General features: G+C 42.4%; 52 protein-coding genes, 1 tRNA gene and 1 other RNA gene (2 of these 54 cut by a window edge). 39 read left to right on the top strand and 15 right to left on the bottom strand.

Annotated elements, in window-relative coordinates; genetic code table 11:
• A protein-coding gene (locus EO126_RS06770) for a UvrD-helicase domain-containing protein (RefSeq protein WP_164726711.1) crosses the window boundary here: on the top strand, positions 1 to 3,333 show its 3' portion. 699 nt of this gene lie to the left of the window's left edge; 3,333 of the gene's 4,032 nt are visible here — the last part of the coding sequence; the start codon falls outside the window, past its left edge; the stop codon is at positions 3,331 to 3,333.
• 229 nt (positions 3,334 to 3,562) lie between these two features.
• Here the strand turns inward: EO126_RS06770 and EO126_RS06765 are convergent, their stop codons facing one another.
• The gene (locus EO126_RS06765; RefSeq protein WP_006555895.1) at positions 3,563 to 4,351 is read right to left on the bottom strand and encodes a basic amino acid ABC transporter substrate-binding protein; all 789 of its coding nucleotides are present in this window, start codon (positions 4,349 to 4,351) and stop codon (positions 3,563 to 3,565) included.
• Positions 4,352 to 4,803: 452 nt separating this feature from the next.
• Positions 4,804 to 6,222, bottom strand: coding sequence for an alanine/glycine:cation symporter family protein (locus EO126_RS06760; protein ID WP_006555896.1), 1,419 nt, complete (start codon positions 6,220 to 6,222; stop codon positions 4,804 to 4,806).
• A gap of 227 nt (positions 6,223 to 6,449) precedes the next feature.
• On the opposite strand from EO126_RS06760, the gene ffs reads away from it, so the two are divergent.
• The 11 genes from ffs (at position 6,450) to EO126_RS06705 (ending at position 17,675) form a co-directional block, all read left to right on the top strand.
• Positions 6,450 to 6,549, top strand: an RNA gene (ffs, locus tag EO126_RS06755) — signal recognition particle sRNA small type.
• A gap of 55 nt (positions 6,550 to 6,604) precedes the next feature.
• Entirely contained in the window at positions 6,605 to 9,007 is a 2,403-nt protein-coding gene (gene dnaX, locus EO126_RS06750) for a DNA polymerase III subunit gamma/tau (RefSeq protein ID WP_006555897.1), read from the top strand.
• 98 nt (positions 9,008 to 9,105) lie between these two features.
• Positions 9,106 to 9,441 (top strand): YbaB/EbfC family nucleoid-associated protein, encoded by a 336-nt coding sequence (locus EO126_RS06745; RefSeq protein WP_006555898.1) that lies wholly within the window; start codon positions 9,106 to 9,108, stop codon positions 9,439 to 9,441.
• A 1-nt stretch (position 9,442) separates the two neighbouring features.
• Complete coding sequence (recR, locus tag EO126_RS06740) at positions 9,443 to 10,033, top strand: recombination mediator RecR (RefSeq protein WP_006555899.1); 591 nt, start codon at positions 9,443 to 9,445, stop codon at positions 10,031 to 10,033.
• Positions 10,034 to 10,042: 9 nt separating this feature from the next.
• Positions 10,043 to 10,276 (top strand): hypothetical protein, encoded by a 234-nt coding sequence (locus tag EO126_RS06735; protein ID WP_006555900.1) that lies wholly within the window; start codon positions 10,043 to 10,045, stop codon positions 10,274 to 10,276.
• A gap of 18 nt (positions 10,277 to 10,294) precedes the next feature.
• Positions 10,295 to 12,865 carry a 3'-5' exonuclease gene (locus tag EO126_RS06730; protein ID WP_006555901.1) on the top strand — a complete coding sequence of 857 codons (2,571 nt, stop codon included), beginning with the start codon at positions 10,295 to 10,297 and terminating at the stop codon, positions 12,863 to 12,865.
• A gap of 10 nt (positions 12,866 to 12,875) precedes the next feature.
• A complete protein-coding gene (locus EO126_RS06725) occupies positions 12,876 to 13,829 on the top strand; it encodes an RluA family pseudouridine synthase (protein WP_127008115.1) in 954 nt (317 codons plus the stop codon).
• Between the two features lie 224 nt (positions 13,830 to 14,053).
• Positions 14,054 to 14,587 (top strand): NAD(P)H-dependent oxidoreductase, encoded by a 534-nt coding sequence (locus EO126_RS06720; protein ID WP_127008113.1) that lies wholly within the window; start codon positions 14,054 to 14,056, stop codon positions 14,585 to 14,587.
• 273 nt (positions 14,588 to 14,860) lie between these two features.
• The gene (locus EO126_RS06715; RefSeq protein ID WP_006555904.1) at positions 14,861 to 15,898 is read left to right on the top strand and encodes a lactonase family protein; all 1,038 of its coding nucleotides are present in this window, start codon (positions 14,861 to 14,863) and stop codon (positions 15,896 to 15,898) included.
• A gap of 169 nt (positions 15,899 to 16,067) precedes the next feature.
• Positions 16,068 to 16,793: a transposase gene (locus EO126_RS06710; RefSeq protein WP_127008111.1), complete on the top strand. Its 726-nt coding sequence runs from the start codon at positions 16,068 to 16,070 to the stop codon at positions 16,791 to 16,793.
• A 24-nt stretch (positions 16,794 to 16,817) separates the two neighbouring features.
• A complete protein-coding gene (locus EO126_RS06705) occupies positions 16,818 to 17,675 on the top strand; it encodes a transposase (RefSeq protein WP_225723642.1) in 858 nt (285 codons plus the stop codon).
• A gap of 190 nt (positions 17,676 to 17,865) precedes the next feature.
• Here the strand turns inward: EO126_RS06705 and EO126_RS06700 are convergent, their stop codons facing one another.
• Positions 17,866 to 19,200: an MFS transporter gene (locus EO126_RS06700; RefSeq protein ID WP_006555908.1), complete on the bottom strand. Its 1,335-nt coding sequence runs from the start codon at positions 19,198 to 19,200 to the stop codon at positions 17,866 to 17,868.
• Between the two features lie 438 nt (positions 19,201 to 19,638).
• Between EO126_RS06700 and EO126_RS06695 the strand changes: the two genes are divergently transcribed.
• Positions 19,639 to 20,319, top strand: a complete 681-nt coding sequence (locus tag EO126_RS06695; protein ID WP_006555909.1) for a Crp/Fnr family transcriptional regulator — start codon at positions 19,639 to 19,641, stop codon at positions 20,317 to 20,319.
• A 91-nt stretch (positions 20,320 to 20,410) separates the two neighbouring features.
• Here EO126_RS06695 and EO126_RS06690 read toward each other — a convergent pair whose 3' ends face one another.
• Positions 20,411 to 21,862, bottom strand: coding sequence for a PepSY-associated TM helix domain-containing protein (locus tag EO126_RS06690; protein ID WP_127008107.1), 1,452 nt, complete (start codon positions 21,860 to 21,862; stop codon positions 20,411 to 20,413).
• Between the two features lie 345 nt (positions 21,863 to 22,207).
• Between EO126_RS06690 and EO126_RS06685 the strand changes: the two genes are divergently transcribed.
• The 11 genes from EO126_RS06685 to EO126_RS10730 all read left to right on the top strand — a co-directional run bounded on the left by EO126_RS06685 (position 22,208) and on the right by EO126_RS10730 (position 36,317).
• Positions 22,208 to 25,948, top strand: a complete 3,741-nt coding sequence (locus EO126_RS06685; protein WP_127008105.1) for a nitrate reductase subunit alpha — start codon at positions 22,208 to 22,210, stop codon at positions 25,946 to 25,948.
• Positions 25,938 to 27,419 carry a nitrate reductase subunit beta gene (gene narH, locus EO126_RS06680; protein ID WP_127008103.1) on the top strand — a complete coding sequence of 494 codons (1,482 nt, stop codon included), beginning with the start codon at positions 25,938 to 25,940 and terminating at the stop codon, positions 27,417 to 27,419. The genes EO126_RS06685 and narH overlap by 11 nt, the downstream gene beginning before the upstream one ends.
• The gene (gene narJ / locus EO126_RS06675; RefSeq protein ID WP_164726710.1) at positions 27,412 to 27,981 is read left to right on the top strand and encodes a nitrate reductase molybdenum cofactor assembly chaperone; all 570 of its coding nucleotides are present in this window, start codon (positions 27,412 to 27,414) and stop codon (positions 27,979 to 27,981) included. The genes narH and narJ overlap by 8 nt, the downstream gene beginning before the upstream one ends.
• Entirely contained in the window at positions 27,978 to 28,640 is a 663-nt protein-coding gene (gene narI, locus EO126_RS06670) for a respiratory nitrate reductase subunit gamma (protein WP_006555914.1), read from the top strand. Before narJ ends, narI begins: the two co-directional genes overlap by 4 nt.
• Before the next feature lie 688 nt (positions 28,641 to 29,328).
• Positions 29,329 to 30,171: a fumarate hydratase gene (locus EO126_RS06665; protein WP_127008099.1), complete on the top strand. Its 843-nt coding sequence runs from the start codon at positions 29,329 to 29,331 to the stop codon at positions 30,169 to 30,171.
• 21 nt (positions 30,172 to 30,192) lie between these two features.
• Complete coding sequence (locus EO126_RS06660) at positions 30,193 to 30,759, top strand: Fe-S-containing hydro-lyase (protein WP_127008097.1); 567 nt, start codon at positions 30,193 to 30,195, stop codon at positions 30,757 to 30,759.
• A 478-nt stretch (positions 30,760 to 31,237) separates the two neighbouring features.
• Positions 31,238 to 33,334 carry a heavy metal translocating P-type ATPase gene (locus EO126_RS06655; protein ID WP_127008095.1) on the top strand — a complete coding sequence of 699 codons (2,097 nt, stop codon included), beginning with the start codon at positions 31,238 to 31,240 and terminating at the stop codon, positions 33,332 to 33,334.
• Positions 33,335 to 33,573: 239 nt separating this feature from the next.
• On the top strand, positions 33,574 to 34,530 hold the full coding sequence (locus EO126_RS06650; protein ID WP_006555918.1) for a magnesium transporter CorA family protein: 957 nt from the start codon (positions 33,574 to 33,576) through the stop codon (positions 34,528 to 34,530).
• A gap of 73 nt (positions 34,531 to 34,603) precedes the next feature.
• A complete protein-coding gene (locus EO126_RS06645) occupies positions 34,604 to 35,158 on the top strand; it encodes a LemA family protein (protein WP_006555919.1) in 555 nt (184 codons plus the stop codon).
• 84 nt (positions 35,159 to 35,242) lie between these two features.
• Positions 35,243 to 36,037, top strand: a complete 795-nt coding sequence (locus tag EO126_RS06640; protein WP_006555920.1) for a TPM domain-containing protein — start codon at positions 35,243 to 35,245, stop codon at positions 36,035 to 36,037.
• 127 nt (positions 36,038 to 36,164) lie between these two features.
• Positions 36,165 to 36,317 carry a hypothetical protein gene (locus EO126_RS10730; protein ID WP_006555921.1) on the top strand — a complete coding sequence of 51 codons (153 nt, stop codon included), beginning with the start codon at positions 36,165 to 36,167 and terminating at the stop codon, positions 36,315 to 36,317.
• Positions 36,318 to 36,491: 174 nt separating this feature from the next.
• Here EO126_RS10730 and EO126_RS06635 read toward each other — a convergent pair.
• The 5 genes from EO126_RS06635 to EO126_RS06615 all read right to left on the bottom strand — a co-directional run bounded on the left by EO126_RS06635 (position 36,492) and on the right by EO126_RS06615 (position 38,861).
• Positions 36,492 to 36,567 (bottom strand) — tRNA-Thr (locus EO126_RS06635).
• Between the two features lie 253 nt (positions 36,568 to 36,820).
• Complete coding sequence (locus EO126_RS06630; RefSeq protein ID WP_127008093.1) at positions 36,821 to 37,693, bottom strand: metallophosphoesterase; 873 nt, start codon at positions 37,691 to 37,693, stop codon at positions 36,821 to 36,823.
• 62 nt (positions 37,694 to 37,755) lie between these two features.
• A complete protein-coding gene (locus tag EO126_RS06625) occupies positions 37,756 to 37,965 on the bottom strand; it encodes a hypothetical protein (RefSeq protein WP_127008091.1) in 210 nt (69 codons plus the stop codon).
• A gap of 41 nt (positions 37,966 to 38,006) precedes the next feature.
• On the bottom strand, positions 38,007 to 38,201 hold the full coding sequence (locus tag EO126_RS06620) for a winged helix-turn-helix transcriptional regulator (protein ID WP_006555924.1): 195 nt from the start codon (positions 38,199 to 38,201) through the stop codon (positions 38,007 to 38,009).
• A gap of 288 nt (positions 38,202 to 38,489) precedes the next feature.
• Positions 38,490 to 38,861, bottom strand: a complete 372-nt coding sequence (locus EO126_RS06615; RefSeq protein ID WP_006555925.1) for a pyridoxamine 5'-phosphate oxidase family protein — start codon at positions 38,859 to 38,861, stop codon at positions 38,490 to 38,492.
• A 311-nt stretch (positions 38,862 to 39,172) separates the two neighbouring features.
• Between EO126_RS06615 and EO126_RS06610 the strand changes: the two genes are divergently transcribed.
• The 10 genes from EO126_RS06610 to EO126_RS06565 all read left to right on the top strand — a co-directional run bounded on the left by EO126_RS06610 (position 39,173) and on the right by EO126_RS06565 (position 47,007).
• Positions 39,173 to 39,838: an NAD(P)H-binding protein gene (locus EO126_RS06610; RefSeq protein WP_006555926.1), complete on the top strand. Its 666-nt coding sequence runs from the start codon at positions 39,173 to 39,175 to the stop codon at positions 39,836 to 39,838.
• A gap of 133 nt (positions 39,839 to 39,971) precedes the next feature.
• Positions 39,972 to 40,373 carry an FAD-binding protein gene (locus EO126_RS11055; protein WP_006555927.1) on the top strand — a complete coding sequence of 134 codons (402 nt, stop codon included), beginning with the start codon at positions 39,972 to 39,974 and terminating at the stop codon, positions 40,371 to 40,373.
• Positions 40,343 to 41,452 (top strand): FAD-binding protein, encoded by a 1,110-nt coding sequence (locus EO126_RS06600; protein ID WP_127008087.1) that lies wholly within the window; start codon positions 40,343 to 40,345, stop codon positions 41,450 to 41,452. Before EO126_RS11055 ends, EO126_RS06600 begins: the two co-directional genes overlap by 31 nt.
• A gap of 59 nt (positions 41,453 to 41,511) precedes the next feature.
• Positions 41,512 to 41,649 carry a rubredoxin gene (locus EO126_RS06595; protein WP_006555930.1) on the top strand — a complete coding sequence of 46 codons (138 nt, stop codon included), beginning with the start codon at positions 41,512 to 41,514 and terminating at the stop codon, positions 41,647 to 41,649.
• Positions 41,650 to 42,027: 378 nt separating this feature from the next.
• Complete coding sequence (locus EO126_RS06590; RefSeq protein ID WP_127008085.1) at positions 42,028 to 42,363, top strand: hypothetical protein; 336 nt, start codon at positions 42,028 to 42,030, stop codon at positions 42,361 to 42,363.
• Positions 42,364 to 42,584: 221 nt separating this feature from the next.
• Positions 42,585 to 43,490, top strand: coding sequence for a DNA adenine methylase (locus EO126_RS06585; protein WP_127008083.1), 906 nt, complete (start codon positions 42,585 to 42,587; stop codon positions 43,488 to 43,490).
• 107 nt (positions 43,491 to 43,597) lie between these two features.
• Complete coding sequence (locus tag EO126_RS06580) at positions 43,598 to 44,458, top strand: type II restriction endonuclease (RefSeq protein ID WP_127008081.1); 861 nt, start codon at positions 43,598 to 43,600, stop codon at positions 44,456 to 44,458.
• 19 nt (positions 44,459 to 44,477) lie between these two features.
• Positions 44,478 to 45,227, top strand: a complete 750-nt coding sequence (locus EO126_RS06575; protein WP_127008079.1) for a TRM11 family SAM-dependent methyltransferase — start codon at positions 44,478 to 44,480, stop codon at positions 45,225 to 45,227.
• Positions 45,228 to 45,265: 38 nt separating this feature from the next.
• Positions 45,266 to 45,652 (top strand): ASCH domain-containing protein, encoded by a 387-nt coding sequence (locus EO126_RS06570; protein WP_127008077.1) that lies wholly within the window; start codon positions 45,266 to 45,268, stop codon positions 45,650 to 45,652.
• Between the two features lie 137 nt (positions 45,653 to 45,789).
• A complete protein-coding gene (locus EO126_RS06565) occupies positions 45,790 to 47,007 on the top strand; it encodes a PTS transporter subunit EIIC (RefSeq protein WP_127008075.1) in 1,218 nt (405 codons plus the stop codon).
• A 116-nt stretch (positions 47,008 to 47,123) separates the two neighbouring features.
• Here the strand turns inward: EO126_RS06565 and EO126_RS06560 are convergent, their stop codons facing one another.
• Positions 47,124 to 48,491: an NCS2 family permease gene (locus EO126_RS06560; protein ID WP_006555944.1), complete on the bottom strand. Its 1,368-nt coding sequence runs from the start codon at positions 48,489 to 48,491 to the stop codon at positions 47,124 to 47,126.
• A gap of 224 nt (positions 48,492 to 48,715) precedes the next feature.
• Here EO126_RS06560 and EO126_RS06555 point away from each other — a divergent pair, with 224 nt between their 5' ends.
• From EO126_RS06555 to ygiD, 5 genes are all read left to right on the top strand, one after another.
• Entirely contained in the window at positions 48,716 to 49,240 is a 525-nt protein-coding gene (locus EO126_RS06555) for an RrF2 family transcriptional regulator (RefSeq protein WP_006555945.1), read from the top strand.
• A 315-nt stretch (positions 49,241 to 49,555) separates the two neighbouring features.
• Complete coding sequence (locus EO126_RS06550) at positions 49,556 to 50,011, top strand: MarR family winged helix-turn-helix transcriptional regulator (RefSeq protein WP_006555946.1); 456 nt, start codon at positions 49,556 to 49,558, stop codon at positions 50,009 to 50,011.
• Between the two features lie 81 nt (positions 50,012 to 50,092).
• Entirely contained in the window at positions 50,093 to 51,295 is a 1,203-nt protein-coding gene (locus EO126_RS06545) for an MFS transporter (protein WP_006555947.1), read from the top strand.
• 174 nt (positions 51,296 to 51,469) lie between these two features.
• Positions 51,470 to 52,444 carry a peptide-methionine (S)-S-oxide reductase MsrA gene (gene msrA / locus EO126_RS06540; protein ID WP_127008073.1) on the top strand — a complete coding sequence of 325 codons (975 nt, stop codon included), beginning with the start codon at positions 51,470 to 51,472 and terminating at the stop codon, positions 52,442 to 52,444.
• Positions 52,445 to 52,777: 333 nt separating this feature from the next.
• On the top strand, positions 52,778 to 53,602 hold the full coding sequence (gene ygiD / locus EO126_RS06535; protein WP_127008071.1) for a 4,5-DOPA-extradiol-dioxygenase: 825 nt from the start codon (positions 52,778 to 52,780) through the stop codon (positions 53,600 to 53,602).
• A 231-nt stretch (positions 53,603 to 53,833) separates the two neighbouring features.
• Here ygiD and EO126_RS06530 read toward each other — a convergent pair whose 3' ends face one another.
• The 5 genes from EO126_RS06530 to EO126_RS06510 form a co-directional block, all read right to left on the bottom strand.
• Entirely contained in the window at positions 53,834 to 54,397 is a 564-nt protein-coding gene (locus tag EO126_RS06530; RefSeq protein WP_006555950.1) for a biotin transporter BioY, read from the bottom strand.
• A gap of 157 nt (positions 54,398 to 54,554) precedes the next feature.
• Complete coding sequence (gene argF, locus EO126_RS06525; protein WP_006555951.1) at positions 54,555 to 55,481, bottom strand: ornithine carbamoyltransferase; 927 nt, start codon at positions 55,479 to 55,481, stop codon at positions 54,555 to 54,557.
• 145 nt (positions 55,482 to 55,626) lie between these two features.
• Complete coding sequence (locus EO126_RS06520) at positions 55,627 to 56,823, bottom strand: aspartate aminotransferase family protein (RefSeq protein ID WP_006555952.1); 1,197 nt, start codon at positions 56,821 to 56,823, stop codon at positions 55,627 to 55,629.
• A 35-nt stretch (positions 56,824 to 56,858) separates the two neighbouring features.
• Positions 56,859 to 57,461 (bottom strand): amino acid kinase family protein, encoded by a 603-nt coding sequence (locus EO126_RS06515; RefSeq protein ID WP_127008069.1) that lies wholly within the window; start codon positions 57,459 to 57,461, stop codon positions 56,859 to 56,861.
• 154 nt (positions 57,462 to 57,615) lie between these two features.
• Positions 57,616 to 57,671, bottom strand: partial view of a bifunctional ornithine acetyltransferase/N-acetylglutamate synthase gene (locus EO126_RS06510; protein ID WP_164726709.1) — the 3' end only. 64 nt of this gene lie beyond the right edge of the window; only the last 56 of its 120 coding nucleotides appear in the window; its start codon lies off the right edge, out of view; it ends in the stop codon at positions 57,616 to 57,618.

Raw genomic sequence — 57,671 nt, 5'->3', positions numbered from 1 at the left:
AATCGTTTAGTTCGCTTTACGGGTATTTTGAATAGTCCGGGCGGGCCTACAAAAGGTGCGGAATTTGTTGATGAATTGCAGTATATTATGGCTGCTTTGAGTGATGCCAAAACTTGGGATGACATGGTTGCCGCGGTTGCTTTAATCGGGAATCATGAGTTTAAGCGACTTAATATGAATCCGGCCAAAAAAGATGCGGACCTCGTTGATGACGGATTATTGTCACAGGCGAAAGGGTTAATAAAGGGGGTTCGTGAGTCATTAAAGGACATGCTAAAGGGCTCCTTCGTAATTACCGAAGCCCAGTTCAAGGAACAAATTAAACAGAGTTTGCCGTATGTGACGGGGCTTGTTGATTTAACTTTAGCTTTTATGGAAGCGTTTAAGGCGGCCAAGCAAGAATTGGGGATGCTGGATTTTTCAGATTTGGAACATTTATGTCTGGCCCTCTTACGAGAAAAAAAGGAAGACGGCAAATGGTATCCGTCAGAAGTAGCGTTGGAGTTGCAAGGTACATTCAAAGAAGTCATGGTCGATGAGTATCAGGATACCAACGGTGTACAGGAAGAAATCGTCAATTTGGTGTCGCGTAAGGATAATCGCTTCTATGTAGGCGATGTGAAGCAAAGTATCTATCGTTTCCGTATGGCCAATCCATTCCTTTTTATGAAAAAATACCATGATTTCGAGCAAAATGTGGAGGCGGAAGAACGACGGATTGACTTATCTCAGAATTTCCGCTCTGATGCAAATATTTTGGAATTTACCAACTTTCTCTTCCGCCAAGTTATGACAGAAGAAGCAGCTGAACTTAATTACGGTGATGCGGAAGCTTTGAATCCGGGGCGAGTAACCGATGATGCTCCGGATAATTGGGTGGGCGGTCCGGTAGAGCTTCATATTTTGGATGTGGGCACTGAAAAAACGTCTACGTTTAGCGGTGGCGGTGCCGGAGATGCAGCGACCGGCGAGGCATCGTCTGCCGGTGACTCGAAGCCTGCTGCTTCCGGTTATACTTCAAGCAATGAGGCAAATGATGACGATGACGCGGATTTAGAAAATGATGAAAAAGAAACGGCCTTCATCATTGAAAAGATAAAAGAGTTAAAAAATTCCGACAAGGTCGTACAGAATCCGGACGGCTCGTTTCGGCCTTTGGAGTGGCGCGACATAGTAATTTTGTTGCGTTCGCCAAGGGTGCGGGCCGGTCGTATGGTAGAAGCCATGAGACAAGTGAGTATTCCGGCATATGCGGAAGAAAACACGGGCTATTTCAGTGCTATTGAAGTAAAACTTTTACTTTCGCTATTGCAAGTTATCGACAACCCGGAACAGGATTTGCCGATGGCAGTGGTACTCAATTCGCCGTTTGTCGGCCTTGATGCCAATGAATTGGGGCACCTTCGCATGAGCGGTGACGGCTCGTTGTGGTCACTTTTGGCTGCTTATGGTGATGATACACAAAATGAGGCGGTTCAAGCTTTTGTCACTCGTTTTGAAAAATGGCGAACTTATTCACGCCATCACAGTGTGAGCGATTTGTTGTGGACCATATACGAAGATATGAACTATTTGGAATACGTCAGTGCCATGCCGAATGGTCTCGTACGTCGCGCCAATGTAATGGCTCTTTATGAACGGGCGAAGCAGTACGAAGCAGGGAGCTTCCGCGGTATTTTCAGATTCTTACGCTTTTTGGAAAGCTTGCAGGCTGCCGATCAAGATCTCGGTATCGGTAAAACCGTGAGTGAGGCGGATAATGTGGTGCGTATCATGAGTATTCATAAGAGTAAAGGGCTTGAATTCCCAATCGTATTTTTAAGTGCCGTACAAAAAGGCTTTAATATGCAGGATATGAGAAAGGCTATGCAACTCCACGGTGAGAGCGGTATAGGTCTCAAAGGCTATTATGAAGACTATCGGGTGCTGTATGGTTCCTTACCATGGCGCTTTGTGTGTGATAAGAATTTGCTGGCTCTTAAGGCTGAGGAAGAACGTGTTTTATATGTAGCACTTACCAGGGCTCGTGATAAGCTGTTTATTACCGGTTTTGAAAAAAATATTCCCGGCTTATGCGCTAAAATGGCGGCATCGGCACTCTTAACAGATACACAGACGTTGAGCAAAAGTTTAATTACTAAGGCAAATTCATATTTGGATTGGTTTATTATGGGGCTCAGTCGTCATTTGGACGGCGGTAATCTTATAAGACAGTACAGCGGAGTAGAAGATGTGGCGTCCATGGATTTGAAAGACAAGAGTTGCCGTGTAACGGTAACAATTCACGATGGCAGCCAATATACGACTTTACAAAAAAGCACTACTAAGAAATCGGCTATTTTGGAGGCTGTTGAGAAATTAAATCCTGTTTCGGCAGAGCCGCTTGATGCTGATTTGGTTGCACGTTTTGATTTCCGCTATCTGTATATGGGAGCCGTCGGGCGTGCCGCTAAAATTTCCGTCAGTGAATTGAAGCGTCGTTTTGCCGAACAGGAAGAAGAGGCTGCCATCCTTGTGAATCCGGTTGAAAACCCAATGACTGTAGCACAAGCTGAAGCTACCGTAAACACAGCAACAGCTGAAGCTACAGTAAATACAGTAACGGCTGAAGCTACCGTAAACACAGCAACAGCGGCGGCTACTTCAACTTTAGCATCAAATAACACTTCAACTTCAGCTTTAAATCCAGCTTTAACTTCAGCTTCAACTGCAGTGGACTTGGGCCCGTTTGGTATTAAACCGCAGGCGTTGGAGGCTGCTGAAGAAGTAAGCACCGGTGCTCGTTGGGGGACTTTAATGCATGAGGCTATGCAGTGGTTGCCGTTGGAAACGTATACGCAAGAAAGTTTAAGTGCTAAGTTGGATCAACTGACTTTGTCGGGCTATTTTACGCAGGATGAACGTCATGTTTTGAACGATAAAGCTTTATATCGCTTCTTTAATTCGGATTTAGGCAAGCGGTTGCTGAAAGCAAACGAGTCGCCGTCGAGTGCCGGCAGTGCCGGTGGAGACAGTGGGAACCAATCACAAGTAGCTCGTGAATGGCCATTCAGTATGCTCATTGAAGGGCATGATGTGTATCCGGAAGTGGAACCGGGTGAAAAACTCTTCCTTCAGGGGATTGTGGATACGGCGTTTTTAGAAGATGACCAATGGGTATTGGTGGACTATAAGACGGACCGCGTTAAATCCGGTGAAGAATTAGTTCGTCGCTATGCCGTACAGCTACGCATTTATAGCGAAGCACTGGAGCGTTTGACGGGTAAAAAAGTTAAAGAACGCTATATTTATTCGTTCCGCTTGAATGATGCGGTACCTGTACCGGTAGAGTGATAGAAACTTGTGAGCACCTATGAGTACATGTGAATGCCTGCGAATATCAATGCTTTATGACTAGAATGTTTGAAGCAACTAATCATATAGTTAGCAGTACCTAATCAAATATTGAAAAAGAAAAGAAGTTATCCCCTCAGCTTTTGCTCAAGGGATAACTCCTTTTTAGGTAACATTGTTTAATTTTTAATTTTCGTCATTCACGGTGAATGATTACATAAGCGTCAGCTTATTTTTTAGCAGGACCAAACCATTTTTCGTAAATTTTGTCGTAAGTACCGTCAGCTTTCAAATCAGCTAAAGCTTTATCAGCTTGTTCTTTCAACTGTTTGTCGTCTTTACGGAATGCCCATACGAATGGTTCCGGATCTACAGGTTCGCCGATAATCTTGGTATCAGCATCAGCACCCTGTTTCAAGTAGTAAAGAGCAACTGCGTTGTCCAATACGCTGGCATCAGCAGTGCCGGCTTTCAATTCATTGAATAACTGGGAGTTGCTGTCAACGGATTTAACCTGTGCGTTAGGAATTTTTTCAGCTACGTCTAAGGCCACGCTGCCGATTTGAACAACGATACGTTTGCCGGCTAAATCGTTCATGCTTGTAGCAGTGTCATCTTTTTTAACAATCGCTACGAAACCGCCTTTTTCAAAGTAAGGATTACTGAAAAGAACAGCTTTTTCACGTTCAGGAGTTGCACTGAGACCGGATGCAATCATATCGATATCTTTACTCTGCAAAGCAGGAATCAAAGCATCGAAGCCCATGCTCTTGAACTGCATTTTGTAACCCATTTTCTTGGCAACAGCATCAGCAAGGTCAATATCGAAACCTACATATTTGTCGCCTTCGGTGAATTCAAATGGAGGGAACGTGGTTTCGGCCCCTACTTTAAGAACTTTTTCTTGATTGTCGCCGCCGGTGCTGCCGCAACCTGCAATTAAACCGGCTGTCAACAAAGCCGCTGTTAAAGTGAGCACAACTTTTTTGCTCGCAAATTTTTTAAGTGAACTAAACATAATTACTTCCCCCTACGTTAAAACTTCAAGGACTCTTAAAAACTCAAAATCAATTATATGCATATTATAGACCTTTTATGTATAAATATCAACAATAAAATTATAAATATTCGAGGTCGACGTTGGGCAAGTAAAATTAAGTACTCTATGTATGTGTGTTGAAAAAGGAATAAGCCCCTGTCTCCTCCCGGCGAGTCAAGCTCGAAAGGTCGTTCAACAGGGGCTTATTCCTTTTTCTGCGTGCATGACTCCAGAGCACATAAGTTTTACTTGCCCTTTCCGTTGCGCCTTGAATATTAGGAGGGGAGAGAGGAGATAGGGCCATCATGCTTTCTGTAACACGCACGTGGCAGTTAATGTCTTGATTTTATATGTCCTAATGCTACACGCATAGAGACAATAGGACTTCTTTTCTTTTTTTATAAATGTATCTCAGAGCATGCATACCTTTACTAATCTTTATGCTGTGCGTCTTTATGCCACCATACAATCCCTTCTTGTGTAGGCAATACGCTTCTGTCAAATGTAGGTTCTACAATGCCGGCTTTTTTCTGTTTGAAATAGTCGAGCATAGCAGCTTTACATTGTTTCCACAAGAGAAGAATAGCCGTTAAGTTTGTAAGTACCATGAAGGCCATGAATAAGTCAGCCAAGTTCCATACGAGGTTAAGGGACGCGATGGAACCGAAGTAAACCATGATAACTACAAATACGCGGAAGATGTTTAAGTAAATAGGGTTTTTAGTTAAATGAGCGATGTTGATTTCGCCATAGTAGTAGTTGCCTACGATGGAAGAGAAGGCAAACATGAAAATAAAGATAGCCATTACAGGGGCAGCCCAGCTACCAAGTTGCATTGCAAGGTCATGCTGAATGAGGGCGATACCGGTGAGGCCGGTGGTTGTATAGTTACCGGAGATCAATACGATGAACGCGGATGCGGAACATACGAGGAAGGTATCTACGAATACGCCGAAGGCCTGGATGAGACCTTGTTTAACCGGATGGCTTACATCAGCGGTAGCGGCAGCGTTCGGGACGGAACCTTCACCGGCTTCGTTGGAGAACAAGCCACGTTTGATACCGTTCATGATAGCAGCACCGAAGAAACCGCCGGCAGCGGCGTCAAAGGTAAAGGCTTTTGTGAAAATTGTATAAATTACACCCGGTAATTCCGTAATGTTAACCAATACGACATAAATGGAGGTTAAGATGTATAAACCGGCCATAATCGGTACGAGCCATTCGCTCAAACGAGCAACACGAGCGATACCGCCGAAGATAACAAGGGCCGTCAAAATAGCAACGCCGATAGCTGTTACCTGAGGATCAAGGTTTACGATAAGTAAAGCATTAGCTAACGTGTTGGCCTGTACGGAGTTGTAAATCAAACCGTAGGTTACACTGATGAGCACGGCAAAGAGGAATGCGAATGCCGGGTTTTTCAAACCTCGTTTGATGTAGTAAGCCGGACCACCGTGGAAACCGCCTTTACTGGAAGGTACTTTGTAAATCTGAGACAAGGTACTTTCTACAAAACCGGTTGCGGCGCCCAATAAGGCGATGAACCACATCCAGAAGATTGCACCCGGACCGCCGAGTACAACGGCGATGGCAATACCGGCAATGTTGCCCACACCAACGCGGGAGGCGGAGCTTACGCAGAATGCTTGGAATGAGGAAATGCGGTTGCCTTCCGTTTTTTTACCAACATCTTCGCCTAAAAGACGAATCATTTCCTTGAGTTCGCGTACCTGGATAAATCCGGTGCTGAAGGTGAACCAGAAGCCGGCTAAAATTAAATAAATGATAATAATGTAGTCCCAGAGAAAGCCGGTTATAGTTCCGATGAAAGAGTTAAAAGCGTCCATAATGAAATTCCTTTCCTGCTTTTTGAAAAAAATAATACATCTCTATAGAATATATCTAGGAATATTATACTATATTCCAAGTGTGTCGTATACATTTCTTAGGAACTTTATACAAAATGTATATTGTATTCTGTATAAATTGATTGGTCGGGGGCGACTTGTTTTTTTGCCTTTAGTAGTATATAATAATATAGCTAGCCGTAATGCAGGACTGGATTATGGCAGTCTTGTGGGGCTCGTGCAATGGAAGCCTGTGAATCGTGTCAGGATCGAGAGATAGCAGCACTAAGCGGTTACTTTCATGTGCCACGAGGGAACCTATAAGGCTGTCATAATCGAGTGTTGTGACGGCTTTTTTGTTTATAAGAAAGGAGGGAATCCTATGAGTTATGTAGCGTTGTATCGGAAGTGGCGCCCGCAGACCTTTACGGACGTGGTGGGGCAAAAGCAAGTCAGTGAAACGTTAATGCGTGCCATTCGTGAAGATAAAGTAGCGCATGCGTATTTGTTCTCCGGACCGCGTGGGACGGGGAAAACGAGTGTAGCTAAAATTTTTGCCAGAGCCATTAACTGTGAAAAAGGCCCGACCGATCATCCTTGTAACGAATGTACCTCTTGTAAACAAATTTTGAACGGCCAATCCATGGACGTTTTGGAAATAGATGCGGCGTCGAACCGCGGTATTGATGAAATTCGTTCTTTGCGGGAAAGTGTTAAATTTTTACCCGTTGAAGGTCGTAAAAAAATCTTTATTATTGACGAAGCACACATGTTGACGAACGAAGCGTGGAATGCGCTTTTGAAGACGATTGAAGAACCGCCGCCTCATATTATGTTTATTTTTGCCACTACGGAAGTGGACAAACTGCCGGTTACGATTTTATCGCGTTGCCAGCGTTATACGTTTAGACGTATTACGGCGGAAGATATTGCTGAACATTTGTTGCATGTGGCTACGGAAAGTAATATTCAGCTTGCACCGGATGCGGCACAGCTCATTGCGATTCATGCGGATGGCGGTTTGCGTGATGCCCTCAGTATTCTGGATCAATGCTCCGGTATGACAAAGGATATGATTACGGCGAAGACCGTGGAAACTATGATCGGGCTCGTAGGCAAAGAATGGATCATGGAATTCCTCGATTATTTGCGCCGTGGTGATGGGGCTGCTGTTTTGGTAGCGTCTAAACAGGCACTTAGTGAAGGGCGTGACAGTAAACAAATCATTGAGGCCTTGATTCAACATGTGAGAGCCTTGTTGATTGAAAAAGTTATGCCGACTGCGGAAGAATTGGCGTTATATGCACCGTTTAAGGACGCATTTGCGGCTCAGGCTGAGTTCTTGTCGGTGGATGAACTCAATTATTTTGTCAAAGAATTACAACAGATTTTGAATGATGCTAAACGTGTAGACAATCCGCGCATCGTTATTGAGATGGGCTTATTGGGAATTTGTGCCCGAGCACAGGTCAGCGAAGAAGATGTTTTACAGCGATTGGCAGCTGTAGAACATCGTTTGGATGAAACGGATAATCAAGTGAGTGCAAGGTTGGCTCAATTGGAATCAGAGCCCAGAGTCATGGCCGGTTCGGGTGGTATGAATCAAGGAATGCCGGCTTATCAAGGTGCGGCACCTCAAGGCAGTATGCCGCCGGGAGCTGATATGTCGGGATCAACGATGCCCGGGGGTATGGTGCCGAATGCAGGCGTACCGGGAACGGTACCGCCGGGGATGACACCCCATGTGGGAATGGCACCGCCAGCAATCGTAGCTGCGCCGGCTCCGACGCGGAGTAAGGCACCCGATAAGCGTAAAGCACCGGCTAAAAGTCATAATGGCGGTTCGAGTCGCGTAAGTAATAAAGAACCACGGATTCGGTCTGTTATGGGGGATACATCACTAATTTTAGGCCAGCATATCGAAAATCCTAGGAACTATGATAAAATAAAGAAGGATACGTTACGTTATGCCGCCAGCCGTTCTTGGAATTATACGAGTAACTTCTTTAACCAAGCTTTTTTAATATATATAGATGAAGTACGAGCCGTATTCGTATTCAGCAATCCGCTTCTGGTTGATATGTGCAGTACGGAAGATCGTTTTTATGAATTGGAACAGAGTTTGTATCAAGCTTTAGGACGATATGTAATGGTACAAATATTGTGCCAGAGTGATAGTGCAGCTATGGACTATCGAAATGCGGCTAAGGCTATACTTACCGGTCAGTCGGCGGGAAGTTCTAACGCTCCGGCAGCTAATACACGACCGGCACAACAAGCACAGCAACGCTCTAATTCGGTGACACAACATAATGTGCCACAGGGACCGTCGCAACCAAGTTCATCTCAACCGATGGCACCACAAAGTACAGCACCACAAGCGGTGGATGACTTTGGTGCCGGCACAGTTGACGATTTTGGCGCTTCTAATGCTGTATCGCCAAGTGCACCACCGGTTGATGATTTCGGCGGGTCAGGTAGTGCTGTGGCAGGCAACGTGGCAAGTATGCCGGCTATTGATGATTTCGGTGCAGCAGATTTTGACGTACCGCCACCACCTGAAGAAGAATTCGGTGATGGTGAAATTGAACCGTCAACGCAAAAAAAAACTGCAATTCCCGGTGATTTAAGCAAATTTACTAAATGGGATGAAAGTAAAGCTACGCCGGAAGAGCGTGCCAATTCCATTTTAATGGGTGCGCTTATTAATGCGGCGGCTGAAGGCAATGATATTTACGTGGAAGTTATTGATGACGATGAGCCTCATAAGGATGCTAAAAAATAGAGTCGATGAGTATCATACTGTTATTCAAGAATAGATTTGGTGAATTATATTTATATGGTATTTAAATAAAGAGTGTTTTTACTAAAGGAGGAACAATAATGTTCGGTAAAGGTATGCCAAATATGGGCAATATGCAAGGTATGATGAAAAAAGTACAGAAGATGCAGGCAGATATGCAGAAAATGCAGGAAGAATTGAAAACTAAAACAGTTGACGCTTCTGTAGGTGGCGGTGCTGTAACCATCGTAATGAACGGTGAAAAAATCGTTCAATCCGTTAAAATCGATCCTTCCGTAGTAGATACTGACGATATGGAAATGTTGGAAGATTTAGTATTATCCGCCGTGAATGCAGCCGGTCAAAAAGTAGATGACATGATGGCACAGGAAATGAGCAAAGTAACGGGCGGCATGAAATTACCGGGTATGTTCTAAGATGGCCAATCCGTTAGAACGCTTAGTGGAGGAATTGCGCCGTTTGCCCGGCATCGGTGCAAAATTGGCCCGGCGTTTGGCCTATCATTTGGTTGAATTGCCGGCTGATGAAGTGGCCACCTTGATTGATACGATTGAACAGGCCAAAGCGGCCACCAAACGCTGCTCCGTTTGTTTTAATTTGTCCGCACAGGATCCTTGTGAGTTTTGTGCCAATGAAATGCGCGACCATAGTACCATTTGTGTGGTAGAGACCTCTCGTGATGTGGTAGCGATTGAACGAAGCGGCGATTATAAAGGTGTATATCATGTGCTGGAAGGTGCTTTGTCGCCGTTGGAAGGCATTGGTGTGGAAGATATCCGCATTAAGGAATTATTGAATCGTTTACGCGATGAAACGGTAAAGGAAGTCATTTTGGCTACCGATCCGGATCCGGAAGGGGAAGCAACAGCCCTTTATTTGGCGCGTTTATTAAAACCAATCGGTATTAAGGTGACTCGCATTGCACGCGGTGTACCGGTTGGCGGAGATATTGAATATGCCGATGAATTGACTATCGGCGGGGCGGTTATGAATCGCCGGGAAATGTGAGGCTTTTGAATGGATTTAGTAGTAACTGCCGCTGTGGCAGTCGTTGTTATTTATATGATTTTTAAAGTAGCATTTTATACAATTAAGAGAGTTGCTATTCACTTGATTTTAGGCTATGCAGCTTATTATATCAGTGTGAACTTTTTGCATATTCCTGTGGATATGACCGTACTCATGTGGTTTTTAACCGCCGTTTTGGGGCCGATTCCGGTAATCGTAGTGGCTCTGATGCACGGCATGTAATAAAAGGAGGCAGTCAGTATGGCTCAGTTAAATGAAGCTCAGCAACGTGTGGTGAATACGTTGACGAACAACATACTGTTACTAGCCTCGGCAGGTACGGGAAAAACAAATACGCTGGCTTACCGTGTGGCACATATTATTCAAAGTGGCGCAGCCAAGGGTGAGGAGATCCTTTGCATGACATTTACCAATAAGGCCTGTCGTGAAATGAAGGATCGTATTCTGTCTATGGCAGGGCCGGCAGCCAAAGCTGTGGAGGTAAGCACCTTTCACAGCTTTTGTTATAAAATCCTGCAGGAGGAAAGTAAGCGCAATGACAGTCTGTATTTTGACATGACGATTTATGACGAAGTGGACTGTCAGGAACTTTTGTCCCCTTTGGTGCCACCGAATATGCGTGAGGCGGTGTTTATGAACTTGGTGGCACATGTGAAGGAATATCGTTCATTGTGGGGCTATTACAGCGATGATAATGCGGCTGATTATGAAAAAACCATCGATCGTTTATTCATAGAACAGCGCCTTACGATGGAACGTTTTTTTGAAAAACTCAATATGTCCGACTTGGCCGATTTTCGTGCCAAGGGTTATGAGTCATTGGTTGAGTATGATCAAGCTTTGGCCGGAGTTCACGGTGTGGATTTTACCGATTTGATTACGTTGGTGCACCGGCTGTTTCAGGATGAGACCATACGGGAGCGTTGGCGCAGTCGCTATCGTTATATCAACGTGGATGAAATGCAGGATACCAGCGATTTGGAAGGTACTGTTATGAAATGTCTGTGGCAAGACAATCATGTTCTTCTTTGCGGCGATTATTTTCAGACAATTTATGAATGGCGCGGCTCCAATCCAGAACGTCTTTTGGCGGAATATAAGACGGAATTTTCACCGGATGTAATCGTTTTTTATGAAAACTATCGTGCTAATCGGTATTTGTTTGATGCGTCGTTTGGCGTGTTAGAGCATATGTTTCCGCGCTTAATCGGTCAGTTCTATAAGGAACGGCCATTTGCTGCCAGCAAGACTAAGGGCGAGCCTATTGTGGTCCATAAATCTCCGACGGAATGGAAAGAGGGGGCCTATATTTTTGATACCATTCAAACGGTACCGAAAGATAAGAAAATCGGCGTGTTGGTTCGCAACAATAATCAGGCACGGTATTTAAGCAGTCTTTTTGCAAGATGCAATGAACATTTGCCGGCGGAAGAACAGCGTCAATTTATGATTATTGATGAGTTTAAATTTTTCCGACGTCAAGAGATTAAAGATGTAATGGCTTATTTCAAATTGCTTCTTAACCCTCATGACACGGTGAGTGCGAAACGCCTGATTAAACGTTATGTTAAGGGCATCGGTGAGGCGCGCATACGGCAGATTGAAAGTGAAAATGTGCGGACCATGGGGCTTCGTTTAACGGACTTTGTGGATATGCAGATTTTTGAGCGCGAGCCTTATGACGGACTGTTGCAAGGCCTGGTAGCCGGTAATATTGTCGTATATGACGTGGAAAGTACGGGTACAGACACAACACGTGATGAAATTATTCAAATTGCGGCGTGCAAGCTTAATCCGGACGGTTCGGAAGGCGAAATCTTTGAGCGATATATTCGGCCGTCAAAATCAGTGGGCGACTCGGCGTCTGTACACGGTTTTACCGATGAAAAATTGGCTGAAATCGGTGAAGAGGCGGCTGCTGTATTGGCTGAATTTAAAGAGTTTTCAAAGGGTGCTGTTATCGTAGGGCATAATGTAAATTACGATATCAGTATTTTTACCAATGAATTGGCCCGTCATAATCTGGGGAGACCCGAATTCGCCGGCGTTTACGATACGCTCGATATTTATCGCCGTTTTTATCCGCGCCTGCCTAATCACAAGTTGGGATTCTTGAGTGACTACTTCCCGATTGATCATAAACCGACGCATAATGCAATGGATGATATTCGAGCAACGGCATTGCTTTTAATCTATGCGATTGACAAAAATATCAGACCTACAGCGGATCAGCGCCGCGCCTTGATTAGTAATTTTAAAGACGCTTTTGCTACGATGGCTTCGCAAATGGCAACACTCAGACGTAAGATTCTGACGGATAAGCCGTCGGCTTTGTTGGCGTATATCATGAAAGATATGGGCGTACTTCAATACTATCAAGAACGTAAAGAGCCTGAGCGTGTCGAATATATTCGCGACTTGTATCGCCTTATGGTCGATTTGGAAGGACAGGCTACCGATTTAACCGGCAGAGCTTGTTTGCAGCAAATCTTGGAACAAGCGGCTTTGACGGCCGGTGAACCGGATCAACGACTTAAGAATAATGACCGTATTCCGATTATTACTGTCCATCAGGCAAAGGGCAGCGAATTTGATTATGTATTTCTGGCCGGGTTACGGGACGGTCTCTTTCCAAGCTTCCTGTCACTCAAAGAAGGTAAATTATCGGAAGAACAGCGGCTTTTCTATGTGGCGATTACACGGGCAAAAGAGCGACTCTTTATTTCCTACTCGACTACCGATAGTCGCGGTCGTGACGTAAAGCCCAGTGAGTTTTTAAAATATTTGCCTGCTGATGTTATCAGAGAATAAGGAGGTGCCTATGTCACGAAAAACATATCGCCCTGATGATGTATGTTTTTTATTGCGTCCCGAAGATGTAGCGGCCGGAATTGAAACGGTCGGTGCATGGCTCGATGAAAAGCATATGGCTCGTTCAGTCATGAAAAAATTGTTTCAAGAAAAATTGGTATTGCTGAACGGTAAAAAAACTAATCCGAAGGAAACTGTGGCGCTCAATGATGAATTGCGTTTGCAGATGCCGAAGGAAAAATTGGATTATGACCCGGTGCCGATGGAGCTTGTTATTCTCTACGAAGATGAGGAATTGCTTATCTTGGATAAGCCGGTAGGCATTACAGTGAACTCACGGGGACAAGTATCATTGGCTAACGGCGTGGCTCAATATTTCTTGGACAATGGAATTAAACGCAAAGTGCGCTTTTTGAATCGTCTTGACCGTGATACGTCGGGCTGTATTGTAATTGCCAAAAGTGCCTTGGCACAGAGTTTTTATCAACAACAAATTGAAGATCAACGCTTTGAAAAGTGGTATTCTACCGTTGTTCAAGGTGTTTTGACAGATACTAATATTGTGGAGTTACCAATGGCCCGTGGGGATGACGGCATTCATTATGAAGTGCGCGAAGACGGCAAACCGACGCGTACCGTTTATAACGGCACCGGCGTGTTTGAAGAAGTCGAAGGTGATGAGATTGGTGATGTTAAGTCCACCTCTTATCGCGAAGTGAGTGCCGATGAATTGGCAACCATGAGTGAAGCGGAACAGGCTGAATTGGTATCGACCGTAGATATTAGACTTTATACGGGGAAAACCCATCAGATTCGCGTAGCCATGGCCCATTTGGGTCATCCGCTGGTGGGTGATGCGTTGTATAGCAATGAACGTTCGGGGCGGACTTATGAGTTACGGGCACGTCGAGTAGTTTTTACCTCGTTGCGCACCGGTGAAATCGTGACGGTTAGTGCTGATTAAAGGGTTGGCGTAATCATTACAATCAGAGCAAACAGTGGCAGTGCGGATTAATTCGGTTAGAAAAACAACAGTTTTATTTTGTGAAATTAAATTTTGTAAAATATTTAATTTTAGTATGGCATATCAAAATTTTTTGATGTATAATAGATATAGAAAATTCAATATAGTTACATTGTATATTCTTAAATTAATATATTATTACATAAGAAAATAGGAGGTATCCTATGAAAACCGTTGTTTTATTATTCCACCCAAATTTTGAAGCGTCCCGCATTAATAAAGCCTTTGAACAGGCTATTGCCGATGATGTTAACGTTCGTCATATGTATGAATTGTATCCGAATAACCAAGTAGATGTTATGATGGAACAGACTACTTTGACGGAAGCAGATCGTATCGTATTGCAGTTCCCAATGTATTGGTATAACTCGCCATCTTTGTTAAAAGAATGGCAGGATAAAGTGCTTACTTATGGTTGGGCTTACGGCAGCACCGGTAAAGCTTTACATGGCAAAGAATTGTTGTTGGCTGTGTCCACCGGCGCACCTAACTATACTCATGAAGCTGGTATGTATACTGCTACCGAATTGCTTCGTCCGTTCCAAGCTATGGCTGAATTCTGCGGCATGACCTACTTAACTCCGTTTGTAGTAAAAGGTACGCTCACTATGAGTGATGAAGATGTTGCTAAACATGCTAAAGAATATGCTGAATATTTGAAACAGGAAAGCATTCCTGCTTTGGGCAAATTTGACTGATTAGAAGATCAGGACTTTTAGGGTCAAAGAGTCTATAGGCTGAAATGGTCTATAGCTGACAATTAAATAAAAATAAGCCTCTGGGTATTTTCGATGGTGAAAATGCTCGGAGGCTTTTTGTTTTGAAAAGATGATTCTTTAAAGTTTAATAGTAAAAAAGTGTAAAATTAACGAGTTTTTGCTATCAGTAGCAAAAACTGGTGGGGTAGGTGAAAGAATATTTATGGTGTAAAATAAAAGTATTAACTATAGGTATTTCTAGGAGGAAGAAGTATGTTTGCATATGTAGGCTGTCGTACAACAGAGCACCGTAATGCGCGCGGTAAGGGAATTTCAGCATATGAAGTTACGGAGCAAGGATGGAAATTGCTGGGGATTACGCCTATTTTAGAAAATCCGTCATACTTGGCTTTTGATAAAAACAAAGATTATTTATATACAGTTCACGGTGATTATGAAGAAGTAAGTGCTTTTAAAGTAGAGCACGACGGGTCGCTTACATTTTTAAATACGGTGAGTTGTGAAGGCAAAAATCCGGTATATATTGAGATATCACCGGATAATCGGTTCTTATACGTAGCGACGTTGCAAGGTGGTACGATAACAACGATTTCGCGATTATCTGACGGAAGTTTGGGGCAGGCTACTTCGGTTGCTCGAATTAAAGGTCTTACTGATGATGCTGTATCTTTGGCTCATCAATGCGTATTGGATAGAACCGGTCAATGGCTACTGGTGCCAACGCAAGGCCGACATGTAGGTTATGAACGGATCTATGTATTTAAGGTTAATGCTGCAACGGGTGGGCTTTCAGAGCATTTTCACATTGATGCCAGAACTTATGCTGAACCGCGTCATTTGACGATAAGTAAGGATAATCGCCGTGTGTATGTGGTGAATGAAAAAGGGAATTCCGTTACATACTATGATTTTGATGATAAAGCAGGTAAGTTGGCGGCTTTACAAATAGTGCCGTCATTGCCGGAAACATATACAGGCCAAGGTCAAGCCAGTGCCGTTTTGCTTAGTCCAAATGAAGAGTTTTTGTATGAAACGACTCGTATTCATGAGAGTGTGGCCATATATCGGGTGAATAAAGAAACAGGATTTTTAACTAATATAGGATTTACGTTCGTTTTGGGTAAAACACCTCGGTTTTTTACATTTATGCCAAATGGGAAGCAGTTGCTAATTGCCAACGAAGATTCGGATACATTGCAGCTTTTTGATATTGATGCGGATTATGGTCAGGTGACGTTTGCCGGTGTAACAGTAGAAACCGGTAGTCCGACCAGTGTTGTTTTTAAATAGAAGATAAGTAGTAGATTTCAATTTTAAAGTGGAAGGGGCTGTAACGAAATACACCCCTAAAAACAAGAATGCGGTTTGAAGATACGAAAGTGTCTTCAAGCCGCATTCTTGCTATATTTGTATAAGAAAAAAGGCCCCGAAGGGCCTTCTTTGTTGGTATAATTAATTTATGAAGAAAAACCATATCCAACAAGGCAATTATACTAAACTTTCTGGCTTTCGCCAAGTAGTTTTATCTTTGGATTATGGCTTTCAGATCGGACCAAAAGAACCGGTGAGATTACTGGATGCTGTATTGGAGGAACTGGACTATACAAGGTTGCAGCATTTATATTCTTCAAAAGGAAGAAAATCTTTAGTACCTCCCCATCTTTTGTTTAAAGTCTATGTATTAGCTATGACCGAAGGCATTGTATCTGTTCAAAAAATTGCTGATCAATGCACCAAAAATATCCATTATATGTGGCTCTTACAAGGCCATCCGGCCCCATCTCATATGGTATTCCATCGCTTTTTCAAACGGTTAACCGTTGATGTACTTAGAGAGTTACTCTCTCAATTCATTAATATTTTGAGCCAAATTGACAGTTTAGATTTTTCGGAAGTATTCATCGATGGCACTAAATGGGAGGCCTACGCCAATAAATATACGTTTGTCTGGAAGAAAACAATTCTTAAGAATTATGCTAAATTACCGGATAAATTACTGTCTATTCAAAGTGAAGTACAGCAGCTTTTAAGCATAGATGTTTCAGATATGACCGAGGATGAAATATTGGTTTTGCTGGAGCAATCTATACTCGAAAAACAAGTTGAGTTTGTACGCGGTAGCGGTAAGCGAAAACATCCATTACAAAGAGCCTTGGAATCTTGTTTGGCATTACGTGACAAATGAAAAGAATATGATGGAAAACTAGCTATTCTAGGATCTCGTAACAGTTATTCTAAAACCGATCATGATGCTACGTTTATGAGATTAAAAGAAGATCACATGTTAAACGGTCAATTGAAGCCGGCATACAATGTTCAACTAGCTGTTCATAGTGAATATATTATGGGAGTTGGCGTATTTCCGAATCCTACAGATACAAATACCTTAATCCCATTTATGCAACAATTGGAAGGACAATACAAGCAACATTTCCAATATGTGGTAGCTGATGCCGGTTATGACAGCAATGAAAATCTGGCATGGTTATGGACACATAATTACAAAACTTATATTAAGCCCAGTGCGTATGAAGTGAGTAAAACAAAAAAGTATAAGACGGATATTGGTCGAGTAGATAATATGCTATATGATGAGGCAACCGATACCTTTACCTGTGCCAAAGGTCGTACATTACGATTTCAATACATACGCAGAAACAAAAGTAAGACCGGTTTCATTAAGCAAAACCGAGTATACCGGTGTGAAAACTGCAATTATTGTGGCTTACGTAAGGAATGTCAAAAACTTAAGTTCGGAACACTTCCTAAGGGGAATAAGGCGATATATATTGCTACTGATTACCGTGAATTATTAGCCAAAAACAAGGCTGTATTTGAAAGTGACTATGGTCTACAATTGCGAGTAAACCGCTCTATCCAAGTGGAAGGTGCATTTGGCATAACAAAAGAAGATTTTGAGTACACTAGGTTCAGACATCGCGGTAAAGATAACGTAGAAAAAGATTTGCTATTGCTAGCTTTTGGATACAATCTCTTGAAACTGCATAACCGAATACAGAAAAAGAGATTAGGTCAACGATTATTCGAAACTAATTCTGTTGCGTAATTAAAACTAAAAGGCCACAGGCTTATTTAAGTGCGCTAAAAAAACAAAAAACAAGGATATTTTCAGAACTATTGATTCCGAAAGTATCCTTGTTTTAATTGAAAAGGGAGCTGTAACTGAAATGTGAGTAAAAAAACTCAATTTCGTTACAGCCCCTTTTTTGAAGTACAAATTTAAAAGGTATAGGAGATTAACACTTCATGCCGGAACCCTTGCGGGCATAGAACCAATAGGTGATGACTATGGTCACGGCGATGAAGGCTAAAATTATATAGAACGCAGGCATTACCGTCTGATACGTAGTGTAGGACCAACCAAAAATCTTAGGTATAAAGAAGGCCCCGTATGCGCCCATAGCGGCGGTAAACCCGGTTACTAACGAAGATTGCATGCCGTCGGTAAAAATGTACGGAATCATGCGGAAAGAGGCACCCGTTTCAAAACCTGTCATGAAGAACAGGAAGAGGAACGCTGCGAAGAAAATAATGAAGCTGTGGGTAGTTATACCGAACATGATAAATATGGCGGCTATGAACATGCCGATGAGGGACAGCATGGTGATCTTGGTGCCGCTGTTAATTTTATCGGATAACCAACCGCCTACCGGACGAATACCGGCACCGATGAACGGTCCCAAGAATGCGCCGTAAGCGAACGGAATTTCAGGGAATTCCTTATTTACTAACAGGCTCAAAGCAACGGAGAAACCGATGAACGAACCGAAGCCGCAGGTATAAATCCAGGTCATGAGCCAGGTGTGTTTATTGGTGAAAATACTCATCATGGAAGCCGGGCTTTGTTTTGGCAACGGCAAGTTATCCATGTACTTTGCGATGAGTCCTAAGGTGATGAGAATTTGAATAATGCCTACATAACAAGTGTTTTGCAAAAAGATGATAGTGCCATCATTTAATGTTTGCGGCGTACCTACTAGCGGGGCGAAGATGGTCATACCCATTACAATCGGAGCCATGAGGAAGATAATGGAAACGCCGAGGTTACCGATACCGGCGTTAATACCTAAGGCCGTGCCACGTTTGGAACGTGGGAAAAAGTGACCGATGTTAGCCATGGACGAAGAGAAGTTGGCGCCCGCAATACCGAGTAAGAGTACATAGACGAAGAAGGTTTCGTACGATGTAGTCGGATCCTGTAAAGCCTGCGCGAGCCCCCATAGAGGAATTAAGAGAAGCGCCGTAGCGATGAAGGTCCAGTTGCGGCCCCCTAAGATGCCCGGCATATAGGTATATAGGAGTCGCCCCGTAGCACCTACGAGCCCCGGCATGGCGGCCAAAGTGAAAAGCTGCTCATCGGTGAAGTGAAAGCCGATGGCGTTAAGCTTTACGGCAATTGTTGACCATAATGTCCATACACAGAACGAAATGGTCAAGGCGATAGTAGATACGATTAAATTTTGATTTGCGATTTTTTTACCATATTGATTCCAAAACTGTTCATTTTCCGGATTCCATTGAGCCAATATTTCGCGGCGGCTCAGTTTTGGGCTTGCGGTTGTTGCTGACATGCGTACACTCCTTTGTTACAGTAATGCAGAAAGCAGCCGGTATCCTAACTTGTGATATAGAATGCGGCTATTATCAACATGACGATGTTGGCTTTATACCGAGGTGTATCAAGTCGATTTATTTCGGAATACAGCCGTGGGGTATAAAGTGTGTCTAATTGGAGTATAGGAAAAATATTCAATTTTGTATGTGATAAATATCACTGAAAAGTAAGATTCTGTGAAAAAGAATGTTTTTTGCTGAGTGGAAATCAAATTTGATTGAGTCTATGGAGTATGGAATTCAAAATGAAATTGTGCATTTTGTAGAATCCGTTAAAAAAGGCTGTCATGAGGCACTAAATATATAACGTTAGATATATAGTATGCTATAATAGAATAGGTAATGCTTTTAGGGAAAAGGCGTTTTTAGAATAGATTACAACTGAGGTGTTACGTATGAAGTATACGTTTGATATGGTACAGGATCTGCGGGTATTACGCGGTATTAATGAAGCGGAATTTAAGACGTTATTGCAGACTGTAGGTGCTTTTACCAAGAAAACTAAAAAAGGAGCCTATATAACGCTTGCCGATGAAGAGGTGTGCTGCGTAAGCGTGATTTTAAAAGGTACGGTCCACATGATGAGTGAAGATATTTGGGGGAATCGGTCGATTTTGGTGTTTATGAATCGCGGTGATTTATTCGGTGAATCTTTTGCCTGCAGTTCTCATCAAGTGTCACTGGTTAACTTTTACGCCGCTTCCGATGTGACGGCACTGTATATTCCGTTCGATAAATTATTGTCACTGTCTGCCAACGATTCCGGCGCGTATCGTCAGTTGGTGCAGAATATTATGACACTCATTGCCGATAAAAATGTGCGAATTTTGCAAAAGTTGGAAATTGTATCCAAGCGTAATTTGCGTGATAAGTTGATGGCTTACTTTTCCTATATGGCAAAAGCCTGGGGCAGCATGGAATTTGATGTGCCGCTTGGCCGTGTAGCACTCAGTGAGTATCTTTGTGTAGATCGCAGTGCGTTAACTCGGGAGCTGTCGCGTATGCAGGACGACGGTTTGATCGAATTTGAAAAAAATCATTTTAAAATTTTAGCACCGGTCGATTCATTGGCATAATCTACTTGTTTTATCGGATAACTTAAATAAATGTAAAAAGAGCGACGAATTTTCGTCGCTCTTTTAGTTTGCATTTTTGATGTATTTAATATTATCTTCTTATCAAGATATAAACCATATCCAATAGTGGTAAAATCATCGCTACTAAAGCAATTTCGTTATGATACGGTATAGTCGTCAATGGAATCCACATGCCGATGATGGTTAAGACAGACCAGGCAATCGGGCGGGTCCATGTGTTGGTTTGAGTACTGATAACAGTTGTTGCCGCGGAAACTTTATTGGTATTGGACGGAGCCGATTGAGTTTTAAGCCAAGACGTCCATTTGCCCCAACGTTGGAAGGTTAAGAAGGCACCAAATAGGGAAGCCACACTTAACACAACCATCCAAATGCCCCAAACAATTTTTAGGGCCATCGTATTGTGATTATGAATATGTAAATTGATGAGCGTTGTTAAGCCGGTGAAGTACCATGGAATCGGTTGCGAATAGAAATGGTCTTGTTGACCGTCTTTATATAAGTTGGCGTATATCGGCTGCCCTAAGAATAAAGCCGGATCTTCATCGTTTTCACGACCTAAATAGAAGGCATAATGCTGTCCGTTAAATCGGGACGGATAATCCATGGAAATCAAGAGCTGGCCCGGATATTTGGCTTGTACACGGAAAATTGCTTCGGATGGTGTTAAAATATCAGATTTCTGAGTACTCAATTCGATTTTGGCATTGTAGGCCACATCCTTATTATAGTTGTCGTTTAAGATAAAGAAGGCGGCAATACCGGTACCGGAAATGCTGAGAATAAAACCGAAAATAACGGTTAACATCATTAACTCGCGATGCAAATTGGCAAAACGACTGCGCAAGGACTCTTTGAAAGAATGAGGTTTTGCGGTATTGTCGGTTACTGCGGTAGTGGTGGTGTCGGTATTTGTACCGGCGGTATTGGCTGCAACAGGGTTAACTTTTTGATTTTGCAACATAGCTCTACGCAATTTCGCTGCTTTGGAGAATGGTCCGTATAAAAAAGCACCACTGGCGACGGCCAAACCGCAGATTAAGGAAATAATACCGATGAGATATAAGCCTAATCTATCTAAAGCTAAGCGCGTGTGTAATTCATGGAGCGCATGCATTACGGTACGAATCGGTGTAACGGTAACCTTGCCGCTTTGCGGTTGCATCAACTGTTGGCTGTGCGGATTATAGATGATATAATCACCGCCCATCCCCATGCGGGCACGCGGTTCATGGGTGTTGTTTTTATCGATGATGCGGTAGCGCAACAGATGAGAGCCCATAGCCGGTGAAATATTCAAGATTTCTTTAGTCGGATATTTCTGAGTAAATTGGGCAGCCCCTTGATCGGCACCGTCCCAGAGAGTGTTAATATTCATAGGCGCCGCACCCATGGCGTGGTTATTACCTTGAATTTCTGTTCTGAATAATAAGATTAATCCGGTGATACAGAGCATAAAGAAAAAGAGGAAAGAAAATATGCTGAGATATCTGTGTATTTTGTAAAACGTTGGTGTTTTCATAGGAACACTCCTTTCGTTGCTATTATAGACCTCTAAAATCAGTCTTTCAAGCAATTTTCCCTTCGTATGAAAAATCTACATAAAAGAGTGGAATTGTGTTGTATAAATTCCAAAGAAATTCAAATTATTGGGGTGATTTACTATTTATTTAATTTGAACAGAATTTTTATTGATGTCAGAAATATGATGCTTTAATTGATATTAAAATTTTATAAATATCAAGATAATTTGATAGTTATAAGTGCTTAATGTATTTTTGGATTAAATTTATAAATATATGTGATTTAAATCACATATAAACCGTGTCTCCTTTGGTATGCTGAAAGTAACAAGGAGGGACAACGCATGAATACGTTTTTTAAAAAATTTTCCTATCTAAAACCTAAAAATAAAAGTGAATCAGGCCATCAAGCCGTGTATCAAGGCGGCCGTGACTGGGAGTCCATGTATCGTAACCGTTGGTCATATGACAAAGTGGTGCGCTCCACACATGGGGTTAACTGCACCGGTTCCTGCAGTTGGAATGTTTTTGTCAAAAACGGTATCGTGACGTGGGAAAATCAAAATCATGATTATCCTGAAACAAGTCCCGATATGCCTGATTTCGAACCGCGCGGCTGTCCGCGTGGTGCTTCGTTCTCTTGGTATATGTACAGCCCGTTGCGTGTAAAATATCCGTATGTTCGCGGTGAATTGGCGGATATGTGGCGTGAAGCCAAAAAAGAACATCCGAATGCGTTAGAAGCGTGGAAATCTATCGTTACGGATCCTGAAAAAACCAAACGCTATAAGTCCGCCCGCGGTATGGGTGGCTTTGTGCGTTCTACTTGGGATGAAGCGTCTGAAATTGCGGCTGCATCCATGCTCTATACGGTACAGAACTATGGTCCCGACCGCAACTTCGGTTTCTCGCCGATTCCGGCCATGTCCATGTTGAGTTATGCTGCCGGCGCTCGTTTTATGAACCTCATGGGAGGTGCCTGCCTCAGCTTCTACGATTGGTATGCCGATTTACCGCCGGCCAGTCCACAGGTATGGGGCGAACAGACCGACGTACCGGAAAGTAGTGACTGGTACAATGCCGGTTACATCATTACTTGGGGTTCCAACGTTCCGCAGACCCGTACACCGGATGCTCACTTCTTAACGGAAGTGCGTTACAAAGGTACCAAAGTTATTTCCGTTTCACCGGATTATGCTGAATCTACAACGGCTGCCGACACTTGGCTTAATGTAAAAGCCGGTTCTGATGCGGCACTCGCTATGGCCATGGGTCATGTTATTTTAAAAGAATACTATGTAGATAACCAGACTCCAATGTTCCTCGACTACGCTAAACGTTATACGGACTTCCCGTTCCTCGTTCGCTTGGATGAAAAAGACGGCAAGTTCACGGCCGGTCATTTCTTGACGGCTAAAGTCATGGGCGATTTGTCGAAACATAGCGAATTTAAATATTATGTGCTCGACGAAAAGAGCGATAAATTAGTTATCCCTAACGGCCAAATGGGTCATCGTTGGAGCGACAAGACAAAATGGAATTTAAAACTCGAAAACAGTGAAACAGGCGAACCTATCAGCCCTAAATTGTCCTTCATTGATGAAAAGGATGATTTGAAAACAGTCAGCTTACCGTTCTTCGGTCACTTGGACAATACGGCCACCTTATCCCGTTGTGTGCCGGTAAAACGCATGAAGACGGCTGACGGCGAAGTATATGTAACGACTGTTTATGATTTATTACTTGCTAACTACGGTGTTGACCGCGGTCTCGGCGGTGAAGTGAATGTTAACTATGAAAGTGATACTCCATTCACGCCGGCATGGCAGGAAAAATATACCGGTATCAAACCGGACATGGTGATTCATACGGCTCGTGAATTTGCCGATAATGCCATTGCGACCAAAGGTCGTTCCCTCATCATCATGGGCGGCGGCATTAACCACTGGTTCCATGCGGACATTATTTATCGTGCCGTGTTGAACCTCGTGCTTTTCTGTGCCTGCGAAGGTAAGAACGGCGGCGGTTGGGCTCACTATGTAGGTCAGGAAAAATTGCGTCCGGCCGAAGGTTGGGGCGCTATCATGACTGCTAAAGACTGGCAGCCGGTGCCTCGTTTGCAGAACGGTACATCCTTCTTCTATTTCGCCACCGACCAATGGCGTAGTGATGAAATGGATACTAACGATTTAACATCGGCTCTTGTAGAACCACGTTATTGTCATGTAGGTGACTACAATGTATTGGCAGCTCGTTTGGGTTGGTTACCATCCTATCCTACGTTTAAGACTAGCAGTGCCGATATTTATAAAAACGCGGCTAAAGCGGGTTACACCGAATTTGGCGATGTGAAGAATTTCGTAGCACAACAGCTTAAAAATAAAGAGTTGGAATTTGCCGTACAGGACCCGGATGCACCGGAAAACTTCCCACGCAACCTTATCGTATGGCGTGCCAACCTTATTACGTCGTCCTCCAAGGGCCACGAATACTTTATGAAACACTTACTCGGTACGAAAGACGGGCTCCTTGAATCGGACACGCCGGCTGTTAAACCGACCGAAATTAAATGGCGTGAAGAAGCAGGTAAGGGTAAACTCGATTTGCTCATTGACCTGGATTTCCGTATGGCCGGTTCGGCGCTCTATTCGGATATCGTGCTTCCTACCGCTACATGGTATGAAAAGACCGACTTATCCTCTACCGATATGCATCCGTTCGTGCATCCGTTCCAGCCGGCCGTAGATCCGGGCTGGGAAGCTAAGACGGACTGGGATATTTTCTTAACTTTGGGCCAAGCTGTTTCTAAGCTTGCTAAAGAAGTGAATATGCCGGTATATCGCGATATGGTAGCTACCCCGTTAGGGCATGACTCGGAAGCCGAATTGGCACAGCCGGGCGGCGTTGTTAAAGACTGGAGCCGCAGTGAATGTGATCCGATTCCGGGCAAAACCATGCCGCAACTCGTAGAAGTGGAACGCGATTATACGCGTATTTTTGAAAAACAACGTTCCTTAGGACCTAATTTGGCTAACGGTACAGTCGGTGCTCACGGTATTGCCGTTAACATTGCTGAACAATACGAAGAACTTAAAGCACGTAATGGTGTTATTCGCAGCCGTGCTCAAGGCTCTACCGCTCCTGAGGGCGCTACCGACGGTGCCTGTCGTGTGATTTCCACGACTGATGATGTAGGCGCCGGTTGTCCTTCTATTGAAGATGCATACCATGCCTGTCAGGCTGTTTTGACCTTGTCATCCGCAACGAATGGTGCCGTAGCTCATAAGAGCTGGGCGAAAGCGGAAGAGCTCACCGGTCTTAAAGATTTAACGAAAATGACGGGTGGTCGCAGCGGTGAAAAGATTACCTTTGAAGATATCGTAGCGCAGCCGCGACTCGTTATCAGTACACCTATTTTCACCGGTAACGGCAAAGATAATCGTCGTTATACGCCGTTTACCAATAATGTGGAATTGCTCATGCCGTTCCGTACGATTACAGGCCGTCAGTCCTACTTCCTTGACCACGACATCATGGCGGAATGGGGCGAACAGATGGCGACGTTCAAACCGATTTTGGCCTATGCACCTATGCGTGAAAGCTTGCCGAATGACGGTGTTCGTGAAATTACACTTAAATACTTAACGCCGCACAACAAGTGGAGTATTCACAGTATGTACTTTGATACGCCGCATATGTTGACCTTGTTCCGCGGCGGTCAATCCGTATGGCTCAATGAAGATGATGCCAATGAAATCGGCGTGGCCGACAATGACTGGATTGAATTATATAACAGCAATGGTGTTGTAGCATCCCGTGCCGTAGTAACACCGCGTATTCCGCGCGGTCTCGTTTACATGCATCATGCGCAGGATCGTCACATTAATGTACCGGGCACATCGCTTACAGGCGGTCGTGGCGGTACCCACAATACACCGACACGTATTCATATGAAACCAACCCATATGATTGGGGGCTACGGTCAATTGAGTTATGGGTTTAACTATTACGGACCTACCGGTAATCAGCGCGACATGCTTGTGGTAGTGCGTAAGATGAAGGAGGTTGATTGGCTTGAAGATTAAAGCACAAATTTCGATGGTCATGAATTTAGATAAATGTATCGGCTGTCATACTTGTTCGATTACTTGTAAAAATACGTGGACAAACCGCGAAGGTGCGGAATACATGTATTTTAACAATGTAGAAACAAAACCGGGCATCGGCTATCCGAAACATTGGGAAGACCAGAATCATTGGAAAGGCGGCTGGATTTTAAAAGACGGCAAGTTGCAATTGGCAACAGGCTCCAAAGGCAATCGTCTGATGAAACTCTTTTTCCATCCGGAACAACCGGAGTTAAAAGATTATTTCGAGCCATGGACCTATGACTATGAAACTTTAATTCACTCCAAACGTAAAAACAATCAGCCGGTGGCACGTCCCCGCTCTTTGATTACGAAGGAAAAAATGGAAATTGAATGGGGCCCTAACTGGGAAGATGATTTGGCCGGCGGTAATACGGCTCGTGCCGATGTGAACCTGCAAAAAATGGGTCAAAACATCGCCCTCGACTTCCACGATATCTTTATGAAATACTTACCTCTTCTTTGCAATCATTGCTTGAATCCGGCTTGTGTGGCTTCTTGTCCGTCCGGTGCCATCTACAAACGTGACGAAGACGGCGTTGTCCTCATTTCGCAAGATGTGTGCCGCGGCTGGCGCCATTGCGTACCTGCTTGTCCGTACAAAAAAATCTATTATAACTGGCAGACCAATAAAGCTGAAAAATGTGTATTCTGTTATCCTCGTTTGGAAAACGGTTTGCCTCAGATTTGTGCCGATACCTGCGTAGGCCGCATGCGTTATGTAGGTGTATTGCTCTATGATATGGATAAAGTGGAAGCGGTAGCTTCTACAGAAAATCCGCAGGATATTTATGACAATATGCTCGATGTATTGCTCGATCCGCATGATCCTGCAGTTGCTAAAGCAGGAAAAGAGCAGGGGATTCCCGATAATTGGATTAAAGCGGCTAAAGAATCACCGGTGTTTCGCCTCATTAAAGAGTGGAAAATTGCGTTACCGCTCCATGCGGAATATCGTACGGTACCGATGGTTTGGTACGTGCCGCCAATGAGTCCGATTTTACACAAACAGGCTGCTTCGGTGCATTTCCCTGAAGCGGAAGCTATGCGTATTCCGGTGGCTTATTTGGCCCAGTTATTGGCAGCGGGTAATGAAGCGGTTATTCGCCGTGTGCTGGATACCTTACTTGATTTACGTCGTTATATGCAAATGCGTACGCACGGTGAAGAAACCGCTGAGTTTGAAGCTAAATACGGTGAACATACTTTATATGATATGTATCGCTTGCTCGGTATTGCTAAATACCGCGATCGTTTTCGTATTCCGGCCGGTGTTAATGCTTCGCAGGAAGAAAAGCGCTTACATCAAGGCGTAGGGGGCTTCAGTGATTGTGCCTTTGGCGGTTGCGGCGGTTCCGCTCCGAGTGCTTCCGGTTGCAACGGTTGTGCCGGAGGTGGCCATGAGTAAGACTATGGAAACAATGAATCAAGTTGTGCCGGATCAAACTACCTTAGATAAAGAAGCTTTGCAATTGAGTGCTTATTTGTTAAGCTATCCTTCCGCAGAATGGCGCGAAGCCTTGCCGGACGTGCAAACGGCCTGGCGTGCTTGGACGGACAGCCCTCTAAAAGAAAGTCTCGGTGCCGTGCTTGATTATATCCTCAATGAACAGCCTCGTGAGTATGAAGATGAATATGTACGCGTTTTTGACTTCAGCGGTAATACCAATATGTATTTAACATCTTATGATGCTACCAATACGGAGGAACAGGCGTCGGAATTATTAGTGTATAAAGAATTTTTTCAAAAACACGGTTATGACATTGCTCGGGAGTTGCCGGATTATGTGCCGGCTCTTCTCGAGTTGTGCAGTACCTTAGAACCTGTTGAGGCTTTGGAAATTTTACAACATGGCAAAGAAGCTTTGACAACACTCCGTCAGCGACTCATTGACGGTAAACAGGTTCATGCTTTTGTGCTTGATGTAGTATTACAGATTGTAGAACGTTGGGAGGGAACTTTAGGATGAGTGAATTTGTTTGGGTTGCCTTACCCTATCTTGCGTTTACCTTTTTAGTATTCGGTTCGGCCGTTCGTTATACCGTGTCGGAGCGGACGTGGACTACGAAGTCCAGTGAGTTTTTAGAGAAAAAACAGCTTCGCATTGCTGGTCCTTTATTCCATTTTGCATTGCTCCTCGTATTCTTAGGACACGTAGGCGGGATCTTGGTGCCTCAAGAAGTAACGGAAATGTTTGGTGTTAACGAACATCTCTATCATATGGGTGCTCTTTATATCGGCGGTGTGGCCGGGATTTTATTAATCTTAGGCTTCTTGCTTCTTATGAAACGTCGTTTTACGTCCGTTTATATGAAAGTCAATACATCGTCCATGGACGTGTGGCTCTTCTTATTCTTGGGACTCACTATTTTGACGGGATTTGCAGGTACAATGCTTAATGCGGACGGCGCTTTTAACTATCGTGAGTATATCGGACCATGGTTCCGCAGTTTGCTTATTATGCATCCGCAGCCGGAATTGATGAACAATATACCGATTATGTTTAAGGTGCACATGTTCTCGTGGATGGCTGTTTGCTTTATCTTCCCGTTCAGTCGTTTGGTACATTGCTTGAGCTTCCCGTTCTTGTATTTGTGGCGCAGCGCTATCGTATATCGCCGGCGCTAAGAATTGGTAGTAATGTGTGATATTATAATACGTATATAGTTATATATAGTAAAAAACTTGGAGGTCCTCTGTGTGGGGGCCTCTTTTCTATTAATTTAATGATTAATTTAGTGAATAGGTTATACCGATTGAGTATAGGTGTCCGTAAAACGTCAAAAAATAGGGCGGATTGTTCGGATTTTTTGTTTGTTGAGCGTCAAAAATTAGAAATTAAAATATATAATTGGTAATTATTATCAATAATAGAAGCGCGTAAATAGGAATTGTGAAATTTGATTTTTTAGAAAAATTAATAGAAGGGAATTATTTAGTACAAAAAGTACGTCTCTGAATTATGGGTGTGTACAGAAAAAACGAATGTGCTTAACACAAAAATATAGAGGTTTATGCAATAGAGTGTAAGAGGGGGTATATAAAAGACTAATGTTTATGCGGATGGGAATTTTCGACCGTTATTAAATGTATATTCTATGCATATTAATACCTGAATATGACAAAACAAGTGTACTTTATCTATATCGAATGTCACTGAAGTGTTATAATCATCGTAATTTTTAAGATTTTGTGAATAGTTCTCATTATACATAAATACTTGATTAAACTGCATAGACTGCGTTTGAAAGCACTCTTGATGTGTGCTATGATTAAGTCATCAGAAAATCTCGTTTTAAGTTGAGGAGGGATTACTTTGCGTACTATCGACGTAGCAAAAGTGACGGAAACAGTAGCCCAAATGTGTAAAAATGCGGCTTACTATTTACCACAAGACGTATATGAAGGTTTAAAAGCCGGTCGTGAAACAGAAAAATCTCCGGTTGGTTGTGTTGTATTAGACCAAATCATTAAAAATGCTGAAATCGCTCGTGAAGAAGATCGCCCTATCTGCCAGGATACCGGTTACACTATCGTATTCTTGGAAGTAGGTCAGGACGTTCATTTCGAAGGTGGGGACTTACAGCAGGCTATTCAAGACGGCGTTGCTAAAGGTTATGTAGAAGGTTATTTACGTAAATCCGTAGTGGCAGAACCTTTATTTAACCGTAAAAACACCGGTAACAACACTCCTTGTATCATCTATACAAGCATCGTACCGGGCGACAAAGTTAAAATCGACATGGAACTTAAAGGTTTCGGTTCCGAAAATAAATCCGGCGTAAAAATGTTGGTGCCTGCAGACGGCGTTGAAGGCGTTAAAAATGCAGTTATGGAAATCGTTAAAAAAGCAGGTCCTAACCCATGCCCTCCAATGGTTCTTGGTGTAGGTATCGGCGGTACTATGGACTATGCAGCTTTACTTTCCAAAAAAGCATTGCTTCGTTCCACTAAAAAACGCAACGATATGCCTGAATATGCTAAATTAGAAGAAGAATTGTTGGAAATGATCAACAAAACCGGTATCGGACCTCAGCTTGGTGGTACCACTACAGCATTAGCAGTTAACATCGAATGGGCCGCTACCCATATTGCCGGTCTTCCTGTAGCCGTGACAATTTGCTGCCATGCAAGCCGTCATGCCGAAGAAATCATTTAATTCAAGGGGAGGAAGATAACAATGGCTGAATCAAAAACTATTCATATTACGACACCTTTAACTGAAGAAGTGTCCAGAACATTAAGAGCCGGCGATAGCGTATTAATTACCGGTAAAATTTACAGTGCTCGTGACGCTGCTCATAAAGTTATGACTGAAGCTTTAGCACGTGGCGAAGAACTTCCTATCGATTGGCACGACAAAATCGTTTACTATCTTGGACCATCCCCTGCAAAACCAGGCGACCCAATCGGTGCAGCCGGCCCTACAACTTCCGGTCGTATGGACGCTTACACCCCAACAATGATCGATCAGGGTATTAAAGGCATGGTAGGTAAAGGTTCCCGCTCTAAAGAAGTAGTTGAATCCATGAAGAAAAATGGTGTAACTTACTTCGCAGCAGTTGGTGGCGCCGCTTCCTTGATTGCTAAATCCATTAAAGACTATAAAGTTATTGCTTACGGTGACTTAGGTCCTGAAGCTTTGGCTGAATTGACTGTTGAAGATTTCCCTTGCATCGTTGTTATCGACAGCGAAGGTAATGACTTCTACAAAATCGGTCAAGAACCTTATCGTCAAGAAGACTAATTGCATTAGTCGGATAAGCGAATAGCAATATCCGAATTAAACTAATAATAGTATATAACTGAGAGCCTCGCTCGACCGTAAGGGCGAGGTTGCTCAGCTGTATAATGTAACATAACACTGCATTCCAACAAAAGTGGTTACACGTTAAAACACGGCTTTTTAAGCTGTGTTTTTTGTTTTTAGAGATAATGAGTAAAATAAGTGCCTATGCATATTTTTCAGTATTAATTACTGAATATATCTAATAGTTATAGTCTTCTATTTTTATATTGACAAGCGATTCCAAAGACTCTATAATTAAATTATAGAAACATATGAATAGTTGTTCATATGTTGTGTCGAATAATAATAAGGCGATATAAAAGACGTATTTAGAGCGATATATGATGCTTAAAAGAAGGCGAATTCTTTGACCGATGAGCAACGTATACAAAGGGATTAACATTAATTTAGTCTGTAAAGATATAAGGAGACAGCAATGGAACGCATTTTATTACTCAAAAATTTAACATGTGCGAATTGTGCCGCTAAAATCGAAGACAAGATTAAGAAGTTGGAAACAGTCAGTCAGGCTTCGTTTTCCGTAGGGACACAACAACTTCGAATCACATCGACGGTGCCTGACACCAATGATTTGATTACCGAAATTCAGGGAATTTGTGATTCCATTGAAGCTGGTGTTGACGTACAGCTTTACGAACGTAAGGCTAAAGGTGCTCATGATCATCATGACCACGACCATGCTCACGGCGGTGGGCTCGTAAGCATTATCATCGGTATCGTTGTAATGCTCGTGCATGCTTTTGTAGATGGTATTCCGGAAGAGATTGAATTCGGAGTGCTTATTGCCACCTATTTATTGCTCGGGTGGGGCGTTTTATGGAATGCGATTAAAAATATCGGTTCCGGTCAGATTTTTGATGAAAACTTCCTTATGAGTGTGGCTACCTTGGGGGCCGTAATTATCGGTGAAATGCCGGAAGCGGTAGGCGTTATGCTCTTCTATCGTATCGGTACCTATTTTGAAGAAAAAGCAACGGCTCGTAGCCGCAGTGCTATTATGGATGCCGTTGATATGCGTCCGGAACAAGTTCGCGTAGTAGATGAAAACGGTAATTCTAGAGTCGTAAGCCCCGAAGAAGTGCGCATCGGTCAGACCATCGAAGTCATCGCCGGCGAACGTATTCCGCTTGACGGTACTGTAATCGAAGGTACCACTCGAATTGACACCGCGCCTGTAACAGGTGAACCGGTGCCGGTTCAAGCAAAACCGGGCAGTGAAATTTTATCCGGTTGTATTAATCAAAGCGGCCGCATTTTGATGCGCGTCGATAAAGAATTAAAAGATTCCATGGTTACGCGTGTATTGGATGCCGTTGAAAATGCAGCAGCCACTAAACCACGTATCGACCGTTTTATTACTCGATTCGCGCGTGTGTATACACCAATCGTAGTTGTGTTGGCTGTTTTGGTAGCCGTAATTCCTTCTTTAATTACAGGCAACTGGAATTACTGGGTGTACACAGCCTTAACTTTCTTGGTAATCAGCTGTCCATGTGCCTTGGTGCTTAGCGTACCGCTCGCTTTCTTCTCCGGTATCGGTCGCGGTTCCCGTGCAGGTATTCTTTTCAAAGGTGGTTTATCCATGGAAGCTTTGCGCAATATTAAAGCCATCGCTATGGATAAAACAGGTACTTTGACCACCGGTGAATTCGCGGTACAATCTATTGCGACAGTTCAAGGTTTTGATGAAAACGATGTGTTGGCTAAAGCTGCTGCTTTGGAAGTGCGTTCTACGCATCCGGTAGCCGTAAGTATTGCTAACGAAGCTAAAAAACGTAATGTAACACTTGCTGAAGTGGCTGAACTCGAAGAATTATCCGGTCGCGGTATGACCGGCGTTGTAAACGGTGTCAAAGTAGCTGTTGGTAATCGCCGCTTATTCAATGAATTACAAATTACAGGTTATGGTGAACCGGCAAGCTACGGCAGTGAAGTTTTAGTGGCTCTCGACGGTCAATATGCAGGCACAATCTTGATTGCCGATGCTTTGAAAAAAGATACCAAATCTGCTGTAGCAGAACTTGCTAAACGCGGTTTACATACGATTATGCTTACCGGTGATACCAAAGCCGGTGCTGAATATATGGCTAAAGAAGCCGGTGTTGAAGCCGTTCGTGCCGAATTATTACCGGTAGATAAATTAAGTGTTATGAAAGAACTTCGTGAACAGTACGGTTCCACCATGTTCGTCGGTGACGGCATCAATGATGCGCCTGTATTGGCCGGTGCCGATGTGGGCGGTGCCATGGGTAGCGGTGCCGATGCGGCAATTGAAGCAGCCGATGTAGTATATATGCGCCCGAGCATCAGTTCTGTAGTTGAATCTATCGGTATTGCAAACAGTACGATTGCCATCGCTTGGCAAAACGTTGTTGTAGCCTTAGGTGTAAAAATCCTGGTTATGATTATGGGCCTCTTCGGTTATGCCAACATGTGGGTGGCCGTATTTGCCGACACGGGTGTATCCATTTTATGTATTTTGAACTCCATCCGCATTTTGTACAAAAAATAATGATTGGCTGGTTACAGGGGGCAGGGATGTATAGTATGCATCAAAAATGATAAAGTTTTCAAATTCTGCTGAAAAACTGAAATGAACGCCTCGTATGGCAAAATCGCTCTTGGGAAAAGACAAAATCGTCTATTTCTATCAAGAGCGATTTTTTCTTCTAAATTACGCGTTTATAGACTTGACGAACCTCTTAGATGTTGGATATGATGAAGTATAAGCTAATGAATGGGAGGTGGCGTATGCTCACGGTATATATACATGAAGAAGGCGAGCTTGTATCGGACTTAACAGTAGCCGATGCGGGCAAGGGTTCGTGGATTAATTTGGTGAATCCTGACCCCGATGAGCTATCGCTCGTCAATATCATGACGGAAATCCCTACGGACGTTTTGAAAACGGCATTAGATATGGAAGAACGTTCGCACGTGGAAATTGAAGAAAATTATATTTTTGTTGTTATCAATATTCCGGCCTTGCGTGGCAGTGACAGTTACGACACAGTGCCGCTCGGTATATTTTTGACACCGGATTTCTTCATCACCGTGTGTCTTGAAGAATCGGATGTGCTATATCCGTTTTTAAATAATCAAGTTGCGACGTTTTATACCTTTAAAAAAACACGCTTTTTGTTCCAAATCATGTATCGCACGGCTACATTGTTCCTGCGTTACTTGCAACAAATCAACCGCCGTACAGACGACATTGAAATTCAATTGCGCCATACGACCAAAAATAAAGACTTCTTCCAACTCTTAGAGTTACAGAAATCCATGACATATTTTACCTCCGCTTTGAAAACAAACGGTACGGTAATGGAGCGTATCTTGCGCCTTCGTAGTCATGAAGATGTCCGTCATTTGCTTAAAATGTATGAAGAAGACGAAGATTTATTGGAAGACGTTATTATCGAAAATAAACAGGCTATTGAAATGGTTGAAATGTATTCGAATATTCTCATGAATATGATGAACGCTTTTACATCTATTATTTCCAATAACTTGAACTTAGTTATGAAATTCTTGGCCGGTGTAACGATTATCTTATCAGTACCGACATTGATTTTCAGCCTATGGGGCGTTAACGTACCTGTGCCGTTTGCAGAAATGGGAGCCGAAGGTTTCCCGTTGGTAATCGGTATTTCTGTGGTACTTTCATTGATTGTAGGCATATTCCTTTGGAAAAATGACTTTTTATAAGTTAATGTATGTATGTCTGCGCGGCCCATGGATTGGGTCAGGTGCAGACTTTTTTATTATGAGGAGGATACTAATGAAAAAATCTTGGTTCATTTTGATTGCTGTTGTAATAGTTTTTGGCGCTTGGGTGGTAAGCGGCTATAACGGCTTGGTAGGCATGGATGAAGGTGTTAATAATAAATTGGCGCAGGTTCAAACACAGTTACAGCGTCGTAATGATTTGATTCCAAACTTGGTAAGCACTGTTAAAGGCTATGCTTCCCATGAACAGGCTGCTATTCAAGCTGTATCTGATGCCCGTGCCAAATTGGGCGGTGCTCGTACGGTAGAAGAAATGTCTCAGGCTGACGGTGAGTTATCCAGTGCTTTGAGTCGTTTGCTTATGATTACGGAAAACTATCCGAACCTAAAAGCGGATCAGAACTTCCGTGCTTTGCAGGATGAATTAGCCGGTACTGAAAACCGTATTGCTGTAGCTCGCAAAGACTACAATGACGAAGTTAATGTGTATAACTCCAAGGTTCGTACTTTCCCTACATCCTTGTATGCCGGCATGTTAGGCTTCCAACAGAAACCTTATTTCCAGGCTGACCAGAGTGCACAAGCTGCACCTAAAGTACAATTCTAATGTACTTTTATCGAGAATGTTTTGAAAAATTCTTTAGTAAAAGGACAAGCGATTGTATGAAAAACGGCAGGTTAGGAGGACGTGATGACGAGGATAATGCGTAAAAACAGCATTTTGAGAATCATCATGATGCTAATGGTCACGGCCATTGTCGCTTTGAATGCGTTGGTAGTTCAGGCAGCCGATATACCGGCTAAACCGCCGGCCGGCCAGTATGTAGTCGATCAGTCCAAAGTATTGTCGACGAAAGAGATACAAACTATCAATGCCATCGGCACACAGCTTGATCGTTCCGGTAAAGGGCAGTTGGCGGTCGTCGTAGTGCCAAGCTTCGGTGATGCGGCACCATCAGATTATGCCCTTAATGTATTGCGTGGTTGGGGCGTAGGTCACAGCGGTAAAGATGATGGTTTTGTGCTGGCTGTAGCTACGGAAGATAAGAAGATATTTCTCACCGTAGGTTATGGCTTGGAAGGCGATTTAAATGATGCCAAAATCGGTCAATTATTGGACACCTATGCCATACCGAGCTTTCGTCAGGGAGAATATGGAGCGGGCATAGTGAGAACTGTATGGCAAACGGCTCAAATCATATATCCGGACATCGGTAAAAAGAATCAGAATCCACAACAGACGCAGGATGATAACACGATTGAGTTGTCTTGGTGGCAGATATTGCTCATCGGTGGCGGGATTATTATATTCCTATTGATTGATATGACACTCTTTCGCGGTGAACTGACACGCATGTTGCTCACCATGTTCATCTTCCGCGGCGGTGGCGGCGGAGGTCGTGGCGGGTTCGGCGGCGGCAGCGGTCGCGGCGGTGGTTTTGGCGGCGGCTCCGGCGGTGGCGGTGGTGCCGGCCGAGGCTGGTAAAAAATAAAGTGATTTTTTATGAGTTCAGTAAAAATAGAATAGGAAAATAAAAAAGACGCCATATTCTTCCTTGCTGTTTGTTTGCGTAAGGAAATGATATGGCGTCCGTTAATTAGAAGGTTAGATTATGAAGCAGATAGAATCAGAAGAATATAAAGAAATACAGAAAAAACGATTTATGAAATTCATCGAGGTAGAAGACAGCTTGTTTGAAATTAATGGCTGGATTTCTGTTGCCGATTTTAAGGAAAATTATAGAAAAAGACAGCTTGAATCGTAATGTTATTTTATCCCCTTTTTGTTTTATACGTAAGGGGGCAAAAATAATGGACAAAAAATGAGGACAAAATTAAAGAAAAGAGGAATATTTCAAAATGCTGTGTAAAGGCATAAAGCCTTACGTTTACTGGTGCTATCAGCAGTTTGAAATATTCCTCTTAATTCAAAAATGGTTTGGAGCCGACAATAGGACTTGAACCTACGACCTACTCATTACGAATGAGCCGCTCTACCAACTGAGCTATGCCGGCATGACTACTTAGTTATTTTAGCGGATTTTAGAAGAAACGTCAAGAATGTAGAAGAAAAAGGTTGAAATTTTGAGCTCCATGAATTTCGGATGTACAAAAATAAAAGGCTGCCATGAAGATGCGGATTATGCATTTTCATGGTAGCCATTTTTACTACTTACTATATTTTTATTCTTTATTAATCTTTCAATTACTGTTCTTTTACATCAACGATTACATATTCGGACTTGGTACCGGTTTTGAATTGAATGGCTCACTCGGAAATGCCGGAGGTTACGATAAAGTTCGTATTGTCACGTTTTTCAATACCATAAAGACGGTCATTCTGCCCAATGCCAAACCACTGAATGATTTGCATGAGTGGAATCATTTGACCGCCATGGGTATGGCCGGATAATACGAGATCGGCACCGGCTTTGGCTTCGGCTGCATAATCGCGCGGCTGATGGTCGAGTACGATAGTATATTTGCTGTGATCGAGTGGTGCCATTAGATCGGCAATAGAGGCGCGAGATCCGCCAAAGTCAAATTCTTGAGAGGCGTCTTGGCGACCAACGAGATAGAAACGGTCGTCCAGTAAGATGCTTTCATCTTGAAGTACAATTACACCGTTTTTTTCGAGTTCGGCTACTAAATCATCGCCGCTAAAATCACGAATGCCAGGCTGATAGAGGGCTTTATCATGGTTGCCGAATACATAATAAACACCGTATGGGGTATTTACATCGCCCAAAGCCTGAGCGGCTTTAATCATTTCTGCTTTAGTGGTTCGTTCATCTACGAAGTCACCGGCGATGACAAGTAAATCCGGCTTAGCTTTTTCAATAGTTTTCAAATGCTCGGCTAAACCGTCTGCATCGAAGGTGGAACCTAAGTGGGAGTCACCAAAGAAGGCTACGCGTAAATTACCGACTTTTTTATCAGTGGTAACAGTGTATTCGGTTTGAGCTACATGATGAGCCTGATACCAACCTACACCGAGGTATACTACAGTAACGAGCACGCCCACAAGAGCAGCTGCGGAGCGGGAAATTGTAGCTAAATCAAACTTCATAGCCAGGACACGCAAAATCTCGGCGAGCCCCAGAAGAAACAGGCTGCCAAAAAGTATTAACCACATTGTCATATGAATTCCTCTCTTTTCTCAACGAGTAATAGTTGTTTAACATTGCAAATGCTGTTCGTCGGTTATTCTAAACTATCAGCCATTGCTTGACTGTAACTTTGAATGTATGTCTTAGTTAACGTAAGTAAGGTCTCCCTTTCTTCCGGAGTTAATTGTTTCATGGCAGATATTTCACAACTGTGAATTCGGTCCATGATTTCACGAGCTTTGGAGAGCCCTTCATCAGTAAGGTAGACCATTTTATTGCGGCGATCCTCCGGTACTTCTTCCAACTTAACCCAGCCGTTTTTTAAAAAAGTAGTTACAACAGCATTTACAGTTTGCTTTGGTAAAAAATACTGTCTGCAATTTCTTTCTGGGTACAATTTGGATTTTCATAAATTGTAGTCAATATATCCAACGCCGTATTCGATAGACCCATAGATTTAGCATAGGCTTCATAGGCTACTTGCCATTCGTTCAGTAAGTTACAGTACATAGCGATTTGTTCATGTATTGTTTGCTTCATTAAACACTCCATCATTTTTATATTCAGTAAATTTTAATTAACAAATTAGTATATCTTCCATTTAGTCTGAAATATTAATAGTCCATCAAGGGACTAATATATAATACATCGAATTTATTCGAAGTGTCGATGTTTTTTTGAATAAGTATCCTATATTATTTCGTGAATGATTGCATGAAAAAAGCCCACCGGAGTGGGCTTAGATAGTATATGCATACATTTATATACATGGAGTTATATACATGGAGTTATATATACAGTAATGCAAATATATGTATTAAATTGGAATTATAATAATTGTTTTGCCATTTCAGCTTTTACAGCCAAAACGCGTTTTAAGAATGGGAATTCAGCATACATTTCATCATAAATAGGACCTTCGCTGATGAAGCTGGCTGTACCTTCTACGCGGAAACCGGTACCTTGGTAGCCGTTGAAGCCTTCTACTTCACGAGCACCCATGGTTACGATAACGCGATTGTTTTTGGCAACGTCAGCTTCAGTGGAATTCATGCCGGCAGCCGGAATTAAGATTGTGTCGTCCTTAATTTTTAAATAGGAATTCCAAGTGTTGGTTACATGAGCTTCATTATCACTCCAAGTCGTAATGGAAATCACACCTTCGTGTTTTAATACTTCAAAGAATTTGTCCGGAAACATAGAGAATCCTCCTTTTTTCGTTCATTTATTCAAAATTTCAATGATTAATAAAATGTACTATTGAATATAAATACGTTATAATTGATTATAACATAATATCGATATAATTAGATGGATTAAAATGATAAAAGATATCAATTATTATTGATGAAAATAATGAACCGGCAAAATATTTGAGTTTTTTTACGTAATAAAGCTTGTGTCGGTATATGGAATGTGGTATATCATGTATAGATTGTGTATGGCATGATGTATCACATATAGATAGTGCATAATGTGTAATTGCACATGTTTGTAGATGAGGAGGCTGTATGAAGGCTATTATTGTGGGGGCAACCGGGGCGACAGGCCGCGATTTATTAGATTTGGTATTGGCAAATCCAATGTTTGATTCTGTTGAGATTTTTGTGCGTCGTGATCCGGAAATTATCCATGAAAAGTTGATTACTCATATTATCGATTTTGACAATCCGGAAATGTGGGCAAAATCCGTGACGGGCGATGTATTATTTGCTTGTCTCGGGACGACCCGTAAAGATGCGGGCAGTCAGGAACAACAGTGGTTGGTGGATTTTTACTATCAAATGCAGTTTGCCAAGGCTGCCAAAAAGAATGAAGTGCCACACTATGTCTTGCTTTCGACAATGCTCGCATCGCCTAATTCGCACTTTTTCTATACCCGCATGAAAGGGGAATTGGAAGAGGCTGTTAAGGGACTACATTTTGCGAAAACAACTATAATGCGACCACCGGCTTTAGAACGTAAGCATACAGACCGCATGGCGGAAAGCATCAGCGTAGGTCTGTTGAAGTTCTTAAATGAAAAGGGCCTTTTTGAAGATAAAAAACCGATGCCTACCGATGTGTTGGCAAAGTCTATGATTATGGCGGTAAAAATCCAAGATAAAGAGTTAGAAACTTGGGAGTCCCCGGTGATTTGGAATGCCGGCTTGGCATATGATGCTGTTGAACAGTAATGCAGTAAAATAATGTAATGTCTTTTTCAATTTGATATTTGTAAATATAAAGCGTGCAATAGAGGTAAACGTAGAGATTGATTTGACGTTTGTTTTTGTATTACATTTTTTCTGATGAAAAAATGTAATGTGTATGAACGAACAGTTAGCTTTCTTTAAAAAGCCCGATCCTATTACGGATATCAAGGACGTTAAGCAGTATGATATCGTCGTAGTGGGTGCAGGTTCACCGGGTGTGCCTTGTGCGTTAAAGGCAGCTGAACTGGGGGCGAAAGTTGCCATTGTGCAAAAATTGAAATCCGCCATGGCGGGCGGTAACTTTGGAGCCGGTGTGTTACTGGACAAGAGTGATCCTTATGATGTAGTACGTCTCGTTACTTTGCTGGAAGCTTCAGCAGACCATCGTGCGAAACGCGGCCTTATTGAAATGTGGGCTAATCACTCCGGCGAAGCCGTGAGCTGGGTGATTGAACAGGCCAAATTGGCCGGACTCAGGTTAAAGACATGGGGACGCCGGTACATACGGCACTTTTGAAAAAACATGGCTTTAAGATTGAATTTACGACCTGTGTATTCGGTCCGAAACCTTATAATACGGGGCAAGGTATGAAAGCACTTTGTAAATTGGCCGAAGAACGTGGTATCGATATTTACTACGGCACACCGGGCGAACAGCTGGTGCAAGACGAAACGGGTCGTGTTATCGGTGTTATTGCCAAATCGCCGGACGGCTACATTCAACTTAACGGCTCGAAGGGCGTAGTATTGGCTACCGGTGACTATGCGAATAATGATGAAATGATGCATTATTATATGCCGGATATGGATAATTTGAAACGTAAACGTTTCGGTTATGACGGTGACGGTCACAAGATGATTGCCTGGGTCGGCGGTCGCATGGAAAATGTGGGACACACTAAGATGGCCCATGATATGGATGCGGGTCCGGCATCCATGATGGATTCGCCATATTTACGCGTTAAATTGAACGGCAAGCGTTTCTGTGACGAAGCTTTGGGCATGGACCTTATGAACTGCTACTTGACGAGCAAAGAAGACGAAGGTCATTATTGTCAGATTTTTGACAGCGATTATATTGAACAGGCCAAACGTTTGGGGCTCGGCTACGAAGATTTCGAATCCATTAAAAAATGGATGCCGGAAGAAGACGTAGAGCATACCGGCGTTGTACCGGGGCTTGTTGCTACATTTAAAGCGGATACCTTGGAAGAATTGGCCGCTAATAAGTTAAAAATTAAAGATGTACCGGCCTTTTTGGCAATGGTCAAACGATACAACGAAATGGCTGTGGACGGACGCGATGTAGAGTTCGGCGTGGCTAAAGAAAACTTATGTCCGGTGCTCAAACCACCGTTCTATGGCATTCATCGTCACATTCGATTCACCGTTTCGTGCTCCGGTATGGTAGTTAACGAACGAATGCAAGTCGTTGATGACGACGATAAACCGATTGAAGGTCTTTATGCGGCAGGCAATTTAGCTGGTCATTTCTATGGCAGTACAGACTATCCACTGGATGTATTTGGTCTTAACTTAGGCCATAACTATACGCAAGGATATGTCATTGCTAAAGAGATTATGGGTGAGTTGTAACTACCGAAAGATATAAGCCAAGTGGCTGATGTTTTTTATTCCTAAAGGAGGAATGACGTATGAAAGACAAATATGTTTGCTCGGTTTGCGGTTATGTGTATGATGAAGCGGCTGAAGGTGTAGCTTTTGCCGACTTGCCTGATGATTGGGAATGCCCTACTTGCGGCGTGCCAAAATCTAAATTTGAAAAAATGTAAGAGACATTATTGATTGTTTAAAATGATTATTCTGTAAGGGTAAAAACGACTGCTCCTGTTTGGGCAGTCGTTTTGTTTAAAGTGCTTGAAATATGTGGTAAAATTAAAGTAAGAAAATGTCTCTGCTTAAGGTGTCTGTGTTAGGATAAGTATCTTGGGCAGTGTGGATTGAAGTTACCCTTGTGGTTTGAGTGGATTAAAGTGCTATTCACGAATAGTTAGTGATGGTACTAAAAATTGTCTCTATCTACTTGGTAGAGTGGATTAGCGGTATTTTAGACTCTGTTCGTTTGAGCAGAGTCTATTTTTTTATACAATGAAATAATTTATGATAGAATATTATTAAACATATTTTATTCAAAGAAGGGGAGGAGCTTTATGGGGTTAATTAAGCTAGAAAAGATCAATAATTCATTTGGAAGTTTTATTGAGCAGGCTAAAAATGGTTGTGGCGTAGATGAATTATTAGAAAGAATGGAAAAGTTTCATTATGAGATAGATGCTTATATTGTTGAAACAGAAAAGAAGGAAAGAGAGCTAAGGGAAAAAGTAGAAGAAATACAGGCAGAATTTCGAAAGATTCAATCAAAGGCTGCAAAATTTGATACGAGTGATGATGAAGCAGATGATTTAATTGACGATAATGTAGATGCGTGGTTAGATGATGTTCTAGAAAATATAGCAGATGAAGACTTAGATAATTTAGATGAATAACAACAAGAGGCGAGGGTTTATTCCTTGCCTCTTTTGTGTTACATGAGCTTGAAACTGTTAAGAATACTATTACTCACTGGCACCAATAGTGGATTCTTGGCTATTGGTGTATTTTAATTTACTTATCGTAGTTAAACTTATATAATAAAGATCAAAACGAAATAGACGTTGCAATATTTTAGTAGATTTAATTTGTGATACATAAGGAGTCAATTGAATCGATGAAACCTTTTTTGAAATGGGCTGGCGGCAAAAATCAGTTGCTCCCTTACATAGAGGCATATTATCCTTTTGAAGATAAAAACATAAAAAAATATGCAGAACCCTTTATTGGCGGCGGCGCTGTTTTATTTGATATATTGAGTAAATATGATTTGGAGTCTGTGTATATTAGCGACATCAACAAGAGTTTGATTAATACATATAAATGCATTCAGCAGAATGTTGGTGATGTTATATCTTGGTTAGAAGCTTATCAGGAAAAGTTTTGGCCTATGGAACAAGAGGGCAGAAAAGAACTTTTTTATAAAAATCGAGATAGATATAATGAATTATTGAGTTTGAATTTTTTAGAAAATATTAATACAGCACCTCTTACCGATAAACATATTGAGTTAGCTTCGCTTTTTATTTTCTTGAATCGCACTTGTTTTAATGGTCTTTATCGGGTTAATCGAAATGGCTTTTATAATGTACCTATGGGGGCATATAAGAAACCATTGATTTGTGATGCAGAAAATCTTGCAGCGGTAGCTAAAGCCTTGGCGAAAGTACACATTGTTTGTGATACTTATAAAGCTGTGGATGATTTTGCAGATAAGCAGACTTTTGTCTATATTGATCCGCCTTATAGACCGCTTTCCGAGACTGCTAACTTTACGTCATACAGCGAATATGAATTTAATGATGATTCGCAACGAGAGTTAGGGAAATTTGCACATTATTTAGCCGGTAAGGGAGTTCGGGTGCTATTAAGTAACTCAGACCCCAAAAATACGAATCCAGAGGATGAGTTTTTTGATGAAATTTATAAAGGTTTTAAAATTGAAAGAATTTTTGCTAACCGGGCCATTAATAGTAAAGGTTCTAAACGCGGGAAGATTACGGAATTGTTGATTAGTAATTAATAATTTTGAATGTAAAATTAAGATTAGGGAAATACATTAAGGATTATTTGCTATTAATTTTAGGTGTTTATACTGTATTAGGAATAAGGTATAGGGAGGACAGTGTTATGAAACGAGATTTTGCACAGTGGTTATCGGAGTTTAAAAATAGTATTGCTAATTATAAGTATTATATAAACTTTGAAAAGATTTATGGCAATATTGATGGAATTAAACTCGAATTGAATATATTGAACTCTTTAATTGGCTCAAAGCATATTGAATCCGATTTTGAAGATTTAGTAGCTAGATATCCAGAAGTTCTTAAATGTATTCCACTTCTATTGGCAGTTAGAGCAAATGAGATTTATGCTATGGATGAAGATGGGGAATTTTTATTCAACTTTAAAAGAATGAACTATTCTATTGAATCTTATAAGATGTTTATGCAAAAAACGGGGCTATTTGATTTATTGGCTGATCATATAATCAGTAATCTTATTGATTATGCAACCGGTGTTGAAACAGGACTAGACTCTAACGGAAGAAAAAATCGTGGTGGACATTTGATGGAGGATTTAGTTGAATTTTATATCCAAAAAGCGGGCTTTGAACGAAATGTAAACTACTTCAAGGAAATGTATATTCGCGATATTACTAGACATTGGGGGATCGATTTAGCTGCGATTTCTGATAGTGGGCGCAGTGAAAAACGATTTGATTTTGTTATAAAAACAGAAAATATGATATATGGTATTGAAACTAACTTTTATACAGGTAATGGCAGTAAATTAAATGAAACGGCCCGTAGTTATAAAACATTGGCTTTGGAATCGAATACGATTGATGGTTTTACCTTTGTATGGTTTACTGACGGCAAAGGGTGGGTCGGTGCACGACATAATCTAGAGGAAACTTTTGATATAATGGACCATATTTACAATATAACTGATATGGAAAATGGTATTATCGAAAAAGTTATAAAATAAGGAAGTGTAGTTGTAAGAAATGACCGTGAAAAAAATAAAAAAATGGGAGCCGGAAGATTTTGAGTTAGAAATGACAACTCATTGGTCGTTTCCCAAACGAGGTGATTGGGCAACTCACGATGCTAAATGGCGTGGTAATTGGTCACCGTACATTCCAAGAAATATATTGTTAAGATATTCCCAAGAGGGTGATTTAGTTTTAGATCAATTTGCCGGTGGGGGAACAACTTTGGTTGAAGCTAAATTATTGAATCGCAATATTGTTGGCGTAGATTGCAATGATATGGCACTGGCACGATGTGAAGAAAAAATAGATTTTGAGCATGATGGTGCTGAAGGTAAAGTTTTGTTGCGTAAAGGCGATGCCAGAAACCTTGATTTCGTTACGGATGAAAGTATTGATCTGATTTGCACGCATCCTCCTTATGCAAATATTATTAAGTATAGTGATGGCATTCCGGAAGATTTATCACAGCTTAAAATCAAAGATTTTTTAGAAGCGATGAAACCGGTTGCCAATGAATGTTATCGAGTTTTAAAGAAAGATAAGTTTTGTGCCGTTCTTATGGGAGATACGCGGCAAAAGGGGTGTATGCAGCCTATGTCATTTGACGTTATGAAAATATTCCAAGACGCTGGATTCACTTTAAAAGAGTTAATTATTAAAGAGCAACATAATTGTCGGGCAACGGGTTATTGGAAAACTAATAGTGTTAAATATAACTTTTTATTAATTGCCCATGAGTATCTGTTCGTATTTAGAAAATAATAGGTTGTTGCAGATAAATCAAGATTAGGAGTTTTATTATGCGAGCATTAGCACTCTGGCCGATATACGCCACAGCCGTAGCCGTCGGTGATAAAAAAATAGAGTATCGTACGTGGAAGACGCCATATAGAGGTGATATCCTTATTTGTGCTACGGCTAAGAACCAAGGTAAAGATTTACCACGGTCCATGGCGATTTGTATAGTCGAATTATATGATATTAAACCTAACAAGCGGGAAGCCGGTTTGTACGATTGGCATTTACGCAATGTTAGATTAATTGAGCCCTTTGAGACTAAATGTAAGTTAAATCTCTATAATTTAGACTGTGAACCTAAGATTGTGGATATTCATGATGCGGATGATATTGCTGATTATTGGGAATCACTAGGTATTATTGACCTATCTGATTACAGAGAAGAATAAATTTTAAATAGAAACTCATGAACCTTAAAACCCCCTCGAAATTGTCGAGGGGGCTCTCTTTTGCTATACTTAGATTGGCTTACAAAAGCACAATGAATAAGTAAAATATATTCAGTTTTATTCTAAAGGAGTATTTCATGTCTGCAACGGCTTCTATATATACACGCTTTAAAAGCTTCGCTAATGGTGCTATAGACCTTCTGTCGGCCCTGTTTTTACCTATTATCGCCTTACTTGTATCTACCGGGATATTAAAAGGCATCTTTATTTTGCTCACGGTTAATCATCTGGTAGCAGAAGGAACGAGCACGTATGTTATTTTAAATGCTATGAGTGATGCGTTCTTCTACTTTATACCTGTATTTTTAGCGTACACGGCGGCGAAGCGTTTTAATACGGATCCGTTTACGGCTATGTTATTGGCCTGTGTGTTGGTGTATCCGGATGTGACGCAACTTATGAAAGCACCGGGTGCCGGTGGTATGGAATCGGTAGAGGCATTGGTGCAAATCTTGGCGGCAACTATGGAGCAAGCCGGTGACGGTAGTGCGGTGGCAACGATGTTCGGCAATGTCGGTGAAGCCGGTGGTTGGCAGGGACCGGAATTATTCGGCTGGCCGGTAGGTCAGGTTATGTATCCGTCCTCGGTTATTCCGATTTTGTTGGCCGTTTTCTGTCTGCAATATGTAGAGCGTTTAGGTAAAAAGATTTTTCCTGAAGCGGTGCGAGGGCTGTTTACACCGCCACTCTGTATTATTGTGATGATTCCCTTTACTTTGGTTGTTTTAGGGCCGATTGGCACCTGGCTCGGTGCTTTATTGGGCATAGGCTATGAATTGGTTTATGGGCTTAGTCCGTTGGTAGCCGGTCTTATTGTCGGTACGTTGCAGCCGTTTATCGGGATGTTGGGCTTGCAATGGGGCTTTTTCCCGATTGCTATTAATAATGTGGCTGTTTATGGTTTTGATACTTTAATGCCATTATTCGGTACAGCCATGTTCGCTCAAGCAGGGGCGGCGTTGGCGGTAGCTTTACGGAGTAAAAATAAAGTGTTTAAGACGGAAGCTTTTTCAGCGGGGCTCATTGCTCTGTTAGGAGTTACGGAACCGGCTGTATTCGGTGTTACCTTGCGTTTGAAAAGGCCCATGGTTTGTGCTTGTATTGCCGGTGGTTTAGGCGGTGCTTTGGCAGGTTTCTTTAAAGTAAGTGCAGCAGCCTTTGCTATTCCGGCAGTTACTACATTACCTGTATTTATGGGGCCGTCCTTTATGTGGTATGTAACAGCTTTAGGCATTGCCTTTGGCCTTAGCTTCATATTGACTTTGGTTGTTGGTTTTCACGATGTTGAAGCATAAAAAAGACTTATCTCTATCACACCGCTTTTAAGTGATGCGGATTAGAGATAAGTCTTTTGTTTAGCCCTTAAGAGCTATTTTTTAGATTAGTTCATTGATTTTTTCAAAAAAACATCTTAGTACCAAATGTAACGAATCAGTACGATGATAGCCAACGGATACATAATCCAGTGTACTTCTTTAGTACGGCCGGCAACGATTTTAAGAAGCGGGTACATGATAAGACCGGCAGATACGCCGTTAGCGATGCTGTAAGTGAAAGGCATCAAAGCGATAACCATGAAAGCCGGGAAGGCTTCGGTCCAATCGGAGAAGTCGATGTCGCGAATCGGTTCCATCATCAAAGCACCAACCAAGATTAAGATTGGTGCTGTCGCACAGTTAGGTACGAGGGTAATTAACGGAGCGAAAAGTAAGGCTAAGAGGAACAAGATACCGCAAGTAACGGCGGTTAAACCGGTACGACCACCGGCACCGACACCGGCCGCACTTTCAACGAAAGCGGTAATGGTGCTGGCACCTAAAAGGGCACCGAAGCTTACGCCGACGGCATCAACGGTCATGGCTTTGCCGAGGCCCGGGAATTTACCTTCTTTAGGATTAGCAATACCGGCTTTGGTAGCTGTCCCGATTAAGGTACCCATGGAGTCGAATAATTCAACGAATGTGAATGAGAAAATAATGGTTACGAGGCCCATGCTCATAGCACTGCCGATATCTAATTGGAAGAAAGCGGCTTTGCTGAAGTCAGGCACTGCAATAATGGAGAAGTTTTCAGGTAATTGAGCATTGCCGGTTGCATACGCTAGGATACTGGTTACAACGGCGCCGATAATGAAGGAGCCCTGTACGTTGCGGGCCATCAAGAGGGCTGTGAAAACGAGGCCGAAGAGGGCTAATGCTACTTGTGGATCCAAGAGATTACCTAAGGTGAGAATGGTTTCGGAAGAACCCGGTGTGGAATGACCTTTAGTGGCAATAACTTGAGCCAAGCTGTCAGGCGACAAGGATAAGGTAATCGCCATGAGACCGGATAATTTCAAGCCGATAATAGTAATGAAAAGACCGATACCGACGGTAATGGCGATTTTCATAGAAGCCGGGATGCCTTCAACAATATGTTGGCGTACCGTGGTGAGGGTTAAGATTAAGAAAACAATACCGGAAATAAATACAGCCCCCAATGCGGTTTGCCAAGCGACGCCCATACCGAGTACGACGGTAAAGGTGTAAAAGGCGAGCAGGCCTACGCCCGGTGCCAAACAAATCGGATAGTTAACGATGAGCCCCATGGCAATCGTAATGATACCGCCGCCTAAGGCTGTGGCGATGAGGACCGCGTCTTTATCCATGCCGGCAATACTGAGCAGATTCGGCGCCAAGAAGAGAATATACGCCATGGTGATAAAGGTGGTTAAACCGGCGATGATTTCACCTTTCACCGTTGTCTTACGCTCACTGAGTGCAAACAGCTTTTCTAACATATGATGACCTCCTGTATGTTATAGAATTATAAATTCACCATTATTGTATCATGGTAAATCAGAAAAGTAGAGAGGTAAATAGAGAAAAATAGAAAGGTAAATCAGAAAAATAACAAGAAAATAGCGAGAAGCAGGTAGGAATTTTAATTCCCCTCTTTGATAGGGGATAAAACTTGTGATATAATGAACTTAGTAATTCCTACTGTGAAAGAGGTATATGAACTATGAAAATTTCAACTAAGGGTCGTTATGCTTTACGCGTATTAGTTGACCTTGCAGAACATGGTACTAAGAAGAACGTGTCTATCCGCGAAATTGCGGAACGTCAGCGTATTTCCGATAAATATTTAGAAGGTATTGTGGCTCGCTTAAGTGCAGCCGGTTATGTAAAAAGTGTACGTGGTAAGTACGGCGGGTATCGCTTGTCGATGGAGCCGAAAGATTACACGGTATATGATATTTTGCGCGCTGCGGAAGATTCCATTGCTCTCGTAGCTTGCTTGGAGGATGAAGTAAATCAGTGTCCTCGCAGCAAGACTTGTATGACTTTGCCTTTATGGGAACACATGCAGGCTCAATTTAAAGAGTATATGGAAAAGTTAACGTTGCAAGATGTGTTGGATAAAAAGTTCGACGTATCTGATGAATCAGACGATGACGAAGAGGCTCATCAGGTAGAACATGAAAGTGCCGATGATGTGAAAGCCGATACTTCGACTGAAGTGACGAGCAAAAGTACGCCCGCTTAATTAAGTGCAGTCGTAACGAATAGTACTGTAGTAAAAAGTAAATAGCGATAAAGTATACGATAATGGCTAATAAAGTTAACGAGTATGGTAATAACTTTTACGGTTATAGAACACCTTTGCGTGGTACAATCTGCATTTACTTTTTACGGTAAAACTGCGGGCTGATGCCGGAAGGTGTTTTTCTTTTTAGCACCTGCGATTCAAATTCGTGCTGAAATATTTAACTTTTTGACACGGGGCACTCACCTTGACAGGGGTAGTCTCATTGTATAGAATTATATTGTGAACTAATTAATTGAGATAAGGAGAAAAACCTTGATAGATACAAATATAGAGGGACTGGCCTTAAAAAATCAGTTATGTTTTCCCTTGTACGCCTGTGCGAAGGAAATTGTCAGAGCCTATCAGCCGTTATTGGAACCGTTAAATTTAACATATACGCAATATATTGTGATGATGGTTTTGTGGGAACACAGCCATTTGAACGTAAAATCACTGGGAGAGTATTTATATCTCGACTCAGGTACGCTTACGCCTTTATTGCGTAAAATGGAAGCGAAAGGCTTTTTGACACGGACTCGCTCTAAAGAGGATGAGCGAACCGTTATTATTTCCATTACCGATGAAGGTCGTGCATTGCAACAGCGTGTTGCTCATGTGCCGCAAGCCATGGCGCAGGTGGTCGATCTTACCGAGGAAGAATTTACGACCATGTACAAGTTGTTATACAAAATGATTGCACAACTGACCGGTCGGGAACAAAAAGTATAGTTGTAGCTATTAGTGTGAGCTCCTTGAATATTGTCAAGGAGCTTTGCTTTGTTTATTAAAATAGAAGAAAGAAGGAATCATATGGCAGATGCAAGAGGCGGAATGCGTAATGTGTGGCTGTTAACAGGCTGTATGACGGGTTTATCTATATGTTATACGATGTTGATACCGTTTTTGCCGGTATACTTATTGGAATTGGGCGTAGGACACGACAGTGTGGCTATTTGGTCCGGGGTCGTATTTTCGATTACCTTCTTTGTAGCCGGTGTGATGGCTCCGATTTGGGGGCGTATGGCCGATACGAAGGGGAAAAAACTCATGGCCATCAGGGCCGGTATTTTGATTGGTATTTCGTATATTTTGACCGGTTTTGTGCAAGACGCGTGGCAATTATTTGCGACACGTGCCCTTATGGGTTTTGCGAACGGTTTTATGCCGGCGGCCATGACGATGGTGTCGCTCAGTGTGCCTAAAGAAAAAACAGGTACGGCGTTGGGGATTTTTCAGACCGGTTTAATTGTCGGTAATGTTATAGGACCGCTTTTGGGAGGTCTAATTGAAGCGGTTGTGGGCATGCGCCCTGTATTTTTCATTGCCGGCGGCGTTTTATTTATAGCCAGTGCAGTGGTATTCTTTTTTGTAAAAGAACCGCATATGGGCGATGCTCAGCCTGTTAAAACGACGTCATTCCGTGAAGATTGGAATTTCGTAAAAGGCCGCAAGGTGCTGACTGATTTGTTGTGGTTGTATTTCATCATGCAGGCCGCCATTTTAATGCTACAGCCTATTTTGGCACTGTATGTGGGACAGTTGCAGGGTACCATGGAAGGTGCGGCACTCTTGGCCGGCACAATCTTGAGCGTCGGTGGTTTGGCCGGTACGGTAACAACCAATATTTGGGCTGCCTTCGGACAACGTAAAGGTTATTTTAAAGCCGTGTTTTACGCTCTTTGCGGCACCGGTATATTCTTATTTCTACAAAGTATGCCGTTCGGTATCACTTGGTTTGGCAGCTTACAGATTTTGGTAGGTTGCTTCATCGTTGGCGTAAACCCATTATTGAGTGCGGCGTTGGCTCATTACACTGAGCCGGCATTCCGCGGTCGCGTATTTGGTATGGCTACAACGGCAAACCAGTTCGGCTGTATGGTGGGACCGTTATTTGCCAGCGGCGTGACTACATTTTTCGGCATTCAGTATGTATTTTTGGTAACCGGTGTGCTCTTGATGTTCGTAGCGTACCAGGTATATCAGCGTCGTGTTAAGGCGGCCGATGCTTTTTAAGATGGTTGCTGATTTTAGAAAATGATATGTATTATTATGGAGACTAATACATACCAGACTTTTAATAATTTCGATTTAGTGGTATAGTATTAGCAATATGGTGTTATAAGCATGACATGATATGAGATAAAAAGAGAATTAAAAGAGAGTTAAAAGAGAAAGTGAGGTCAATTTATGGCTATTCAAAGTGTTTATGCAGATAAACGAACAATCTATGTGGCAGGTGGCTGCTTCTGGGGTGTAGAAGCGTATTTTAAACGTGTGGCCGGTATTTTGGGGACTGCTGTAGGCTATGCGAACGGTAAGACGGAAAATCCTACCTATGAAGAGGTTTGTCATAATGATACGGGCCATGCGGAAACGGTGCGTCTCGAATACGATCGACACATTATTTCCTTGGAAGAAATTTTACTTCATTTGCTCAGAATTATTGATCCTTATTCTGTGAATAAACAGGGCGGCGATGTAGGTACACAGTATCGTACGGGCATTTATTATACCAATGAAGCGGATAAAGCTCGCGTTGAACGCCTTTTTAAAGCAGTTGATCCGGAAGGTAAATTTGCCGTTGAAGTGTTACCGCTTGAACAATTCTTTGATGCGGAACTCTATCATCAAGATTATTTGGATAAAAATCCGAACGGCTATTGCCATGTGGCATTATATAAAGCAGACGAACCATTGGTGGATTTGCCTGCTTATGTGAAAGAAGATAAAGAAGCGTTAAAAGCACGTATCGGTGATGATGCGTATGCAATTACCCAGGAAAGTGCGACGGAACATTCGTTTACCGGTGAATATGATGACTTTTTTGAAAAAGGCATCTATGTTGATATCGTAACCGGGGAACCGCTTTTTATATCGTCTGCTAAATTCAATTCCGGTTGCGGTTGGCCGGCATTCTCGCGTCCGATTACGGCAAATTCGGTAGTTTACAAAGAGGACCATTCCATTCCGGGTCGTCCTCGTGTAGAAGTGCGCAGTGCTCATGGTGACTCCCATTTGGGTCATGTTTTCCCTGATGGGAAAGAAGATTTGGGCGGTCTTCGCTACTGCATTAACAGTAAGTCCTTGCGTTTTATTAAGGCTGAAGATATGGCTAAGGAAGGCTATGGTGCTTGGCTACCATTGTTGGACGAAGAAGTATAATATTATAAAATTGCAGTCAACATGTTGTTATGTGCTGCCGTAATAGGCACATATAATCGTTGTAAGGCTTATACCGGTACAATCAGTTAATCTGATGTGCCGGCATTTTTTTATCTAAGTTTTTATTAAATTTAAAATTTTCGAAATAACACTTATAATTATTGCAATTACATCTTATAATGGTATCAGATGGTCAAAGTGAAATTTATTACCATTGACCGGTCAGTTTCAAAATGATTTTAAAAGGATTTGTATAAAGATAAATACTTGTTTTGTTAAGCCTAAGGTTATAATTATATTAATAAAGGGCTTGTAAGAAAGGGAGTTTTAAATATGAGTGAAAACAATAATGTGTCAAAAATGCCGGTACTGTTTATCGGTCATGGTTCTCCAATGAATTTGATTGAAGAAAATCCTTGGACTAAAGATTGGGAAGAATTGGCCAATCTTACGCCGCGTCCTAAGGCTATTTTGATGATTTCCGCTCACTGGTATACGTCCGGCAGTTTTGTACAAGGTGATGAAAAACCGGGCATGATTTATGATATGTACGGCTTCCCGGATCCAATTTATCAATTGCAGTACCCTGCTGAAACATCGGCTGAGTTGATTGAACGTGTTAAATCTTTACTGGGGGCTGAAGTAGCCGTTAAGGAAGACCGCGGTTATGACCATGGTGCTTATGCACCGCTTTTAAAAATGTATCCGGATGCTAAAATTCCGGTAGTACAATTGTCGGTTAATTATCAGGCAGATGCACGTGAATGGTTTGCCATGGGGCAGAAATTATCCGTTCTTCGTGAGGAAGGCGTGTTGATTTTGGGCAGTGGCGACATTGTTCACAATTTACGCCTTATCAATCCGAATATGGGTAATACAGGATTCCCTGAAGCAAAAACATTTGAAGAAACCTTGCTTCGCAAAATTAATCCTGAAAAGGATAATGATTTAGTGGCTGCGTTAAAATGGGAAAATATTGAAGGGGCTCGTGTTGCAGCAGAATCGCCGGATCATTTGGCACCGTTCTACTATTGCCTAGGTGCTGTTTTAGGCGAAGGTGATGTGAAAGAGCTTACTTTACAGCCGTTTGAAATTCGTACCCATGACTATGTGTGGGGCAGTTTGAGCATGACCAGTTTGGCTTGGGAGCTTAAATAAGATAAAGCGGCGGCTTATGGCAAATTATTAAGAAATAATGTTTATGCTAATATGAAGTGAACACAATATTCAGAAGTTAAATATAAAATATAATCCAATACTATGCAAAAAGCTGTTCCGGCAGTAGCTTGCCTCATATGAGGTCAGACACTGTGGAACAGCTTTTATTTTTTATAAAGTAAATATGTGATACGCTGAATTTGTTATAGCAAAGATGTCATAGGCAAGTTATTAATGGGCCGTAGCGTGTTGATTTAATGATTGCAAAGCATTTACAATCGGTACTTCGGCTGCGGAAAGGATGACAATCATAATGAAATCGGCCGGAATATCAAAGGCAAAGGTTACCCAGAAAATATCGCCCAATGGTACGGATTGATTCAAGTACCACGCTAAGATGGCGATTTTATAGGAAAGACCGAACAGATAAGTAATAACAATGCCTATGGTATTAATGGTGAAATAACCTAATATAGTGTGAATTTTGTATCTTTGTTTTAATTCAGCTAATACACCGGCTGTAACAATGAAGCCGATAAGGTAGCCGAAACTTGGGCGCACGATATAGCCGAGACCGCCTCCACCGGCAAAAATCGGGATACCGATGAGCCCCATTAGTACATAGGTAGCTACTGAACCCCAGGCATAACGGGGCGGTAAAATAACCGCGGCCAAGAGTACAAAGGTGAATTGTAATGTGTAATAATCAAAATAAGGCAATGGAATTTGGATGCGAGCACCGACTGTCAGTAAGGCAATCATTAAAGCTGCGCGAAACAATAAACGTGTTTTCATAACAAAAAACCTCCTCTACTATACCTTTCTTAAGTATACTCGGGGAGGTTTATTTTATCAACCTACTCTTTTGATATGGTTTACAATATTGACTGTTATACACACCAGTTAAGTCTGATGATTGGTTGAAATGTTAGGCCGATTCAATTAAAGAGGGTTACATAATGGTAGCCATAATAGCTTTTTGCATATGTAAACGATTTTCTGCTTCGTCGAAAATAACATTGGCCTGTGCTTCGAAGACTTCATCGGTAATTTCTTCTTCATGATGAGCCGGTAAGCAGTGCATTACGATTGGATCTGCATTGGCTACACTTAATAGTTGGCTGTTCACTTGGAATCCTTTAAAAATCTGCAAACGTTCTTCGTATTCGCCTTCCTGGCCCATGCTGGCATATACATCGGTGTAGAAAATATCTGCGTTTTTAGCTGCAGTCATCGGGTCATTTAGGATTTCAATCGTACCGCCTGAGAGTTTGGCATCGGCTTCTGCTTGAGCGATAATCTGAGGGTTCGGTTCATATCCTTTCGGGCCGGCAAAGGCAAAGTGCAGGCCTAATTTGGCACAGGCAAACATGAGGGAATGCGCCATGTTGTTACCGTCGCCGATGAAGGTAAGTTTTTTACCCTTTAAGTCGGGTCCTTTGTATTCGATGGCTGTCATCATATCGGCCATGGCTTGGCAGGGATGAAGTAAATCGGTAAGGGCATTAATAACCGGTACATCTGCATATTCAGCCAGCTCAAGCACCGTATCATGAGCAAAGGTACGAATCATAATACCGTCCACATAGCGGGATAAAACGCGAGCTGTATCTTTAATCGGTTCGCCACGGCCAATCTGTAAATCACGGCCGGATAAGAAGAGACCTTGACCGCCTAATTGGTAAATACCGGTTTCGAAAGATACACGGGTACGGGTAGAGGCTTTCTCAAAAATCATGCCCAGAGTTTTACCTTGTAAATAAGGATGGGGAATGCCCGCTTTCTGTTTTTGTTTTAAATCGGCTGCTAAATCGAGCAACTGATGCACTTCTTCCGTGCTGAGGTCGTGGATGGAAATAAAATCGTCACCTTTTTTCATAATAGGCTCCTTTCGTATAATGCGTTCGGTCGAATCAGACCGCGTGTTAGTCGTTATTTGGATAAAATTTGACGGATATAATTTAATAGCCGAGTTTAAGCGTTGAAGACGGATAGTCGGCGACTTTGCTATTAATGGCTATCGATTAAGCCGCATAAGAAGGTAATACTTCGTTCAATATTGTAATTAATGTATCTACGTCTTTGTTAGTAATGATCAGTGGCGGTACAAAACGCAATACATTGCCGGCTGTGCAGTTGATGATGAGACCTTTGGTAAGACAGTCGTTTACGATATCACGGCCCGGTTTAGTCAGTTCCATGCCGACCATGAGTCCTTTACCGCGAACATCGGTAATCAGCGTCGGATATTTTTGCTGCAATGTTTTGAGTTGATCTAACAGATAGTTGCCGACAGCAGCGGCATTGTCCATCAGGTGTTCAGTAGTAATAGCGGTAAGCACTGCATTGGCATCGGCACAGGCTAACGGGTTGCCACCGAAAGTAGAACCGTGATCCCCGGCATGGAAGGTATCAGCTAATTTAGCAGTACTTAAGAATGCTCCGATAGGAACGCCGCCGGCAAGACCTTTGGCAAGGGTTACGATGTCCGGTTGAATGCCGAAGTGTTCATAGCCGAAGAATTTACCGGTACCTCCCATGCCGGCCTGGATTTCATCGATAATGAGGAGAGCATCATGTTTTTCACAAAGAGCTTTGACTTCTTTCAGATAATTTGGTTCCGGTACGTGTACACCGCCTTCGCCTTGGATAGCTTCAAGCATGACGGCACAGGTTTTGTCGTTAATTTTTGCCTTGATGGCTTCGATATCGCTAAATGGTACATAGTCGCAACCGCCCGGTAAAGGACCGGAGCCTTGATGATATTTTTCTTGGCCCGTTGCGGTTAAGGTAGCTAAGGTACGACCGTGAAAACTGTGCAGAGCCGTAATAATTTGTACTTTTTCGGGATTTTTGGCAGTAGCATATTTACGAGCTAATTTGAGGGCCCCTTCATTCGCTTCGGCGCCGGAGTTGGCAAAGAATACTTTGTCCATACCGCTTAAGGCTTTCAGTTTGGCCGCTGCTTCGGCTTGCACTTCCGTGTAATATAAATTGGAGCAATGGATCATTTTGGCTGCCTGCTTGGCAATAGCGTCAACTAATGGTTGGTAGTTGTGACCTACTACATTTACGGCAATGCCGGCCAAATAATCTAAATAGGCTTTGCCATCTGTGTCATATAGATAAGCACCGTCGCCATGGTCGAGGACGATGTCATACCGGGCAAAGACGGGAAAATAATCTTGTTTGTCATGATTTATAATATCCGTTGTATTCATGGGGGAACCTCCTTGAAGATTTTGGAATCAACAGTTTAGATAATTTCTGTACCGATACCTTTGTTGGTAAATAGTTCGAGCAGTAATGCATGCGGTTCGCGACCGTCGATGATGCTGACACGATGGGTGCCGCATTCGAGAGCATGCAAGACAGCTTCTACTTTAGGAATTATACCGCCTTGGATAGTGCCGTTTTCAATCATGGCTGTGGCATCGGCTTTAGGAATGCTGGATAGGAAACTTTTCGGATCATCGAGCGAGGTATAAATCCCTTTAGTATTTGTGAGCATGAGCATTTTTTCCGCTTGCAGTGCACCGGCTACTTCAGCCGCTACATAGTCGGCGTTAATGTTATAAGTCGTTTCGCCTTTACCTGCTCCGATAGGGGCGATGACCGGTTTAATACCGATGTATTTCATAAGGGCAATATCCTGCATAACTTTGGTTTTTAATTCTTCGCTAATCATGGCGTTGCCACCATATTTGATGACCATGGTTTTGCCGGCAAATTTTTGGATGTAAGGCAGTGCTTCAATTAAGATGGAAGCTTTGCTGGCAGCACTTAAGGTGGTATGTGCAGCTATTTCGTCAGGTGTGTTGACGTTTACTATGTTGAGGGAATTTAATTCGTTTATCATAGGAGACTCCTTTTCGAAGCGATTAGGACAGGTAAGGTAATGTGATGCAAGCTAGGGCAAGATAATTAAGTTAAGCCCGGCTAATATAGCGCTGATACAGTTGATACAGTTGATACAGTTGATGCAAGAGCTTACGGTTAAAAACTCCGGTGCATCAGGTGTGATATTCGCCGTTAATTTTCACGTAATCATAGGTGAGGTCACAGGTCC

Source organism: Veillonella seminalis (assembly GCF_003992065.1).
Classification (GTDB): Bacteria; Bacillota; Negativicutes; order Veillonellales; family Veillonellaceae; genus Veillonella_A; species Veillonella_A seminalis.
This window is presented reverse-complemented; position numbering and strand designations above follow the sequence as displayed.

What these genes read in the sequence shown, in the direction of transcription:
- EO126_RS06570 (WP_127008077.1), top strand. Translation starts at nt 45,266, where the DNA reads ATGCGAGCATTAGCACTCTGGCCGATATACGCCACAGCCGTAGCCGTC.
- EO126_RS06630 (WP_127008093.1), bottom strand. Translation starts at nt 37,693, where the DNA reads ATGACAATGTGGTTAATACTTTTTGGCAGCCTGTTTCTTCTGGGGCTC.
- EO126_RS06575 (WP_127008079.1), top strand. Translation starts at nt 44,478, where the DNA reads ATGACCGTGAAAAAAATAAAAAAATGGGAGCCGGAAGATTTTGAGTTA.
- EO126_RS06590 (WP_127008085.1), top strand. Translation starts at nt 42,028, where the DNA reads ATGGGGTTAATTAAGCTAGAAAAGATCAATAATTCATTTGGAAGTTTT.
- EO126_RS06600 (WP_127008087.1), top strand. Translation starts at nt 40,343, where the DNA reads ATGGGGACGCCGGTACATACGGCACTTTTGAAAAAACATGGCTTTAAG.
- EO126_RS06545 (WP_006555947.1), top strand. Translation starts at nt 50,093, where the DNA reads ATGGCAGATGCAAGAGGCGGAATGCGTAATGTGTGGCTGTTAACAGGC.
- EO126_RS06715 (WP_006555904.1), top strand. Translation starts at nt 14,861, where the DNA reads ATGTTTGCATATGTAGGCTGTCGTACAACAGAGCACCGTAATGCGCGC.
- EO126_RS06690 (WP_127008107.1), bottom strand. Translation starts at nt 21,862, where the DNA reads ATGAAAACACCAACGTTTTACAAAATACACAGATATCTCAGCATATTT.
- EO126_RS06735 (WP_006555900.1), top strand. Translation starts at nt 10,043, where the DNA reads ATGGATTTAGTAGTAACTGCCGCTGTGGCAGTCGTTGTTATTTATATG.
- EO126_RS06565 (WP_127008075.1), top strand. Translation starts at nt 45,790, where the DNA reads ATGTCTGCAACGGCTTCTATATATACACGCTTTAAAAGCTTCGCTAAT.
- EO126_RS06730 (WP_006555901.1), top strand. Translation starts at nt 10,295, where the DNA reads ATGGCTCAGTTAAATGAAGCTCAGCAACGTGTGGTGAATACGTTGACG.
- EO126_RS06520 (WP_006555952.1), bottom strand. Translation starts at nt 56,823, where the DNA reads ATGAATACAACGGATATTATAAATCATGACAAACAAGATTATTTTCCC.
- EO126_RS06655 (WP_127008095.1), top strand. Translation starts at nt 31,238, where the DNA reads ATGGAACGCATTTTATTACTCAAAAATTTAACATGTGCGAATTGTGCC.
- EO126_RS06645 (WP_006555919.1), top strand. Translation starts at nt 34,604, where the DNA reads ATGAAAAAATCTTGGTTCATTTTGATTGCTGTTGTAATAGTTTTTGGC.
- narJ (WP_164726710.1), top strand. Translation starts at nt 27,412, where the DNA reads ATGAGTAAGACTATGGAAACAATGAATCAAGTTGTGCCGGATCAAACT.
- narI (WP_006555914.1), top strand. Translation starts at nt 27,978, where the DNA reads ATGAGTGAATTTGTTTGGGTTGCCTTACCCTATCTTGCGTTTACCTTT.
- EO126_RS06720 (WP_127008113.1), top strand. Translation starts at nt 14,054, where the DNA reads ATGAAAACCGTTGTTTTATTATTCCACCCAAATTTTGAAGCGTCCCGC.
- ygiD (WP_127008071.1), top strand. Translation starts at nt 52,778, where the DNA reads ATGAGTGAAAACAATAATGTGTCAAAAATGCCGGTACTGTTTATCGGT.
- EO126_RS06640 (WP_006555920.1), top strand. Translation starts at nt 35,243, where the DNA reads ATGACGAGGATAATGCGTAAAAACAGCATTTTGAGAATCATCATGATG.
- EO126_RS06585 (WP_127008083.1), top strand. Translation starts at nt 42,585, where the DNA reads ATGAAACCTTTTTTGAAATGGGCTGGCGGCAAAAATCAGTTGCTCCCT.
- EO126_RS06760 (WP_006555896.1), bottom strand. Translation starts at nt 6,222, where the DNA reads ATGGACGCTTTTAACTCTTTCATCGGAACTATAACCGGCTTTCTCTGG.
- EO126_RS11055 (WP_006555927.1), top strand. Translation starts at nt 39,972, where the DNA reads ATGAACGAACAGTTAGCTTTCTTTAAAAAGCCCGATCCTATTACGGAT.
- EO126_RS06530 (WP_006555950.1), bottom strand. Translation starts at nt 54,397, where the DNA reads ATGAAAACACGTTTATTGTTTCGCGCAGCTTTAATGATTGCCTTACTG.
- EO126_RS06555 (WP_006555945.1), top strand. Translation starts at nt 48,716, where the DNA reads ATGAAAATTTCAACTAAGGGTCGTTATGCTTTACGCGTATTAGTTGAC.
- msrA (WP_127008073.1), top strand. Translation starts at nt 51,470, where the DNA reads ATGGCTATTCAAAGTGTTTATGCAGATAAACGAACAATCTATGTGGCA.
- dnaX (WP_006555897.1), top strand. Translation starts at nt 6,605, where the DNA reads ATGAGTTATGTAGCGTTGTATCGGAAGTGGCGCCCGCAGACCTTTACG.
- EO126_RS06695 (WP_006555909.1), top strand. Translation starts at nt 19,639, where the DNA reads ATGAAGTATACGTTTGATATGGTACAGGATCTGCGGGTATTACGCGGT.
- EO126_RS06745 (WP_006555898.1), top strand. Translation starts at nt 9,106, where the DNA reads ATGTTCGGTAAAGGTATGCCAAATATGGGCAATATGCAAGGTATGATG.
- EO126_RS06610 (WP_006555926.1), top strand. Translation starts at nt 39,173, where the DNA reads ATGAAGGCTATTATTGTGGGGGCAACCGGGGCGACAGGCCGCGATTTA.
- EO126_RS06710 (WP_127008111.1), top strand. Translation starts at nt 16,068, where the DNA reads ATGAAGAAAAACCATATCCAACAAGGCAATTATACTAAACTTTCTGGC.
- EO126_RS06725 (WP_127008115.1), top strand. Translation starts at nt 12,876, where the DNA reads ATGTCACGAAAAACATATCGCCCTGATGATGTATGTTTTTTATTGCGT.
- EO126_RS06765 (WP_006555895.1), bottom strand. Translation starts at nt 4,351, where the DNA reads ATGTTTAGTTCACTTAAAAAATTTGCGAGCAAAAAAGTTGTGCTCACT.
- EO126_RS06595 (WP_006555930.1), top strand. Translation starts at nt 41,512, where the DNA reads ATGAAAGACAAATATGTTTGCTCGGTTTGCGGTTATGTGTATGATGAA.
- EO126_RS06620 (WP_006555924.1), bottom strand. Translation starts at nt 38,201, where the DNA reads ATGAAGCAAACAATACATGAACAAATCGCTATGTACTGTAACTTACTG.
- EO126_RS06700 (WP_006555908.1), bottom strand. Translation starts at nt 19,200, where the DNA reads ATGTCAGCAACAACCGCAAGCCCAAAACTGAGCCGCCGCGAAATATTG.
- argF (WP_006555951.1), bottom strand. Translation starts at nt 55,481, where the DNA reads ATGAAAAAAGGTGACGATTTTATTTCCATCCACGACCTCAGCACGGAA.
- EO126_RS06560 (WP_006555944.1), bottom strand. Translation starts at nt 48,491, where the DNA reads ATGTTAGAAAAGCTGTTTGCACTCAGTGAGCGTAAGACAACGGTGAAA.
- EO126_RS06615 (WP_006555925.1), bottom strand. Translation starts at nt 38,861, where the DNA reads ATGTTTCCGGACAAATTCTTTGAAGTATTAAAACACGAAGGTGTGATT.
- recR (WP_006555899.1), top strand. Translation starts at nt 9,443, where the DNA reads ATGGCCAATCCGTTAGAACGCTTAGTGGAGGAATTGCGCCGTTTGCCC.
- EO126_RS06515 (WP_127008069.1), bottom strand. Translation starts at nt 57,461, where the DNA reads ATGATAAACGAATTAAATTCCCTCAACATAGTAAACGTCAACACACCT.
- EO126_RS06580 (WP_127008081.1), top strand. Translation starts at nt 43,598, where the DNA reads ATGAAACGAGATTTTGCACAGTGGTTATCGGAGTTTAAAAATAGTATT.
- EO126_RS06685 (WP_127008105.1), top strand. Translation starts at nt 22,208, where the DNA reads ATGAATACGTTTTTTAAAAAATTTTCCTATCTAAAACCTAAAAATAAA.
- EO126_RS06660 (WP_127008097.1), top strand. Translation starts at nt 30,193, where the DNA reads ATGGCTGAATCAAAAACTATTCATATTACGACACCTTTAACTGAAGAA.
- EO126_RS10730 (WP_006555921.1), top strand. Translation starts at nt 36,165, where the DNA reads ATGAAGCAGATAGAATCAGAAGAATATAAAGAAATACAGAAAAAACGA.
- EO126_RS06650 (WP_006555918.1), top strand. Translation starts at nt 33,574, where the DNA reads ATGCTCACGGTATATATACATGAAGAAGGCGAGCTTGTATCGGACTTA.